Source organism: Streptomyces sp. NPDC002845 (assembly GCF_053591955.1).
Genome location: NZ_JBSFUU010000007.1, coordinates 1 through 44,327, shown reverse-complemented (window position 1 = coordinate 44,327; position 44,327 = coordinate 1). Strand labels below are relative to the sequence as shown.

The 44,327-nt window shown below is 67.2% G+C and carries 38 protein-coding genes and 2 pseudogenes; 25 read left to right on the top strand and 15 right to left on the bottom strand.

The window, feature by feature from the left end:
• Nucleotides 1–373 (bottom strand): annotated as a pseudogene (locus ACWD3C_RS06875) (hypothetical protein); the annotation flags it as partial.
• Between the two features lie 354 nt (nt 374–727).
• Nucleotides 728–972, bottom strand: a pseudogene (locus tag ACWD3C_RS06870) (hypothetical protein); the annotation flags it as partial.
• A 333-nt stretch (nt 973–1,305) separates the two neighbouring features.
• Here ACWD3C_RS06870 and ACWD3C_RS06865 point away from each other — a divergent pair.
• From ACWD3C_RS06865 to ACWD3C_RS06850, 4 genes are all read left to right on the top strand, one after another.
• A complete protein-coding gene (locus ACWD3C_RS06865; RefSeq protein WP_451140858.1) occupies nt 1,306–1,539 on the top strand; it encodes a hypothetical protein in 234 nt (77 codons plus the stop codon).
• A gap of 211 nt (nt 1,540–1,750) precedes the next feature.
• Nucleotides 1,751–1,969, top strand: coding sequence for a hypothetical protein (locus ACWD3C_RS06860; RefSeq protein WP_451140856.1), 219 nt, complete (start codon nt 1,751–1,753; stop codon nt 1,967–1,969).
• Nucleotides 1,956–2,207, top strand: coding sequence for a type II toxin-antitoxin system VapC family toxin (locus tag ACWD3C_RS06855; RefSeq protein WP_451140854.1), 252 nt, complete (start codon nt 1,956–1,958; stop codon nt 2,205–2,207). The genes ACWD3C_RS06860 and ACWD3C_RS06855 overlap by 14 nt, the downstream gene beginning before the upstream one ends.
• Nucleotides 2,207–2,362 (top strand): hypothetical protein, encoded by a 156-nt coding sequence (locus tag ACWD3C_RS06850; protein ID WP_451140852.1) that lies wholly within the window; start codon nt 2,207–2,209, stop codon nt 2,360–2,362. Before ACWD3C_RS06855 ends, ACWD3C_RS06850 begins: the two co-directional genes overlap by 1 nt.
• 59 nt (nt 2,363–2,421) lie before the next feature.
• Here the strand turns inward: ACWD3C_RS06850 and ACWD3C_RS06845 are convergent, their stop codons facing one another.
• From ACWD3C_RS06845 to ACWD3C_RS06835, 3 genes are all read right to left on the bottom strand, one after another.
• Nucleotides 2,422–3,552 (bottom strand): hypothetical protein, encoded by a 1,131-nt coding sequence (locus ACWD3C_RS06845; protein ID WP_451140850.1) that lies wholly within the window; start codon nt 3,550–3,552, stop codon nt 2,422–2,424.
• Nucleotides 3,553–3,691: 139 nt separating this feature from the next.
• Complete coding sequence (locus tag ACWD3C_RS06840) at nt 3,692–4,375, bottom strand: group II intron maturase-specific domain-containing protein (protein ID WP_451140848.1); 684 nt, start codon at nt 4,373–4,375, stop codon at nt 3,692–3,694.
• Complete coding sequence (locus ACWD3C_RS06835; protein ID WP_451140846.1) at nt 4,372–4,995, bottom strand: TetR/AcrR family transcriptional regulator; 624 nt, start codon at nt 4,993–4,995, stop codon at nt 4,372–4,374. The genes ACWD3C_RS06840 and ACWD3C_RS06835 overlap by 4 nt, the downstream gene beginning before the upstream one ends.
• 166 nt (nt 4,996–5,161) lie before the next feature.
• Between ACWD3C_RS06835 and ACWD3C_RS06830 the strand changes: the two genes are divergently transcribed.
• Nucleotides 5,162–8,368: a bifunctional cytochrome P450/NADPH--P450 reductase gene (locus tag ACWD3C_RS06830; protein ID WP_451140844.1), complete on the top strand. Its 3,207-nt coding sequence runs from the start codon at nt 5,162–5,164 to the stop codon at nt 8,366–8,368.
• A 253-nt stretch (nt 8,369–8,621) separates the two neighbouring features.
• Here ACWD3C_RS06830 and ACWD3C_RS06825 read toward each other — a convergent pair whose 3' ends face one another.
• Both ACWD3C_RS06825 and ACWD3C_RS06820 read right to left on the bottom strand, forming a co-directional pair.
• Nucleotides 8,622–9,269, bottom strand: coding sequence for a response regulator (locus tag ACWD3C_RS06825; protein ID WP_451140843.1), 648 nt, complete (start codon nt 9,267–9,269; stop codon nt 8,622–8,624).
• A complete protein-coding gene (locus ACWD3C_RS06820) occupies nt 9,266–10,489 on the bottom strand; it encodes a sensor histidine kinase (RefSeq protein ID WP_451140841.1) in 1,224 nt (407 codons plus the stop codon). The genes ACWD3C_RS06825 and ACWD3C_RS06820 overlap by 4 nt, the downstream gene beginning before the upstream one ends.
• A 185-nt stretch (nt 10,490–10,674) precedes the next feature.
• Between ACWD3C_RS06820 and lgt the strand changes: the two genes are divergently transcribed.
• Both lgt and ACWD3C_RS06810 read left to right on the top strand, forming a co-directional pair.
• The gene (lgt, locus tag ACWD3C_RS06815; RefSeq protein WP_451140839.1) at nt 10,675–11,541 is read left to right on the top strand and encodes a prolipoprotein diacylglyceryl transferase; all 867 of its coding nucleotides are present in this window, start codon (nt 10,675–10,677) and stop codon (nt 11,539–11,541) included.
• Between the two features lie 30 nt (nt 11,542–11,571).
• Nucleotides 11,572–11,994: a DUF6069 family protein gene (locus ACWD3C_RS06810; RefSeq protein ID WP_451140837.1), complete on the top strand. Its 423-nt coding sequence runs from the start codon at nt 11,572–11,574 to the stop codon at nt 11,992–11,994.
• A gap of 156 nt (nt 11,995–12,150) precedes the next feature.
• Here ACWD3C_RS06810 and ACWD3C_RS06805 read toward each other — a convergent pair whose 3' ends face one another.
• The 6 genes from ACWD3C_RS06805 to ACWD3C_RS06780 all read right to left on the bottom strand — a co-directional run bounded on the left by ACWD3C_RS06805 (nt 12,151) and on the right by ACWD3C_RS06780 (nt 17,284).
• The gene (locus tag ACWD3C_RS06805) at nt 12,151–12,609 is read right to left on the bottom strand and encodes a response regulator transcription factor (protein WP_451140835.1); all 459 of its coding nucleotides are present in this window, start codon (nt 12,607–12,609) and stop codon (nt 12,151–12,153) included.
• Nucleotides 12,509–12,967: a hypothetical protein gene (locus ACWD3C_RS06800; protein ID WP_451140833.1), complete on the bottom strand. Its 459-nt coding sequence runs from the start codon at nt 12,965–12,967 to the stop codon at nt 12,509–12,511. Before ACWD3C_RS06800 ends, ACWD3C_RS06805 begins: the two co-directional genes overlap by 101 nt.
• Nucleotides 12,968–13,145: 178 nt before the next feature.
• Nucleotides 13,146–13,610 (bottom strand): MMPL family transporter, encoded by a 465-nt coding sequence (locus ACWD3C_RS06795; protein WP_451140831.1) that lies wholly within the window; start codon nt 13,608–13,610, stop codon nt 13,146–13,148.
• 417 nt (nt 13,611–14,027) lie between these two features.
• Nucleotides 14,028–14,786, bottom strand: a complete 759-nt coding sequence (locus ACWD3C_RS06790; RefSeq protein WP_451140829.1) for an SDR family NAD(P)-dependent oxidoreductase — start codon at nt 14,784–14,786, stop codon at nt 14,028–14,030.
• A complete protein-coding gene (locus ACWD3C_RS06785; RefSeq protein WP_451140827.1) occupies nt 14,783–15,865 on the bottom strand; it encodes a cytochrome P450 in 1,083 nt (360 codons plus the stop codon). Before ACWD3C_RS06785 ends, ACWD3C_RS06790 begins: the two co-directional genes overlap by 4 nt.
• A 216-nt stretch (nt 15,866–16,081) precedes the next feature.
• Complete coding sequence (locus ACWD3C_RS06780; RefSeq protein ID WP_451140825.1) at nt 16,082–17,284, bottom strand: NAD(P)/FAD-dependent oxidoreductase; 1,203 nt, start codon at nt 17,282–17,284, stop codon at nt 16,082–16,084.
• Between the two features lie 157 nt (nt 17,285–17,441).
• Here ACWD3C_RS06780 and ACWD3C_RS06775 point away from each other — a divergent pair, with 157 nt between their 5' ends.
• The 4 genes from ACWD3C_RS06775 to ACWD3C_RS06760 all read left to right on the top strand — a co-directional run bounded on the left by ACWD3C_RS06775 (nt 17,442) and on the right by ACWD3C_RS06760 (nt 20,970).
• Nucleotides 17,442–17,720 carry a hypothetical protein gene (locus tag ACWD3C_RS06775; protein WP_451140823.1) on the top strand — a complete coding sequence of 93 codons (279 nt, stop codon included), beginning with the start codon at nt 17,442–17,444 and terminating at the stop codon, nt 17,718–17,720.
• Between the two features lie 109 nt (nt 17,721–17,829).
• Complete coding sequence (locus ACWD3C_RS06770; RefSeq protein ID WP_451140821.1) at nt 17,830–18,984, top strand: ABC transporter substrate-binding protein; 1,155 nt, start codon at nt 17,830–17,832, stop codon at nt 18,982–18,984.
• A gap of 112 nt (nt 18,985–19,096) precedes the next feature.
• A complete protein-coding gene (locus ACWD3C_RS06765; protein WP_451140819.1) occupies nt 19,097–20,299 on the top strand; it encodes a sensor histidine kinase in 1,203 nt (400 codons plus the stop codon).
• Entirely contained in the window at nt 20,296–20,970 is a 675-nt protein-coding gene (locus ACWD3C_RS06760) for a response regulator (protein ID WP_451140817.1), read from the top strand. Before ACWD3C_RS06765 ends, ACWD3C_RS06760 begins: the two co-directional genes overlap by 4 nt.
• 446 nt (nt 20,971–21,416) lie before the next feature.
• Here ACWD3C_RS06760 and ACWD3C_RS06755 read toward each other — a convergent pair whose 3' ends face one another.
• Entirely contained in the window at nt 21,417–23,978 is a 2,562-nt protein-coding gene (locus ACWD3C_RS06755) for a GH32 C-terminal domain-containing protein (protein ID WP_451140815.1), read from the bottom strand.
• 156 nt (nt 23,979–24,134) lie between these two features.
• On the opposite strand from ACWD3C_RS06755, the gene ACWD3C_RS06750 reads away from it, so the two are divergent.
• The 9 genes from ACWD3C_RS06750 (at nt 24,135) to ACWD3C_RS06710 (ending at nt 37,952) form a co-directional block, all read left to right on the top strand.
• Nucleotides 24,135–24,347 (top strand): hypothetical protein, encoded by a 213-nt coding sequence (locus tag ACWD3C_RS06750; protein WP_451140814.1) that lies wholly within the window; start codon nt 24,135–24,137, stop codon nt 24,345–24,347.
• Between the two features lie 174 nt (nt 24,348–24,521).
• Nucleotides 24,522–25,532 (top strand): LacI family DNA-binding transcriptional regulator, encoded by a 1,011-nt coding sequence (locus ACWD3C_RS06745; RefSeq protein WP_451140812.1) that lies wholly within the window; start codon nt 24,522–24,524, stop codon nt 25,530–25,532.
• Nucleotides 25,533–25,927: 395 nt separating this feature from the next.
• A complete protein-coding gene (locus tag ACWD3C_RS06740) occupies nt 25,928–27,226 on the top strand; it encodes an extracellular solute-binding protein (RefSeq protein WP_451140810.1) in 1,299 nt (432 codons plus the stop codon).
• A 43-nt stretch (nt 27,227–27,269) separates the two neighbouring features.
• A complete protein-coding gene (locus ACWD3C_RS06735; RefSeq protein WP_451140808.1) occupies nt 27,270–28,247 on the top strand; it encodes a carbohydrate ABC transporter permease in 978 nt (325 codons plus the stop codon).
• A gap of 6 nt (nt 28,248–28,253) precedes the next feature.
• Nucleotides 28,254–29,141, top strand: a complete 888-nt coding sequence (locus ACWD3C_RS06730; protein ID WP_451140806.1) for a carbohydrate ABC transporter permease — start codon at nt 28,254–28,256, stop codon at nt 29,139–29,141.
• Between the two features lie 167 nt (nt 29,142–29,308).
• The gene (locus tag ACWD3C_RS06725; protein ID WP_451141094.1) at nt 29,309–31,606 is read left to right on the top strand and encodes a glycoside hydrolase family 3 N-terminal domain-containing protein; all 2,298 of its coding nucleotides are present in this window, start codon (nt 29,309–29,311) and stop codon (nt 31,604–31,606) included.
• Between the two features lie 94 nt (nt 31,607–31,700).
• Complete coding sequence (locus ACWD3C_RS06720; RefSeq protein ID WP_451140804.1) at nt 31,701–33,176, top strand: glycoside hydrolase family 32 protein; 1,476 nt, start codon at nt 31,701–31,703, stop codon at nt 33,174–33,176.
• Between the two features lie 92 nt (nt 33,177–33,268).
• Nucleotides 33,269–36,208, top strand: coding sequence for a discoidin domain-containing protein (locus ACWD3C_RS06715; protein WP_451140802.1), 2,940 nt, complete (start codon nt 33,269–33,271; stop codon nt 36,206–36,208).
• 817 nt (nt 36,209–37,025) lie between these two features.
• Nucleotides 37,026–37,952 (top strand): aminoglycoside phosphotransferase family protein, encoded by a 927-nt coding sequence (locus tag ACWD3C_RS06710; protein ID WP_451140800.1) that lies wholly within the window; start codon nt 37,026–37,028, stop codon nt 37,950–37,952.
• Between the two features lie 9 nt (nt 37,953–37,961).
• Here ACWD3C_RS06710 and ACWD3C_RS06705 read toward each other — a convergent pair whose 3' ends face one another.
• On the bottom strand, nt 37,962–39,212 hold the full coding sequence (locus tag ACWD3C_RS06705) for a hypothetical protein (protein WP_451140798.1): 1,251 nt from the start codon (nt 39,210–39,212) through the stop codon (nt 37,962–37,964).
• A gap of 399 nt (nt 39,213–39,611) precedes the next feature.
• Between ACWD3C_RS06705 and ACWD3C_RS06700 the strand changes: the two genes are divergently transcribed.
• From ACWD3C_RS06700 to ACWD3C_RS06680, 5 genes are all read left to right on the top strand, one after another.
• On the top strand, nt 39,612–40,163 hold the full coding sequence (locus ACWD3C_RS06700) for a bifunctional DNA primase/polymerase (RefSeq protein WP_451141092.1): 552 nt from the start codon (nt 39,612–39,614) through the stop codon (nt 40,161–40,163).
• Nucleotides 40,153–40,452, top strand: a complete 300-nt coding sequence (locus ACWD3C_RS06695; RefSeq protein ID WP_451140796.1) for a hypothetical protein — start codon at nt 40,153–40,155, stop codon at nt 40,450–40,452. Before ACWD3C_RS06700 ends, ACWD3C_RS06695 begins: the two co-directional genes overlap by 11 nt.
• A gap of 143 nt (nt 40,453–40,595) precedes the next feature.
• The gene (locus ACWD3C_RS06690; protein ID WP_451140794.1) at nt 40,596–40,790 is read left to right on the top strand and encodes a hypothetical protein; all 195 of its coding nucleotides are present in this window, start codon (nt 40,596–40,598) and stop codon (nt 40,788–40,790) included.
• Between the two features lie 584 nt (nt 40,791–41,374).
• Entirely contained in the window at nt 41,375–42,859 is a 1,485-nt protein-coding gene (locus tag ACWD3C_RS06685; protein WP_451140792.1) for a DUF262 domain-containing protein, read from the top strand.
• Between the two features lie 49 nt (nt 42,860–42,908).
• Nucleotides 42,909–44,327 (top strand): hypothetical protein, encoded by a 1,419-nt coding sequence (locus ACWD3C_RS06680; RefSeq protein ID WP_451140790.1) that lies wholly within the window; start codon nt 42,909–42,911, stop codon nt 44,325–44,327.

Below are 44,327 nucleotides of genomic sequence, written 5' to 3'. Positions count from 1 at the left end.
TGCCCAGTCTCTTATTGTATCCGACTCCATGTGATAGTATGGCCAATTTACTCTGAATCGCCCCTAGTTCGCCTCCATAGCTCGCCGCCACCGCCAAGTCGAACGTCGTGTCCTTGGCTTGTTCCCAAGGAAGCACCGGAAGGCCTGCTCGCGCCAACAACTCGGGCACTCCCGCCAGGAAGGGAGAGGATCCCGTACAGGTAGCGAACAACTGCACGCGAAGGTCACTGTGAAACAGGGGGAGCACATCCAGCAGACGGGTCGCGGACGTCACGTTGTGCACGATGAACAGGACACGACGACAGCCCGCGCGCGTGACCCACCGCTCCGCGTCCTGGCCTACTGGTACTCGCAGCCGTGCCGCCCCACCCATCGCCGCCGGTCCGTCCCCTGACGTGATCGAATATGTTGCCGTTAACGTCTCGCTCGATGCTATCGAGACAAATGCTCAAGTAATCCCTGAGGCGGGAGGGGCTCGCGTGCTCCGCGCCCTCTGGCGGCTCGGCCGTTGACTGATACCGGGCGCACCCGGGCCAGTACCTGGCCGGCGGAGGGGGGCGTGCGGCCCGCCGGGCGAACCGTGAAGAAAATTGGCTATCGGCCGCGCTCGGGAACTGGGCAGAGCCCCCGGTCACCGTTCTTGTGGGCGTAGCCGTGGGCACTGCGAAACTCGGCAGCTCATGCCCGCTGGAGCGTGGTGGCATCGACAGTCACGATCATCGAGCGATCAGTGCTCATTCTCCGCTCCCACAAGCCCGGTCTGCACCAACGGGTCCCACGCCCCGCGACACGAAGATCCCCCGCCCGCCGGCATGGGACGCGGGCGTACGTTGCCAAGGATGTCGCCCTCGTTTGGATCACCGGAGAGTATGACGCCTTGCGCGCCCAACTCCTTGATCCGCTGCACGAAGGGTTCGTAGGAGGACCGTCGGCGCCTGTGGTGTTCCGGGCGGCGATGAAGCGGACACCCACATGCGGGTGCTGCTTCGTGCGTGAGCGACTCGAGCTCGCCGCCCGTCGCTCGCACAGATCCTGGACAGCACGGCGGGCGGACCGCAGGAATGCGTCGGTGTACTCCTGCCGCCCGCCCCAGGTGGCGTGGTCGTCAGTCACCGCAGTTGTGTATCGCGGTGTCGGCCTGGGCCAGACGACCTCATCGCCGTCAAGTGGGGACCAGGTGGGCGCCGTTGATCTTGAGGCCGGCCTCGGCGCCGGTTGAGGGGAGTTGTTCGTTCACGATGAGTCGGCCACCTCCGACGAGTGGGATCTCCGTATCCGGATCTCCCGTCACGGGACACAGGCGAGATGTTGGTGTTTCTGACCGTTGAGGAGAACGTGCAGCCGCCACCGTCACCGAAGCCCGGTAGGTGGGGACCTCCGCCGTCCGTACATGTCCGGTACGTCGTCGTCGATGGGCTGGAGGGCGAGGAGCTGGCACAGCGCCAGTCGAACGCGATCCGCGACGTCCTGAAGTTCCTTGCGGATCAGGAACAAGCCGTCGGCTGTCCCGGAGACAGCGTGACGATGCGGCGACCGTAGCGCTCAGCGCCTGGCGGGAGCCGCACGACCAGGCTGTCGCCGGCGGTGCCGACGTCCCCGGCTCCTCGCATGGGGAGCGCTCCACGGCCAGTCGCGTGGCCCTCTTGTGCCGGGAGTCCGTGGGAAGGGCTGCGGGCCGTGACATCGCGGTCACCGCGGCGGGCATGGCGACGCTATCGTGGACGTACGGCACGGCGGAGAGGGAGCAGCCATGACCTCGGCGTATGACTACAGTGACCTGCACGAGCTCATTGATCACCTGGAGCCCGAGCAGGCGGAGGAGCTGCGCCGCCACGCTCTGCGTCTGGTCAAGCCCGTGCCGAGCCGGTTCCGGATACTGCGGAGCTTCGATGGCCCGGCGACCGATCTCGGTGCCCGGGCGAAGGACGTCGTACGGGCGGAGATCGGCGAGGACGATGCTGATCGTTGATTCCGGTCCCCTCGTCGCCTTCCTCAACCGCAACGATCCTGATCATGAGCGTTGTGCCGACCTCCTGGAGTCGTACGACGGTGACCTCGTTGTCACCCCGTATGTGCTGACCGAGTGCTGCTACCTGGTCGCGAAGTATCTGGGCGCCGAGGCCGAGATCAATCTGGTGGAGTCCGTCGTCGGCGGTGACCTGGTGCAGGTGTTCCCTGATGAGCGGGACATGGGATCGTTGAGCTGATGCGCCGCTACCGGGGCTTTCCTCTGGGTGTGGCTGACGCTTCGGTGGTCGCTGTGGCGGAGCGGCTGAAGCTGACGGATGTCGCGACGCTCGACCACCGGCATTTCCGGGCGCTCGTGCCGGATCACGTTCCCGCATTCACATTGCTTCCCTGAAGCGGAGGCGGGGAGGGAACAGCTCGGCCCCGGCCCGCCCGGGTCGGGGCCGAGCGGGGTTATCGGAGGCCGTGGCGGTCGAGGCGGTGGATCAGGCCGGGGCGGCGCTGATTGTCCTCGATCAGGCGGGTCAGGCGCTGCCGGAAGTCCGTGTCCCGTCCCGTGTGCGTGTATGCGTCGCGCAGTTCCGTGAGGAGGGTGACGGCCTGGTCGTAGGCGCTGGTCTTCTTGGTGGCGATGTGTGCCTCGATCTGCTGCCAGATGGATTCGGCCTCGCGGGCGAGGGCGGTCAGGTGCTGGCCGCGGGCTTCGGCCCGTTCGTGTTCGGCGCGCTGTCGGCGTTCGGTGCGCAGGGCGTGGGCGGCGTCCAGGAGGCGGGCGGCGGATCGGTGTCCGGGGGCTGCGGTGGGTGCCGCGGCGCCGCGCAGGCGGTGCAGTAGGTCGGTACGCAACCGGGGTTCGGCGCCGAGGGCGAGCCGCAGCAGCAGGGCGTCCTTCTCCTTCTGGGGGAGGGCGGCGATCAGCGGGACGAGCTCTTTCTTCGTGGGGCGTGGCGGCTCCTTGGGCGAGGCAGGGCTGGCCTGGGCCGAGACCGCAAGCAGATCGGCGTCCACGCGCAGGAAGTCCGCGAGCGCGCGCTGCGGTGCGGTCAGCTCGCCGAGGCCGGCCGGGACGGGGGGTTCGGGGCAGGTCTGGTACTCCTCTTCGTCGTCGTCCTCGAGTTCCCAGGCGGCGAGTGCGGAGAGCCAGGCCAGGTAGAGGGGGCGCAGGTCGCCGGTGGCGAGTTCGTCGCGTACGCCGATGAGGGCAGCCAAGGAGTCGTCGGCTCCCTCGACCCAGTCGCCGCCCTCGTCCTCGCTGGTGAGATCGAGGAGGAGGTGGGTGCGGGTGGTCCAGGCATCGACGTGGTGATCGAGGCAGTACGCCTTCACCGTGGGCAGGGTCAGTGCCTGCTTGGGCAGGCGCAGCATCAGCCGGTGGGTGCCCCAGTTGGTGACATGCAGGTGGGCGTCGAAGTACCGCTCGACCATGCGGCGCGGATTGCCGCTCAGATCACCCCAGTTGTAGGTGTTGGTGAAGCTGGTCGCGGTGATCCTCGCCCGGGTGGAGATGGCCCGCAGCTGTTCCTGTTCCTCGCGGCTGATCGGCCGGTCGAGGGCCTGGAACTCGTAGTACTGGTACTCGCTCACCTGGTGGAGCCTATCGCCGCCGCTGGTGGGCGGGGACGGGACCGGGCAGGGTGGCGGAAGGCGCCTGGACGCCGTACTCAGGCGCCGTAGGCTGAGCCGATATGAGCGGCGCCGGAGGGAGTGGACTGTGCCATTCTGATCACCAGGCCATGGACGCCACTGTGGTCCATCTCCAGTGTGCGAACATGCGGGGGTACCTGTCGGCGATCTCCCACATCTTGTGGAGCGCCTTCCGCAGCGCCGCGAGCTTCTTGTATTTCTGGCGGACCCACCGCACCAAGTAGGCATTGATGCGCATCAGGAGGGGAGTCAGCGTCGACCGGTAGAACCGGCCGAAGTACTGCATCCACCCCCGCACGATCGGATTGATCCGCCGCGCGAGCTCTACAAAGGAGAGGTCGGACCGGGTGTGAAGCCGCCGGCTGCGGATTTCAGTACTCATCCTCTTCAGAGCTACCTTGCTGACCGCCGGCTCGAACGACGTGGACCGCCGCCCGTGCTTATTCCGGCTTTCGCGTGCGCGAAACGTGTACCCGAGGAAGGTGAACTCCGTCTGCCCAAAGGGCCATCGGCGCCTCCCATCCCGGCAGTACACAATCTGGGTCTTGTCAGGATGCAGTCGCAGCCCGACCTCCTCCATCCTGTCCATCAGCGAGGCCAGCACTTCGCGGGCCTGACGCTCCGACACGCAGTGCGCCACCGCGTCGTCGGCATAGCGCTCGCTCCGACCGCCTCCGGACAGCGGGCATACGGCCCATGTGCGGGGTTTTGGGTTCTTTGTCCGGCCCTGCCGTCGCGGGGCGGATGCAACGCCGGCCGTCAATCTGCCTCGCGGTCGGCCGGTGTCGCCGCCAGCTGGCTTTCCAGGACCGCGATGACGGCGTCCAGCGTGCGGCGGAACATCGCTTCCACCTCACGGTCCGACGCCATCGGAGGGTTTTCCTCGCCTTCGGCCGCGGCGGGCGCCGTCCGCAGAGTCGTCCACTGCTGCAGCGCTCCGCTGACTTCTGAGACGAGCAGGCCCGTGAACAACGCGCTCAGCACAGCGCCGGTCCGAGAGATCTCCCGCTCCGGCACTCCCGCGGCCCTCAGCGTCGAGGTGAGTCCCAGCCAGAAGGGGAAGTCCGCCTGGACGAAGTCGGGACTGGCGAACGTGTGGGCCATCACCAGGGCATCGTGATGCGCGAACGCGCGGTAGCTCAGGGCGAGTTGACGCAGACGCTCCTGCCAGGGGAGGTCCGTCTGTTCAGGTGGGTGGAACTGCGAGGCGACCAGCTTGGCCACGCCGCGCAGTAGGGCCTCCTTGTTCGGTACGTGGTGATAGAGCGACATCGGATTGGCGTCCAGTGCGGTCGCGAGCTTGCGCATGGTGAGCGCTTCGACGCCGTCGGCCTCGATCAGCTTGAACGCCGTGGTGTAGATGGCCTCGGGGGTCAGAGGCACATCCCTCTTCCTTGTCCGCCGGGGAGCCGTCTCCGAGCTTTCCATACAACGTATGGTATCACTGAAGTCAGTTCCATACGGCGTATGGAACTGCGGTGCCGCCATCTGGACGGCTCCTGCTCCCACGGCCGCTGCCACAGCACGGCCGCCGACCGAGGAGTGACTCATGACCGACTTCCGCCCCATACCGACCCCACGCCGCGCCCCGCTCGTCGGAAACACGCTGCAGATCCCGCTGGACGGCCCGGGCCAGTGGTTCGTCGAGGTGGGCCGCCGGTACCCGGAAGGCATCTTCCGCCTGGCCATCGCCGGCCGGGAGGAGCTCTTCGTCTCCGACCCGGACCTGGTCGCCGAGGTCTGCGACGGGACCCGCTTCGGCAAGCCGATCCTCCCGCCGCTGAGCCATGTCCGTGACTTCGCAGGCTCCGGACTGTTCACGGCGCATGACGACGAGGGCGTCTGGGGCGAGGCCCACCGGATCCTGATGCCGGCGTTCAGCCAGCGGTCGATGAAGGCGTACTTCCCTCAGATGCTGGAAATCGCACAGGAACTCGTCGGCAAGTGGCGCCGTCGCGACGGGCGGACCGTCACCATCGCCGACGACATGACCCGGCTGACCCTGGACACCATCGCCCTCTCCGGCTTCGGCTACCGGTTCCACTCCTTCCAGCGCGAGGACCTGGACCCCTTCCTCCAGGCGATGCTGCACGCACTGACCGTCGCCATGGGGCGCACGCAGCGGCCGCCGCTGGTCACCAAGCTCAAGCGCACCGAGGACAGGTCCTACCGGGACAGCATCCGGTACATGCGGGACCTGGTCGACGGAGTGATCCGGCAGCGCCGCCAGGGCATCGGCGACGGCGAACGGGACCTGCTCGGCCTGATGCTGGGCGCCGCCGACCCGGTCACCGGCAAGCAGCTGGACGACGCGAACGTCCGGGACCAGACGCTGACGTTCCTCATCGCAGGCCACGAGACCACCAGCGGCCTGCTGTCCTTCGCGCTGTACTCGCTGCTGCGCAACCCGCACGTACTGGCGCAGGCGTACGCGGAGGTGGACCGGCTGCTGCCGGGGGACACCGTGCCCGACTACGAGACGGTCATGAAGCTGGACGTCATCCCGCGCATCCTGGACGAGACCCTGCGGCTGTGGTCGCCCATTTCGCTCATCGGCAAGATGGCGCTCGAAGACACGGTCATCGGCGGCTGCTACCACGTGGAGAAGGGCCAGAAGGCCACACTGGTCTTCCCGTTGCTGCACACCCACCCCAAGGCGTGGGAGCGGCCCGACGAGTTCGACATCGACCGCTGGCTGCCGGAGAACGCGGCCCGGCACCACCCGCACGCCTACAAGCCCTTCGGCGACGGCAAGCGCGCCTGCATCGGACGTCAGTTCGCGCTCACCGAGGCCCGCCTTGCGCTCGCGCTGATCCTGCAGAAGTTCGCCTTCTCCGACCCGAGCGACTACCAGATGCGGATCAAGGAAACGCTGACGCTCAAGCCCGCGGACTTCGAGGTCCGGATCCGGCTGCGCCAGGACCACGAGCGGCAATCCTTCGACGTGACCCCCGCTGTGCTGGCCGGCGACGAGGAGCAATCTGCCGCGGTCCACGGCGTCGGGGTGAAGCTCGCCGTCGGCTACGGCTCCACCCTGGGCAGCTCCGAGGACCTGGCGCGGATGATCGCCGACCGGGCCCGGCGAGCCGGCTTCGACACCACACTGGCTTCCCTGGACGACCTGGCGGACAACCTGCCCACCGAGGGGCTGCTGGTCACCGTCGCCGCGAGTTACAACGGCAAGGCCCCGGACAACGCGCAGCGCTTCGACGAACTGATCGCCGACGGGCTGCCCGAAGACGCGCTGTCGGGCGTGCGGTTCGCCGTCCTGGGCGTCGGCAACACACAGTGGCAGACCTACCAGGCGTTCCCCCGCCGCATCGATACCGCACTGCTGGCCGCCGGAGCCACACCCGTCGTCGAGCGCGGCGAAGTCGACGCCGCCGGTGACTTCGACGGCATGGCCTCCGCTTGGATCAGCACCCTCTGGGCGACTCTGGCCGAGGAATACGCCGCCGACACCGTGGAGGACGACGGCCCGCGCTGCCACGTCGAACTCCTCACCGAGTCCGACATACGCCCCTCGATCGTCTCCACGCAGGCGTACCCCCTGACTGTCGTCGCCAGCGAAGAACTCGTCGGCGATCCGACCGGACTGTGGGACTTCGAGATCGAGGCTCCCCGCCCGTCGGCGCGGTCCATCACCGTCGAACTGCCAGAGGGAGTCGACTACGGCACCGGCAACCACCTCGCCGTCCTCGCCAAGAACGATCCGGCCCTCGTCGCTCGCACGCTGGACCGGCTCGGCGTGGACCGCGACCAGATGCTCCGCCTCGACCAGGCGGACCCCAGCGGCAGGACCCATCTGCCCGTGGGCGTGCCGGTGACGGCGGAACTGCTCCTGGCCCAGTTCCTGGAACTGCAGGACGTGGCCACCCGATCCCAGATCCGGACGCTGTCGCAGCACACCCCATGTCCCTGGACCCGGCCCCAACTGGAGGCTTACACCGCCGACACGAAGGAGGCCGAGGAGAAGTACCAGGCGGAGATCCTCGACAAGCGGATCTCCGTACTCACCCTGCTGGAACGCTTCCCCGCCGTCGAACTGCCCTTGGCGGTCTTCCTCGACATGATGGGACCCATCCGCCCGCGCTTCTACTCCATCTCCTCCTCGCCGATGGCCGACCCGCGGCACGTCCGACTGACCGTCGGACTCGTCGAAGGCCCCGCGCTGGCCGGCGAGGGCGAGTACCGAGGGCTGTGCTCGCAGTACCTGTGCCGACTGAACCCCGGAGACGTCTTCTACGGCTACGTCCGTGTCCCGTCCCCGGCCTTCGCGCCCCCGGCGGCCCCCTCGACCCCGCTCGTTCTCATCGGGCCCGGCACCGGCATCGCACCGCTGCGAGGCTTCCTGGAGGAACGCGCCTGGCAGTACGAGAACGGCGCACAGGTCGGCAAGTCCCAGGTGTTCGTCGGCTGCCGCCACCCGGAGCACGACTGGTTCTACCGGGACGAGATGGAGCAGTGGGCACGGTCCGGCATCGCCGAGGTGCACACCGCCTTCTCCGCCGTCCCCGACCACCCCGCCCGGTTTGTTCAGAACGCGATCATCGCCGCCTCGCACGCGGTGTGGGACGCCCTTGAGAATGGCGCGCACGTCTATGTCTGCGGCGACGGCCGGCGCATGGCACCGGCCGTACGTGAGGCGTTCGCCGCGCTGTATCGCTCCCACACCGGCAACGATGACGCCGCCGCCCAGCAGTGGCTCGCCCAACTCGAGGCCGACGGCCGCTACCAACAGGACATCTTCGCCTGACCGACACAGAACGGGGGCTACAGCCCTCTTCTGGCTCGGTACGCCGATGGGAGGTCACGGGGGCGGCGCCGACCATGGGCCTACCGCTCACGTAGCCACGGGAGCCAAGGAAGATCGACCATTCTGTTTCAGGCGGCCGTTCAGGCTGCCTGTAGCGAATGGAGTGATAGCGGGGTGCTGCGCCCACAAGGCGTGGTCGCCGACGGGGGCTGGTCCGGTCCTGTTCCTGAACGACCGTGCCCCGGCGAGGCGTTCAGTCCACGCGGATGATTCGCCGACCCAGCGCGGCGGTGACGGCGGCGGTGCGGTCGCCGACGCCGAGCTTGGCATAGATGTGCAGCAGATGCGTCTTGACCGTGGCCTCGGACAGACGCAGGGCGCGGGCGATCTGCTTGTTGCTCTGCCCGCGGGCCACGGCGGACAGAACTTCGAGTTCCCTGCCGGACAAGCCGTCGCCCCGGTCGCCACGCATATGGGCAAGGACCTTGGCGGCCACCGTGGGGGACAGTGCCGCACCTCCCCGGGCGGCGGTACGGACGGCCTCGCACAGCTCGTGTCGTCCGGTGTCCTTGAGCAGGTAGCCGACCGCGCCGGCGTCGACGGCGGCGGTGATGTCGGCGTCCGTGTCGTAGGTGGTCAGGACGAGTACCCGGACTTCGGGGTGGGCGGCGCGGATGGCGGCGGTCGAGGCGGTGCCGTCCAGGCCGGGCATCTGCAGGTCCATCAGGACGACGTCGGGTGCGAGTGCGGCGGTCTGGTGCAGTGCCTCGGCACCGGTGGCGGCTTCGCCGACGACTGTGAGGTCGGGCTGGGTGGCGAGCATGGCGGCCAGGCCCTCACGGACCACGGCGTGGTCGTCGGCGAGGAGGACCCGAATCGTGGGACCGGTCGAGGTACTCATGAGGCCGGGGCCATCCGTTCGGCGCCGGACACGGGTGAGGGCACGGGGGCTGAGGGCTCGACTCGGAGCGGCACCGTGACGGCGACGGTCGTGCCCTCGCCCACGGCACTTTCCACCACGAGCGTGCCGTCCAGAGCGGCGATGCGCTCCCGAATGGTGGCCAGCCCGATGCCGACATGCCGGGCAGCGGGTGCGAAGCCGACGCCGTCGTCCTGAATGTCTATGGCCAGGACGTCGTCGAGGTAGGAGAGCGTGAGGGAAACGCTCGCCGCGCGGGCGTGTCGCCGGACATTGGTCAGTGCCTCCTGTACGACGCGCAGCAACTCGCCCTCCGTACTCGGGGTTGTGGGGGCCGGTTGCCCGGTGACGACCGTGTATGCCTCGATGCCGGTCTCGTCCGCCAGCCGGGTGGTGAGTTCGCGCACCGCGTCCGCCAAGTGCGTACGGTCCAGCGGCGCGGGCCGCAGGGCGTGCACGAGGCGGCGGCTCTCGGCGAGGTTGTCCCGGGCTGTCCGCATGGCCTGCTCGACGCGGGGGGCCGCAGGGGAGCCGCGTGGCAGGTCGTCTCGCGCGGCGTCCAGCAGCATGGCGATGGACGCGAACCCCTGGGTCAGGGTGTCGTGGACCTCCCGGGCCAGGCGCTGGCGTTCGGCCAGGGTGCCAGCCTGACGTTCCGCTGCCGCTCGTTCGGCCTGGGTGGCCGTGAGCTCGTCCAGGAGCCGCTGCCGCTTGTGACTCTCATGGTCGAGGGTGGCGACGTAGCAGGCAATGGTGACCGCCACCGCGGTGCCGAGCACGCAGCCCGTGAGCGCCCGCACGTCGACGGAGCCGTCCGTGGTGAAGCGCTGCCACGACCAGGCGGCGCCCAGCACCAGCACCCCGCCGGCCGACCACCAGGCCCGTCTCAGCCAGTACGGCGTCAGCACTGCCACGGCGGCCGGCAGGAACGCGGGGTCCACCGCGGCCATCACCACCCACCCCACCGACGCCCCGACCAGGTAGGGCAGCGGCGGGCGATCCGTGCCGCCGCGCAGCGCGTTCCAGTACGCGTACCAGGCGGCGAGTGCCGCGGCGAGGCCGACCCGCAGCAGGGCCGCGCCGGTCGTCATGTCCGCTCCGGCCAGCGCACCCAGTACGGACAGGGCGAGCACGGCGGTGAAGAAGGCGTGTTGCCCCACGGCCTTCCACCGCTCCCACTCCCACGCTTGTTGCAGTGCCATGGCCGTCAGCGTAGGCGCAGCCGCGTAGCGGGAGGATCAGCCGGTCAGTGGCGGTGGGCCCACCGAACGGTGGGCGAAGGATGCGTCGATCGGTCGATGTGCGGGACGGGTGCGTGCGGCGAGGATCAGCCCCGCGGCCGACGGTCTGCGCTCCACCGCAATCTGTAATCTGTGAGGAACCATCAGTGGCCCTGGCTTTCATTCCCAGCCCGTCCATCGGCGAGGTTCACCTTGGTCCGCTGCCGTTGCGCGGCTACTCACTGATGCTGATCCTCGGAATCGCCGCCGCGACATGGCTGGGCGGCCGCCGCTGGGCCGCTCGCGGCGGCGAGAAGACCGCCTTGACGGACGTCGCCCTGTGGGCGGTCCCGTTCGGCGTCGTCGGTGCCCGCCTCTACCACGTGATCACGTCCAGCGAGCCGTACTTCGGTGACGGCGGCGATCCGGTCACGGCCCTCTACATCTGGGACGGAGGCATCGGCATCTGGGGCGCCATCGCCGGTGGTGCCGTCGGCGCCTGGATCGGCTGCCGCCGCAGGGGCATTCCCCTGTCCGCGTTCGCCGACGCCGTCGCTCCCGGCATCGCGCTGGGCCAGGCCATCGGCCGCTGGGGCAACTGGTTCAACCAGGAGCTCTACGGGCGGGCCACCACCCTCCCGTGGGCCCTGGAGATCGACCCCGCACACCGGCCCGAGGCCACCCCGGACCTGGCCACCTACCACCCCGCGTTCCTGTACGAGTCGCTGTGGTGCGTTGGCGTGGCCGCCTTGGTCGTATGGGCGGATCGGCGCTTCCGCCTCGACCGGGGCCGGACGTTCGCGCTGTACGCCGCCGCGTACACCGTAGGCCGCTTCTGGATCGAATACCTGCGGGTGGACGAGGCCCATCACATCCTCGGCCTGCGACTGAACGACTGGATCGCTCTGCTGGTCTTCGCGGCCGCCGTCACCTACCTGATGGCTGCGTCACGACGCGCGGCCGACAGGCGTGGCGACGTCGACGCGGGCCGTCTCCTTCAGCGAGTGGATGCCACCAGTAGTCCCAAGACTTGATCATGTTCCCTCTCACGATCTGGAGTTGCCATGTCATCTGTCCCTGAGATGCTGTCTTTACGGCGGGGTCCGCTCGTGGTGGCGGGAGGTGTGTTCATCGCCTTCGTGCTGTCCTCTTTGGTGAATGCGTTGATCGCGGTGCTGGCGCGCACGCTGGGCGCGCCTGAGGACTTCGACGCGTTGGAGCCCTCGTCGTATGCCTCCCTGACCGCGCTGGGGGTGCTGGCCGGAGCCGTCGGATGGGCCCTCATCCGCAGGTTTTACCGGAATCCTGAACGACTGCTCCGCCGACTCGTCCCGTCGGTCGTCGTAGTCTCCTTCGTCCCCGACTTCTTCCTGTTCGACGAGGGCGAGGTCACCGGTGTCGTGGCCCTGCTCGTGATGCACGTCGCGGTCGCGGTGATCGCGGTGATCGCGTATCGCAGGGTCATGCCTGTGAGCTCGGTGCGGTGACTACAGTGCCGATCCGGCCACTGATGCGACTCAGGGGCGCTGGCTCCGTGACGGCGGGGCATCTCGTCCGACGTCGTGCACCATCAGGTCCCCAGTCCGGCGCGGGCAACGGCTCGATCCAGCACGCGGTGCCGTTCCTCCGCTGTCTCGGCGGCCTCACAGCGCGCCTGCCAGCGCCCGCGCCTGCCGGCGCCAGACCTCCCGCGAGACCTCGGCCTTGGGGGACATCTGGCCGGACCGCTGGGAAGCGCTTTCATCGCGTTGAGGAGCAGCGCACCGGGTCGGTGCTTGTAACGGCGTGTCAGGGGGCTGGAGCCCGGATGGTGCCGTCAGCCCGGCGTCGAGGGCGATGACGACCGCTTGCAGGCGGTCGCGGGCGCCGGTCTTGTGGAGGATGCGGCTGACGTGGGACTTGACGGTGGTCGGGGCGAGCGAGAGGTGGTCGGCGATTTCCGCGTTGTTCCAGCCGCGGGCCATGGCGACCAGGACTTCGCGTTCGCGCTGGGTGAGTGAGTCAAGTCGCGGTGGCTGCTGGTGCGATTCGCCGGGGGGGGGGCAGGTTCCGGAAGGCGTCGATGAACCTGCGGGTCGTGTCCGGGGGCAGGGCGGCGCCACCGGAGGTCACCGCCCGGACGGCCGCCAGCAGTTGGCCGTGCGTCGCGGTGTCGCGGAGGACACCGCCGGCCCCTGCACGCAGCAGCGTGTAGGCGTAATGGTCGGGTGTGGGGCCGGTGAGGATCAGAACCTGAGGTGCGGCCGGGGCCTGTGCGATACGGCGCAAGCGGGCGAGGACGGTGAGGTCCGGGTGGCCGAGGCGCCATACGACGAGGTGCGGGGCGAGGCGCCCGGCCATGCGGACGGCGTCGCTGTGCGGGGCATGGCCCACGACGTTCAGGTGGGGGAGGCTGTCCAGCAGTACGGCCAGGACACGGTTTTCGAGGGTCGGGTCGCCGACGAGGAGCACGCTGGTCACGGCGGGCGGTCTCTTCCGTGCGGGGGTGGGGTGCCGGCGTGGCGGCGTGTGGCGCCGTGCCTGGGCACGCCGCCCGCCGGTCTTCGAGGCGCTGGACGGGCGGCGCGCTGCGGGCTTGGCGGGTTCCGGTGGTCAGGCCCTGGCCAGTTCCTTTTCGGCGGGGACGCCGAGCTTTTCCTCAAGCCGCTCGCCCTCGATGTCGGGGTCGGGAACGAGGTCCGTACCAGCGGGGGTGGTACCAGATCTTCTCACCGACGACGGCCATGACGGCCGGCACGAGGGCCAGGCGGACGACGAAGGCGTCGACGAGGACTCCGACGGCGAAGCTGAAGCCCATGGCCTTGATGAGCGGATCGTCCTCGAACATCACGGCGACGAAGATCGAGCCCATGATCAGGGCGGCGGCGGTGACCACTCGGGCGGACAGACCGGTCCCGACGACCGCGGCGGCACGGGCGTCACCGTGGCGGGTGAAGTGCTCCTTGATCCGGGAAACCACGAAGATCTCGTAGTCGCTGGACAGGCCGAACATGATGGCCAGCAGGATGACGGGCAGGAAGCAGAGGGTCTGCGTGGGCACGATGCCCAACTGGTCCTTGAACCAGCCCCATGCGATGGAGGGCACTTGCTCGTAGCCGGTCATCGCCAGGAACGTGGGGGCGCGGCCGTAGCGGCGGCACAAGAGGGGCACCGGCGCGCAGCCGATCGATCAGGACCGGGAGACCTTTGGCTTTCTCGATCGACATGCGTTCGTCGGTCCATTTGGTGAAGTGTTCGCGCAGTACGAGGTGTGCGGCGAGGTCGAGTGTGGTCCAGCCCTCGCACAGGGTCGGTGCGTCCGGACCGAGTTCGGCCATGAGGTCGCACAGCTCCCGGCGCTCCCGTTCGTCGAGAGCCAGTCCCTGCTCGCGTGCAGTGGTCATTGCGTTTCTCCCTTCACGAGGCCGGTTGTCTGTCGGCTCGGTGGTCCCGTCGGTCCGTGTGCGTCTGCTCGTGGTGTTCCCGGGGCGCCGTGAGTAGACCAGTACCTGTCCCGTGTGTGACGTCGGTCGACGCGTGTTCACATGTGGAGGCCGCCGTTGACGCCGAGGGTCTGGCCGGTGATGTAGCCGGCCTCGTCGGAGCAGAGGAAGGCGCAGGCGGCCGCGATCTCTTCGACTGTGCCGGGCCGGCGGACGGGCGTCATGGCGCCGGCGGCCTTGATGCTGACGTTGCCTGCCTTTTCGGCGTGGCGTGCCATGGGTGTGTCGATGAGTCCGGGTGGGATGGTGTTGACGGTGATGCCGGTGGGTGCGAGTTCCAGGGCCAGCGCTTTGGTCAGGGAGATGACTCCTCCTTTCGACGCGGCGTAGTGCGCCATGTTGGGTGCGCCGGTTTGCGCGCTGACCGAGGAGATGGTGACGATCCGGCCCCAGCCCGCGGCCCGCATGTCGGGGAGGACTGCCTGGATGCAGTGGAATGTGCCGGTGAGGTTGACGGCGAGGATGCGGTCCCATTCCTGGATGGTGATGTCGGTGGCCGGTGTGAAGGCCTCGACGCCCGCGGAGGTGACCATGATCTCGACTGGGCCGAATTCGTTGTGGACGGCGCGTACCGCGTCGTCCACCGCGGTGCGGTCGGTGACGTCGGCCTCGTAGGCTCGTGTGGCGGAGCCCAGCCCGCTGCTCAGCTCTTGGGCGGCTTGCCGTGCCGCGTCGCCCTGCCGGTCGAACAGGGCGAGGCGGTGTCCTTGCCCGGCGAGGCGGCGGGCGATGGCGAGCCCCGTGCCGGATGCGGCGCCGGTGACCACGGCCACCCGGCTGCTGTGAAGATCGCTCATCGTGGCGTCACCACCCGACCGGCAGTTCGTGGACGCCGTAGGTGGCCATCTCCTGCCGGAATTTGAGCTGCTCGATCGGTACCGCCAGCCGGAGTCCCGGCAGCCGGCGCAGCAGCGTGGGCAGCGCGATTTCCAGTTCGGTGCGTGCCAGGGACTGTCCGAGGCACTGGTGAATGCCGTAGCCGAAGGCGAGATGCCCGCGGGCGTTGCGGGCGTTGCGGGCGATGTCGAAGTGGTCGGGATCGGTGAAGAACCCCTTGTCCCGGTTGCCCGCGGGCAGGTTGATGACGATCTGCTCCGGCCCGGATCAGTTGTCCGCCGATGGTGAGATCCTCAAGGGCCACCCGCACGATTTGGTCCTGGGCGATGGTCAGGTAGCGCAGCAGCTCTTCGACCGCCTTCGCGATCACGGCCGGGTTGTCGGTGTCGCGGATCCGGGCCAGCGCCTCGGGGTTTTGCAGGAGGGTGATGGTCGACAGGGCGATCATGTTCGACGTGGTCTCGTGCCCGGCGATCAGCAGGACGTTCCCGTTCATCGCCGCTGTCTCGCGACTGATCTCACCGGTGGCGACCCGCTCGACGATCAGCCTGCTGAGGCGGTCGTCTCCCGGCTCGCGCTCCTTGCGCGCGACCAGTTCGACCAGGTAGTTGTACAGCGCTCCACTGGCCGCCTGCCTTTCTTCCTCGGTGACGCTGGCGTTGAGCAGGATGCCGCTGTGCTCCTGGAAGAAGGCGTGGTCGGCGTAGGGCACTCCGAGCAGCAGCGAGATCACCAGCGACGGGATGGGCAGCGCGTACGCGGTGACGAGGTCCGCCGGTTGTCCCTTGCTGATCATCTCGTCGAGGATGCGGTCCACCATCTCCTGGATGTGCGGGCGCATCGCCTGCACCCGTTTGACGGTGAAGTCCTTGGTCAGCATCAGGCGCAGACGGGCATGCTCCGGGTCGTCCATCTTCGGGAAGCTCTGCGGCAGATGGTGGTCGTTCGTGGTTTCCGTGCTGATCCGCGGATCGCTCAGGAGCGCCCTGATGTCCTCGAACCGGCTCACGGTCCAGGCCGGTGTGCCGTGCCAGTCCACCCGCTGGAAACCGTCCTTCTCGCGCCAGTCCCGGTACTCCGGGGGCGGATCGAACGGGCAGCGGGCCTCGCGCGCGCCGGGGAAGGCCGGAAGAACGGCCTTGTCGTTCGTGTCGGTCTCCATGCTCATGAATGCTCCTGTGAGGTGTCGTTCCGGATGTCGTCAGCACGGCCAACGGCGGCGTGCTGGTTCTGGCCGGCTGGTGGCGTGCGGTGGTCAGGCGGCTGCTGTGCCGGTGACGGCCTCGTCCCAGTCCGCAACGGCGGCGATGCGTGCCCGCCAGGTGCGCAGCGTCTTCGGCGGCATGCCGACCGCGAGCACTCCGGTCAGCCGGTCCCGCCAGCGGTAGGCGACGAGGAAACGCCCCTGCGCCATGTCGCCCTCCACGACCGTCGCCTCGTCGTGGTCACGCAGGTAGCCGTAGGCCTGGATCCTCATCCCGTACTGATCGGACCAGAAGTACGGAACCGGAGCGAACGGCGTCGGCGCGTTGGGGGTGAGCAGGTTGCGGGCGACGGCACTGCCCTGCTCGGCGGCGTTGGTGCGGTGCTCGACGCGCATCGCCGTGCCGAACAGCGGATTGTGCCAGCGCGCCACATCCCCGACTCCGTACACCCCCGGTGCGGCGGCGCTGAACGCGTCGCACACCAGCCCGTCCAGCACGGTCAGCCCGCTGCCCTCCAGCCACTCGGTATTGGGCAGGGAGCCGATGGCGACCAGTACGTCGTCGGCGGGAATCAGGAGGCCGTCGGACGGGGTGACGCCCGTGACCTGACCGCCGGAGTCGACAATCCCGGCCACCGTGACTCCGGTGCGCAGCTGTACGCCGTGGTCGACGTGGACGTGGGCCACAAACCGCCCCGCCCGCTCACCGATGGCCTGCGCCAGCGGGACCGGGCCCGATTCCAGCAACGTCACCTCCACCCCGAGCCCACGGGCCACCGCGGCCACCTCGGCACCCAGGAACCCGGCACCGACGATCACCAGCCGCCGTCCCGGGAGCAGCCGGGCCCTCAGCGCCAGTGCGTCCTCCGGGCGCCGGAGCGTGTGCACCCCGGCCACCCCCTCGCTGCCCGACAGGCGGCGAGGACGGACACCGGTCGCGACGACCAGACCCTCGTACGGCACGCGGGTGCCATCGGCCAGCGCCACGGCCCGGCCGGCCCGGTCCAGCCCGGCGGCGGCCACTCCCAGGCGCAGGTCCAGGTCCAGAGCGTCGAGGTCCGCCTGCGGGCGCAGCATCAGCCGCCCCGGCTCCCATTCTCCGGTCAGGACCTGCTTCGACAAGGGCGGACGGTCGTAGGGCGGATTCGGCTCGTCCCCGATCAGCGTGATCACGCCGTCGTAGCCCGTCACGCGCAGCGTCTGCGCGACGGCCAGCCCGCCCGCCGACGCGCCGACGATCACGATGCGGTTCACGTCTCCACCAGGCGGATCGCAGCGGCCGGACAGACCATCGCTGATTCCCGGACATCGTCGCCGGCGACGTGGCCCGCGACACCCCGACGCTGCGGGCGCTCATGGTGTCACGCCTGGCCAAGGTCATGACGGCCACACCGGAGAGGGTGCGGAGCCGTTGCTGCACCTGGCCACCGCAGCGGACCCGGAAGCGCTCAACGGTTCGTCCTTCGACCACCTTCAGCGCAAAGCCCCCCACACCCACAGGCCGTCGACGCGGACCCTGGCCCGCAGGCTGTGGGAGCGCTCGGTGCAACTCACCGCTCTGCCTCCGACGTCCCTCTCAGATGCGAACGACCCTGGTGTGACGGCGCGGGTCAGGCACTCGGCGCCGCGCGACATCGCCGACGAGGTGTTCGGCGACGTCCTCTCCCCGGCCGTTCAACCGAACGGTTGAATCTGTAACCGACTCATGGGCGACGCGAAGATCCGCGCCACGACGCCAGGCTGATGCTGCCGTCGCCGTCGGTACGCGACGGCAGAGGAGAAGAGAGGACACCCCCCATATGTCCAGGGACTTCAGCAGGCGACGCCTTCTTGCCACCGGCGCGGGCGTCGCGCTCGGCGGGGCCGCCGCGGCCTCGGCGTCCGCGGTACCGGCCGCCGCACAGACCGCGCGGGGCTCTGCCGCGGGCGGCGCCCGGGTCCGTGAGGAGACGCGCTCGCTCGACGAGTTGTACGAGGCCGCGCTCGCCGAGGGCGGCAAGCTCGTCCTCTACCAGGGCGGAGACGTCGACAGCCAGGCCGCCGGCGTGCGGGCCGCCTTCGGCAGCCGCTTCCCCGGAATCGACCTGACGGTCGTCGTGGACTACAGCAAGTACCACGACGTCCGCGTCGACAACCAGTTCGCGACCGACACCCTGGTCCCCGACGTCGTACAGCTGCAGATGCTCCACGACTTCACTCGGTGGAAGCGGCAGGGCCGGCTGCTGCCCTACAAGCCCGCAGGGTTCTCCGAGGTCCACCCGGGTTTCAAGGACCCGGACGGCGCGTGGACCGCGCTCATGGTCATCGGCTTCAGCTTCATGTATGACACCGCGGCGGCCGGTGCCGACGCACCGAAGACCCCGCTGGACCTGGTCGACCCATGCTGGAAGGGCGCCATCGCCTCCTCCTACCCGCACGACGACGACGCGGTGCTCTACCTCTTCTCCCTCTACCAGCAGAAGTACGGCTGGGACTGGGTGGCCAAGTTCGCCGCGCAGCAGCCGCAGTTCAACCGCGGCTCCCACTCCCCCCGTGCCGCGGTCAACGGCAAGCAGAAGACCATCGGGGTCGGGACCTCCGGCAGTGCCGTGGCGAGCTCGGGCCCGACGACGTGGGTGGCGCCCGTGGGGCACCCGTTCATGGCGTGGGGACAGCGCGCGGCGATCCTGAGGCAGGCTGCCAACCCCACGGCCGGCAAGCTGTACCTGAACTGGATGCTGTCCGAAGAGCGCCAGATGGGGCGCTCCAACGGCTGGTCGGTGCGCAGGGACGTCACCCCGAACGCCGCGCTGAAGCCGGTGTGGGAGAACCCGGACGCCCATGTGGCCGGCTTCTCCCGGTTCATGGAGGACCGTGCCACGGTCGAGCGGCTGAAGCAGACCTTCGCCCTGTACTTCGGTGAGGTGAAGGGCGATCCGACGCCGGGGTGGCTCGGGCTCCACCCGGGACGGTAGCGCTCTGCCGAGCGCTCCGGAGCCACTTCCCTTACAACGGGCACACAGGCCACGGCGTAAGCTTTCGGCGCTCATGTCGACTTCGATCGGCCCGCCGCAGGGAGCACCAGCCGTGCCCGTCACCGTCATCGACTTACGCCACCAGTCCGTGTGGGTGCGGCAGCTGCCGCACCTGGTGTTCCTCGTGGCCGTGGTCGGCACCCTCGTACGGCTCGCCGAGCTGAACAGCAGGCTGTGCTGGACCGTCGCGCCGCCCACCGTGGCGCTGGCCCTGCTCTACGTGGCCGGGCTGGCCCGCTGGGACCGGCTGGGCGAGCTGGGCCGCCCCGTCTGGCTCGGGGTGCTCCTGCTGCTCTGGAGCTGGGTCGCCTGGATCATCCCCGTCCCGCTCGCCGCCGGATACGCGTGGCTGGCCGTTCCGCTGGCCGTCCTCGCCCTGCGGATGTCCGGGCGCCGGGTGAGGATCGTGGCGGTCGGCATGGTCACGGCGCTGCTGGTGGCCGCTCTCGTACGCACCAGTGGTGGCGCCGACATCGAAGTGCTGGCACCACCTGTCGCCGCGCTGGCGGCCACCGTCGTCCTCTACCGGGCTCAGCAGCGCCTGACCCGTGAACTGGCGGAGACCCGGGGCGAGTTGGCGCGGCGGCAGCGGGAGGCCGGGCGCCTCGCCGAGCGGGCCCGCATTGCCCGGGACCTGCACGACACCCTGGCTCAGGAGCTCGCCGGCAGCCGCATGCTGCTCCAGGCCGCCGAACGCGACTGGGACCGGCGCCCGGACGCGGCCCGCCGGCAGGTGAGGGCGGTCGTCGAGGCCCTCGGCACGCATCTCGCGCAGACCCGCGGCATCATCGGCGACCTCACCCCGCCCGGACTGGCGCGCGATGGCCTGGAGGGGGCACTGCGGGACCTGTGCCACCGCACCGGCAACGCCGTCGTGGTACCGCGGATCTCCTTCCGTACGGAGCGCGAGCCGTACTTCCTGCCCACGGACCGGGCAGTGGCCCTGCTCCGGGTCGCCCAGGGCCTCTTGGCCAACGCCTGCGAACACGCGCGGGCCGCCCATGTCCACATCACCCTCGCGTACGGGGGCGACGCGTGGGTGAGCATCGAAGTCCGGGACGACGGAACAGGCTTCGAGCCCGCCGCCGTCAACGCGGCGGGGACCGGCCGCGGATACGGGCTCAGTGCCGCCCGCGAGCGGCTGAGCGCGCTCGGCGGCGTGCTCACCATCGACAGCACACCCGGCGGCGGTACCCGCGTCCGGGCGGCGCTGCCCGCCGAAGACGTCGTCAGAGTACCGGCCGGCGTGCGATGACCGGCAGCGCGGGGCCGCCGGTCCTGATCCTGATCGTGGACGACCACGTCGTCGTACGGGCCGGGCTGCGCGCCCTCCTCGACGGCGAGCCCGGCTTGGAGGTCCTCGGGGAGACCGGTGACGCAACCGATGCGGTGCGCCTGGCGGAACGCCTTCGGCCGGACGTGGTGCTGATGGACCTGCGGCTGGCGGATGCCGGCGCACCGGACGACTGCGTCGATGGCATCGAGGCGACCCGACGGATCCTCGCCGCCTCCCCCGGCACGCGGGTCGTCGTGCTCACGAGCTACAGCACCCAGGGTGATGTCCTGCGAGCCATCGAGGCGGGTGCCCGGGGATACGTCCTCAAAGCAGGCCCGCCGGAAGAACTGTTCCGCGCCGTGCGCGCCGCGGCGGCCGGAGGCATGGGGCTGGCGCCGGAGGCTGCCGCACGCCTGGCCGGGCACTCGGTCGGGGCGGAACCGGTCCTGACCGAGCGAGAGATCGAGGTCGTACGGCTTGTGGCCCGCGGACAGAGCAACCGGGCCATCGCGGCTGCCCTGTTCCTCGCCGAAGCGACGGTCAAGACCCACCTCGTACGGATCTACCGCAAGCTGGGCACCGAGAACCGGGCGAGCACGGTCAGTGAGGCCGCCCGCCTTGGACTGATCGAACTCAACACCCGGACCTGAGTGCGGGACCGGCCCAGGTACCGACCAGTCGGACTCCGGCACAATAATCTGGCAACGTGCTGGTTGCAGGACCGAGCGGACAAGTTGGCCTTCGAGGGCAACGGGGCCTCGTCGTGCCCAAAGGGCGCCACCCGGCAGCAAACCGGGCGTACCCAAGGAAGCGCGCCTTGCCTCAACCATGCGACCGAGCCGGAATCGCAGTGGCCGTCATGTATCTCTGAACAGGTGCCGCTGGAGGCACATCAAAGGTGCGGTGCTGGCTGCCTTCCCACTCCCGGATGCCCCACCAGGCGCGCACCGATTGAGTCGGCCCACCAGTGGACTCCGCTTGCGTCACTTCGTTCCCTGCTTCGTTGGTTTGTTTTGTTCTGCCGCGCCTGGACGGCGCGGCAGAACAGGGCCCGTGTCAGCTGATCGCTTGCGGAGGCGCACGGACCCGGGACTCGTCACCGCCAGATGGACTTCAGCTGCCACGCCTGCATGTGGTTGAGGGTGGCGGTGCCGTCTTCGGCGAAGACCTCGACGCCGGTGCTGGAGGGGTCGGGGAAGATCTGGTCGGTGATCACTGCCTCGCCGCTGCCGCCGAAGATCTCGACGGATGACCAGTCGACGAGGATCCGCAGCTTGACCTTGCCGTTCTTGGGCTTCAGGGGTGCGGTCTGTATGCCGGGGAAGGTGCTGTTGAAGTCTCCGGCGCCGGAGCGGGTGCGGTCGACGTACAGCTCCTGGGTCGTGGTGTCGTAGCCGATGACGGTCTCCTCACCATTGGCGCCGGTGCGGACCTTCAGGCCGAAGCGTTCGGCGTCCTTCAGGGAGAAGGTCGCCTCGATGTCGAGTGCCTTGCCCTTGGCCGTGGGGCCGGTCAGAGGCTTGGAGGTGCTCTTGACCGTGACGCCGGACGCCGTCGCCGCCGGGCGGTTGTGGCGGAGGGACTCCAGGCTGCCCACCGGCTTGCTGGTCAGCCGGATTCGGCCGTCGACGGTGCGCAGGGCCATCTCCCTCGGGACGCTCTGCGCGCCGCGCCAGGGGGAGGTGGGGATGGACTGGCCGTAGTCCCAGTTGTTCATCCAGCCGATCATGTAACGCTTGCCGCCCGGTGCGTTCTCCCAGGACACCGCCGCGTAGTAGTCCTTGCCGTAGTCGGCCCAGTCGGCGCGCTGTACGACGGACTTGGCGGGCTTGTCGGCGGCGGTGAACTGGTCGGCCATGACGTGGCCCCAGCCGGCGGTGTTCATGTCGAGGATCTGGACCTGTGCCTTCTGGCCGACGTACGGGCGCATGTCGAAGGAGGCCCAGTCCAGGGTTTCACTGTCGGCACCGGTGGCGCTGCGGACGACCTTGCCGTCGACGAGCAGGTTGACGGACGTCTCCTGGGAGACGCGCTGGGCCTGGGTGTCGGACAGCACGATGTGGTCGACGTTGAGGTGGCCCCAGCCGCCGGTGTTGTCGTCGACGATCCTGATCCGCGCCTTCTTGCCGGCAAGGTCGCTGACGTCCCAGGAGGCCCAGTTGAGAGCCTCGGCGTCCTTTCCGGTGGCGCTGCGGACGACCTGGCCGTCCACGAGGAGCTCGACGGCGGTGGGGTTGTCGGAGCCGACCGGGTGGTTGCCGCCGCCGATGAGGAAGTTGATGTGCTTCTTGTCGATGGTGAACTCGGGCGACGTGAGGGTGCCGGTGGTGGAGTCGCCGTTCAGGAAGGTGTTGGCCAGCCCGTCTCCCAGGAACCCGGAGACCTGTTGCTGGCCGGGGAGGGTGCCGGTGGCCGGTGCGGTGCCGAAGGCGTCCCCGGTCGCCGTCCAGTCGCCGTACGTTCCGCCTTCGAAGTCGGCAAGGACCGTGCCCTCGGGCGGAGTCGTGTCCAGGACGGTTCCGGCCTCGTGCGGGTGCCGCCCGCCACCGATCTTGAAGTTCAGGTAGGGGCTGTCCACGGTGAAGGAGGGGGAGGTGAGGATGCCGGTGGCGCCGTCGCCGCCGTGGAAGCTGTTGGCGAGGCCCTTGCCGTCGAAGCCGGTGACGGCTCCCTGCCAGTCCACCGACCCGGTTGCCGGTCCCTGGCCGAACGCGGTTCCGGTCGTCGTCCACTCACCGAAGTCGGCGCCTTCGAAGTCCTGTACCACCTCGCCGGTGGGCGGGGTGTAGGTGCCCTTGTCGTCGGCGGTGAACTTCTTGCCGTCGAAGTCGCCGACGAAGTACTGGGCGGCCGATCCGCCCGCGATGCCACCGGGGTTGATGTTGACGACCAGAACCCACTTGGTGTTGTTCCTGTCGCCGTCGACGGCGAGGGGGAACAGGTCGGGGCACTCCCACACGCCACCCGTCGCACCGGCCGGCCCGAACTCACTTTGCAGATCCCAGTCCTTGAGGTTCTTGGACGAATAGAACCGCACCTTGTGCTCGGCGGACAGCGAAACCGTCATCAGCCAGCTCTTCGTCGGCGCGTGCCACTGGACCTTGGGATCGCGGAAGTTGTTGGACCCGATGTCGATGACGGGATTGCCCTGGTACTTGGTCCAGGTGCGGCCGCGGTCGGTGCTGTACGCGAGCGACTGGGCCTGCTTGCCGCCGTTCTTGTAGGCACTGGTGTAGATCGCCACCATGGGCGGGTTCCTCTTCGTACCGAACCCGGTGGTGTTGTTCCAGTCGACGACCGCGCTGCCGGAGAACACCATCTCCTCGTCGTCGTGCGACAGGGCGAGCGGCAACTCCTCCCAGTGCACAAGGTCCTTGCTCACCGCATGGCCCCAGGACATGTCGCCCCAGGAGTTGCCGTTCGGGTTGTACTGGTAGAAGAGGTGGTACTCGCCCTTGTAATAGACGAGGCCGTTGGGGTCGTTCATCCAGTTCTTCTCCGGAGTGAAGTGGAACTGGGGTCTGTAGGTCTCGGAGTACGGCGGGGTGTCGGCAGCGACGGCCCGGGGGGCGAGCGGTGCGGCGGACAGGGCGCAGACCGTCGCCACCGCCGCCATCAACCGCATGCGGGCATGCCGGGATACGCGTACAGAGCTCATGGTGTCTCCTAGTCCCGCGGCCGTCCGCGCACCGGTGACTGCGGCCCCGGCGCGGACGGACCGAAAAGTGACGCCCTGTCGGCGCCGACGTCCACGGCACCGACACCGGGGCGTCATCGTTGACTTATGTCAGCGATGACATCGAGTGTCCCGACAATGAAGCGCAATCCGGCCAGTGCCGTCAACGGTGCGGGCGCGATTGTTTCGGTACGGATCGACAGGCCGTCAGGCGTCGCCGGCGGTCGCGACCTGCGCCAACCCGCTCGGGCAGGGCGGGTTGTGGCCGGCAAACGAGCAGGTCAGGGCGGCGAACTAGGTGGCGAACCCGCAGGCTTCCGCGACACCGGCAAGACCGAGAACGGCCGGTGAACGAATTGTTTCCGGTGTATTGACCGGTCGGGCTTCTCGGTGCTTCACTTCCGGAACCGGTACCGAAACCGGTTCCGGGACCGCTTCCGGTACCGGTTACACGGGGCTCTGTACGATCGGCCCTTCGGTGCGGGAGGACGTCTTCCGCCTCTGCAGGAAGGGAGGGGAGGTGACATGGGAGTCACTATCGCCGACGTGGCCGCGCGGGCCGGGGTCAGCAAGACGACGGTCTCGCGGGTGCTGAACGCCAAGGGCGAGATCAACGAGAACACCGTCCTGAAGGTCCGCGAGGCGATCTCGGAGCTCGGCTATGTGCCGAGCGCCGGGGCAGTGGGGCTGGCACGCGGCACGACGCAGATGATCGGCATGCTGGTCCCTGATATGGCCTGGGCCTGGGCCGGCATCGTGCAGGCGGTCGTCGAGACGCTGGAGACCGAGGGCTTCGGGCTGCGCATGCTGACCGTGAACCGCGGTGAGGAGTCGCTGCGCAGGCTGGGTCTGCAGGTCGCTGCCAAGTCGTTCGACGGTCTGCTGGTGATAGAGCCCGAGGGAGCCCTGGGAGCCATCACGGAACTGCACGAAGCCGGACTGCCGGTGGTGCTGATCGACGACCGCTTCCAGCGGCCGGGATTCCCCTACGTGGCCACCACCAACCGGGAGGGCGGTGAGCAGGCGGCGCGCCACCTGCTGGACCTCGGCCGCCGTCGCCCTCTGGTGGTGACCGGTCCTGACGAGTACGGCTGCACCCGGGAACGGCTGGGCGGCTTCGTCGACGTCTATGCGAAGGCCGGGATCGAGCTCGACCCGCGCAGCATCATCGGCGGTGATTTCTTGTTCGACACAGCCCGGAGCGCGGTCGCGCAAGCTCTCGCGGACGGCGTGGAGTTCGACGCGGTCTTCGGGCACAACGACCCCTCGGCGGCCGGCGTGCTCGCGGCCTTGCACGAGGCCGGCCTTCGGATTCCGCGGGATGTCGCCGTGGTGGGGTTCGATGACGTCGAGCTGGCGTCGTACACCTATCCGGCGCTGACCACCATCCGTCAGCCGATGCGGGAAATGGGTGAGGCGGCGGCGCGTCTGCTGCTCGACCACGTGCGGAGATCGCCGGAGGCCGCCCCCTCGCGCATCATTCCCACCAGCCTCGTGATCCGTGGCTCGACGTCGTTAGAGCCGAGCTCGAACTGACGCGACGTCATCGCGATGCGCAAGCGATGGCGTCTCGCAGCCGGGCGGTGCGTTGCCGGTGACGCACCGCCCCCGTCTCCTTGAAACCTCGGCGAACTTCTTCGGACTCGCCTTCCTCACACACCTCTAGCGGCTGCGCCTGCGTTCACGCGGCACCGCCCACATGCACCTTTTCGCCCGTGCGTTCCCGATCCGGGACACCGAACGGTGCGCCTGGCACACCCGCCCGGCCGCTACCCACTCCGCGTCGGATGCTCCAGCCGCGACCTATGGCTGACCGTCGATGCCGCTGCCACCGCAGACGGTCTCCACTCGTGTGCTGACCCATCCGGGCGTCCGCCTCCCACCTTCGCCGCCCCCCGCCTCTGTATCGCTCAACGGCAAGGAGCCGCACCATGCGTATCACCATCCGTCACGCTGTCAGAACCGTCCAGACCCTGTGCGTCACCGTCACAGCAGCCCTGGTGGCCACCGGCTGCGGCCGGAGCGAGGATTCCGGCCCCGGCAACGATGCGCCCGCCGCGATCGGCGCGGGCAAGGCCAAGGGGACGGTGGTCATGTGGTCCATGGGTGACCCCGACGAGAACCTGGAGGACCTGGCCAAGAAGTTCGAGCAGGAGAACCCGGACGCAGACGTCAAGATCACCGCCGTTCCTTGGGACGCCGCACACGACAAGCTGACCACCGCGGTCGCCGGCGGCAACACACCGGACCTGTCCATGGTCGGAACCACCTGGATGGCCGAGATGGCCGCCATGAACGCCTTCCAGGCCACCCCGACGTCGATCAAGTCGTCGGACTTCTACCCCGGCCAGTGGGACACCACCAAGTACAAGGACACCTCCTACGGCGTCCCGTTCATCGCCGACACCCAAGCGGTCTACTACCGGACCGACCTCACCGAGAAGGCCGGCATCGAGGGAGCCCTGGCCGGCGACCGGGCCGGATACCTGAAGGACCTCAAGGCCATTCAGGCCACCGCCGGCAAGCAGAACCCCAAGCTGCGCCATGCCAGCGGGCTGGTGATGGGCTTCAACTCCTGGATCTTCTGGGTGCCGATGGTCTGGCAGCAGGGCGGTGACATCTACGACGCCAAGACCGGGAAGTTCACCTTCGACTCGCCCGAGGTCGCCAAGGCGCTGGAGTACTACGCAAGCGTCCCGAAGCAGGGCCTGGCGCCGACCGACAGGTCCGACAATGTGCAGGGCTTCCGGGACGGGCTGATCGCCGTCTACCAGGAGGGTGCGTGGGCCGGCGGCAGCTTCCACAAGGACGCCCCGGAGCTGGACGGCAAGTGGAAGACCATGCCGGTGCCGTACAGCAAGCAGCCCGCCGGGTTCGCCGGCGGCAGCGACCTGGCGGTGTTCAAGGACGCCAAGAACCCCGACGCGGCATGGAAGTTCGCCCAGTTCCTGACCGAGCCCGCCAACCTCGCTGCCTATGCCAAGGCCACCGGCAGCCTGCCCCCCTCGCCCCAGGCGTGGTCGGAGGGGAAGCTGAGCGCGGACGAGAACATGAAGGCGTTCGACGAGCAGCTCAAGGTCAGCAAGGCGCCGCCCGCCATCACGACCTGGCAGCAGATCGCCGACGCCATCGACTCCGAACTGGAGAAGCTGACCCTCGGCAAGGCCACCGTCGCCGAGGTGCAGAAGACGCTGCAGTCCAAGGCCACCAGCATCGGCACCGGCCGCTGAGCGCCACCGCCATGAGCACCCCTCGTACGGACGGATGACATCCATGTCCACGAAGACGCTCCCCGGGCGGGGCGACACCAACAAGCAGAGCACCATGGGGCCGGAACGGAGTGCCGGTCGCCGGCACTCCGGGCTCCGGAGCCCGGCGCGCGGCAGGCAGGCCCGGGCCGCCTGGATCCTCGCCGCCCCGTTCCTCGCGCTGTTCGCGGCCTTCATGCTGCTGCCGGTGGTGTGGTCGCTGCTGATGAGCCTGACCGACACCAAGAGCGCCGACCTGCGCACCCCGCTGAACGTGTCGTTCACGGGCCTCGACACCTACGTGCGGCTCTTCCAGGACGATCAGTTCTTTACGGCCCTGCGCAACACGGGCGTGTTCGTCCTGGTGGCCCTGCCCCTGACGCTGGCCGCCGGGCTCGCCGCGGCGGTCGCCCTCGACCGTGGCATCCGCCGCTTCCGGGCCGTATTCCGGGTCGGCTTCTACCTGCCGGTGATCACCAGCATCGTGGCCGTCGCCGTGGTGTGGAAGACGCTCCTCGAACCCCGCGCGGGACTGGTGAACCTCGTCCTGGGCTGGTTCGGGATCGATGGTCCGGCCTGGCTGGCGGACACCCGCTTCGCTCTGCCCGTCATGATCGTGATGGCGGTGTGGCGCAACCTCGGCACCGTCATGATCATCATGCTGGCGGGTCTGCAGTCCGTCCCCCAGTCCCTGATGGAGGCGGCCGAACTCGACGGCGCCGGGCCCTGGCAGCGGTTCTGGCGGGTCACCTTCCCGCTCCTGCGCCCGGCCCTGCTGCTGACCGCCGTGACCACGGGCATCGGCTATCTGCAGTTCTTCGACGAGCCGTTCGTGATGACGGGCGGTGGGCCGCTGGACTCCACCCTGTCGGCCACGCTGTACGCCTACAACCAGTTCGGCAACGGCAACTACGACATGGCGTCGGCCGCCAGCTACGTCATCTTCGTCCTCATCGTCGCGCTGACCGTGCTGCAGTTCCGAGTGCTGCGAGACAAGGACTGACGCCCCATGAGCACCCTCTCCACTCTCCCAACGGCACACCCGGGCACCGACCGCACCCTCAGGCGCCGCCGCATCCGCCAGACCTGGGGCCAGCCCTGGCTGTATCTGCCGCTCGCCGGCGCCCTGCTGCTGATGATCGCGCCGTTCCTGTGGATGCTCTCCGGCTCCTTCAAGCCCGAGGCCGACATCCGCCGAGTCCCACCCGTCCTGGTACCCACGGCGCCCACGACCGCCAACTACGGTGAGCTGTTCAGCACGCTCGACTTCACGAGCATGTTCGCCAACTCCGTGATCGTGGCCCTCGCCGTCACCGCGGGCAATCTCATCTTCTGCTCGATGCTCGGATACGCCCTGGCCAAGCTGGAGTTCCGCGGACAGCGCGCCGTTTTCCTGCTGGTCATGGGGACCCTCATGATCCCCGGCCTGGTCACCTTCGTCCCCCTGTACGTGCTGGTGTCCAACATGCAGCTGACCGGCTCCCTGGTCGGGCTGATCCTGCCGTTCCTGGCCGGCCCGTTCGGGGTGTTCCTGATGCGGCAGTTCATCTCCACCCTGCCCGACGAGCTGATCGATGCCGCCCGCGTCGACGGCTGCCGCGAACTGGCCATCTTCGCGAGGATCATCCTGCCGCTGACCAAACCGGCCCTCGCCACGCTGGGGATCATCACCTTCCTCGGCTCCTGGAACAACTTCCTGTGGCCCTTGGTCGTGGCCCAGAACGAGAGCCAGTACACCCTCCCCGTCGGGCTCGCCCTGGCCAGCAGCGGACAGTCCTTCACCCGCTTCGGCATCCTGCTCGCCGGCGCTGTCGTCGTCCTGCTGCCGGTGATGATCGTCTTCCTCCTCTTCCAGCGCCAGTTCGTGGCCGGCATCGCCACCACCGGCCTGAAATGACACCCCGGCTCCTGCCTCGCCGCCCTCTGCGGCATCGGTCCCGCCCGGGGCGGCGGACGGACGGCCCGGGAGGCCCACCGCGGCAGGCGGCGGCGTCGCTGCAGCGAAGCGCCCGCCGTCGCCAATCAACTCTCTGATCTGTGACGACTCATCTCTTGGAGAACAACGTGGGACAGCCGGTCCACTCTGCCGTGTACCTGGATCCGGAAGCGTCCGTGGAAGCGAGAATCGACGACTTGCTGTCCCGGATGACCCTGCCGGAGAAGGTCGGGCAGTTGCTGATGCTCGACGCACAACACGGGGACCTGGCCGACATCGTTTCGACCAAGCTGGCCGGATCGGTCCTGCATGTGTCTCCCGACCTGATGCCGCAGGCCATGGAACTGGCCCGGCGGTCACGGCTCGGCATTCCACTGCTGACGGCCGACGACGGCATCCACGGCCACTCGTTCTGGCCCGGCGCGACCATCTTTCCGACGCAGCTGGCCATGGCCTGCAGCTGGGACCCCTCCTTGCTCCACCGGGTGGCCCGTGCGGCCGCGACCGAAATCGCGGCGACCGGGATCCACGGGACGTTCTCCCCGGTGCTGTGCATCACCCGGGACCTGCGCTGGGGCCGGATCAACGAGACGTTCGGCGAGGACCCGTTCCTGATCGGTGAACTCGGGGCGGCGATGGTGCGCGGCTATCAGGGTGAGGGCCTCAGCGACCCGACAGCCGTACTGGCGTACGCCAAGCACTTCGCGGGCTACTCCGAAACCCTGGGCGGGCGCGACGCGAGCGAAGCCGAGCTCAGCCCGCGCAAGCTCCGCTCGTGGTTCCTGCCCCCGTTCGAGCGGGCCGTTCATGCCGGCTGCCGCGCCTTCATGCTCGGCTACCAGTCGATCGACGGCGTGCCCATCACCGCGAATCAGTGGCTGATCAACGACGTGCTCAAGGGCGAGTGGGGCTTCACCGGCACGCTGGTGACCGACTGGGACAACGTCGGCCGGATGGTCTACGACCAGCGGACCTGCGCCGACTACGCCGAGGCCGCGGCGGTCGCCGTCAACGCGGGCAACGACCTCATCATGGCCACGCCGCAGTTCTTCGAGGGCGCCCAGGAGGCGGTCGCCCGCGGCCTGGTCGAGGAAAAACAAATCGATGACGCCGTACGGCGGGTCCTGCGGCTGAAGTTCGAGCTCGGGCTCTTCGAGGACCCCCGCACCCCCGCCCCCGAGCGGCAGGCACAGGTGATCGGCTGCCGCGCCCACGCCGACCTCAACCTCGAGACCGCCCGACGCTCCCTGGTGCTGCTCCGCAACGAGGGGATCCTGCCCCTCGAAGGCGGGCTGACCTCGGACGGAACCGGCCGCGCCGCGAGCCAGGACACACCGCGGACGATCGCGGTCATCGGCCCCAACGCCGACAGCACGGAAGCCATGCTCGGCGACTGGGCGGGCGCCACCGGACAGGTCCCCTGGATGCCCGAAGGTCATCCACGCGAGTCGGTGGAGACCGTGCTCGACGGCCTTCGCGCCGTCGCACCCGCCGACTGGACCATCACGTACGCCTGCGGCGCGGACATCGAAAGCCCCGCCTCCAGCTCCGAGTGGTCCCTCGGGCCGGACGGCCAACCGCAGCCGGCCGTTTTCACCCCCGCCCCGGTCGACCAGGCACAACTTCGGGAGGCCACCGCTGCCGCAGAGGCCGCCGACTACGCCGTCGTGGTCGTCGGTGACACCATCGCCCTCACGGGTGAGGTGCGCTCCACGGCGACGCTCGACCTCCAAGGGGGCCAGATCGCGTTGCTGGACGCGGTCGCCGCCACCGGCACACCCATGATCGTCGTACTCGCCCAGTCCAAGCCGAGCACCATCCCGGACTCGGCACTGAACGCCGCAGCACTCATCGAGGCGTTCAATCCGGGCATGCGCGGTGGACGCGCCGTCGCCGAACTCCTCCTCGGGCTCATCGAACCCAGCGGCCGACTCCCGGTCTCCTTCGCACGCCACGTCGGACAGCAGCCGGTCTTCTACAACCAGGTGCGAGGCCAGCACGGGAGCCGCTACGCGGATCTCACCCAGGACCCCCTGTTCGCTTTCGGCGAGGGCCTCACCTACACCACCGTCACCTACACCGACCTGGTCGTGCACAACCCGGACGTCACGGCGGACGGCATCATCGACGCCACGGTCCGACTCACCAACAGCGGCGCCCGTCCGGCCCTGGAAACGGTCCAGGCATACATCAGCGACCTGACCACCAGCGTCACCTGGGCCGAGCAGGAGTTGAAGGGTTTCACCCAGGTCGAGATCGCTCCCGGCGAAAGCCTGGACGTCCGCCTCAGTATCCCTGCCTCGCAGTGCTCACTCGTCACGGCCGACAACCGCCGAGTGGTCGAACCAGGTGAGTTCGCACTCCGCGTCGGCCCCAGCTCACGGCGGGAGCAGCAGCTGAGCGTGGAATTCCGCATCCGGACCTGAAGGCCGCACACATGAACCACCGCCCCGTCGGCCCGCCGCCCCGCCAATCAGAGGGTCGGCGGGGCGGTCCCCTGTCATACCGAAAGGCACGCGTGTGTCCACCACACCCCGCGATCCACACTTCCCCGTCGCGCACCTGCGCCCGCCCCGCAACTGGATCAACGACCCCAACGGGCTGGTCTTCCACGACGGCCACTACCACGCGTGCTACCAGTACAACCCGTACGGAGCGACCCACGCGAACCTGCACTGGGGCCACTTCCGTAGCCCCGACCTGCTGACCTGGGAGCGGCTGCCGATCGCCCTGTCCCCGACCCCGGGTGGCGTGGACGCCGACGGCTGCTTCTCCGGCAACGCCGTCTCCGACGGCGACCGTCTCGTCGCCTTCTACTCCGCGCACCGCGAGGATCGCTCGGTCCAGCACCAGCCGGTCACCTGCGCCGTCTCCCTCGACGGCGGCAGCAGCAGTTTCCGACCGCGGGGCGAACTGCTCATCCCCGAGCTGCCCGAGGGCTGCACCATGTACCGCGACCCGTACGTCTGGCAGGACGGCGACGGCTGGCGGATGCTGGTCGGCGCCGCCCTCGCGGACGGCCGCGCAGCCGCCCTTCTCTACGACTCGCCCGACCTGGAGAGCTGGACCTACCGGGGGCCCTTCGCGGCCCGCGAGAAGGAGCCGATCAGCGGCACCGACCTGCTCACCGGCGAGGGCTGGGAATGCCCCCAGTACCTCCCGGCAGCCGACGGACGCGGCGCCCTCATCCTCAGCGCATGGAACAAGCCCACCGGTCCGCAGAGCGTCGCAGCCTTGATCGGCGAAGAGCACGACGGCCACTTCAAGGCCAGCCCAGCGGTACCCGCCGACCACGGCCCCGACTGCTACGCACCCGCCCTGCTGCGCGCACCGGGCAACCGGTGGCTGCTGTGGGGCTGGTCATGGGAAGCCCGCGACGAAGCCTGGGCCGTCGCGGACGGATGGGCCGGCGTCCTCACCCTGCCCCGCGAGATCCATGTCGACGACGACGGCACGCTGCGCCAGCAGCCCGCCACCGAACTGCTCGCCCTGCGCGGCAAACACATCACCCACGCCGAGGGCGAGACGCACGGCCTGCAGCCGGTGGACCTCGGCAACGTGGGCCGAGCCTTCGACCTGACGGCCCGTCTGGAGCCGACCGCGGCGGCCGGTCTGCGACTGCTCACCACCCCGGACGGCTCGGAGTACCTCGACATCCGCCTCGATGTCGATGCGGGCGAACTGGTCGTCGACCGCGACCACGCCTCACTGGACAGCCGGGCCCGCGGCGGCTCCTACCGGATGCCCTGCCCAGCCGACCGGCCCGTCGACCTGCGCGTGGTCGTCGACCACTCCATCGCCGAAATCTTCCTGACCACCACCGGCCAGGTCCTCACCCTGCGCTGCTACCCGACGGGGCAGGGCCCGTGGCGACTGCAGGCCCGCAGCGCACCAGGTACGCGCCTCGGCTACGCGGTCGACGCGTGGGAGCTGCACCCGCTCGTGATCAAGGAGCCGAGCACCAGCGCCGCAGAGCCGGGGCCGACGTCGCCGTAGAACCGAATCCAACCCGTCGATCCCCCACCTCGGCGATGGGTTCCACACGCCTTCCAAAGTACTGAACAAGCAGGTCCGAAGGAGGATCTTCCATGAGCTCGTACGGTCTCGGACGACGCCAGTTCCTCGCCACCGCCGTTGGCGTCGCCGCCGCCTGGACCCAGGTTTCCGGGAACGCCGTCGCCGCCCCGCAGCTGAAGCAGGCCGCACGTGGCAATTCCGTGCGTGTCTGGCTGACGGACGTATCGGCCGACAAGTGGGTTGCCGGCCAGAGCGATGTGCTGTTCAAGGCAAAGAGAACGGCCAACCCGCTGACGATCAAGATCGACGACAGCATCAAGTACCAAAAGGTCCAGGGCTTCGGGGCGGCCATGACCGACTCCTCCGCCTGGCTCATCGACAAGCTGTCCACTGCCGAGCGGACCAAGCTGATGAACAAGCTGTTTGATCCCTCGAAGGGCATCGGCCTCAGCCTGCTCCGCTCACCGATGGGCGCCACGGATTTCAACGCGTCCGGGAACTACTCCTACAACGACATGCCGGCGGGACAAACGGACCCGACGCTGTCCAACTTCTCCATCCAGCATGATGCCCCGTACATCATTCCGGCATTGCGGCAGGCCCTCTCACTTAACCCGTCCATCAAGATCATGGCCAACCCGTGGAGCCCACCAGGCTGGATGAAGACCTCCGACTCCATGATCGGAGGCACTCTCAAGAGCGAGTACACATCGGCGCTGGCCAACTACTTCGTCAAGTTCATACAAGCCTATGGCGAAGCCGGCGTGCCCATCTCCTACATTTCCCCGCAGAACGAACCCATGGGTACTCCCACCTGGCCCGGAATGTTCCTGTCCGCGTACCAGGAAGCCGAGTTGATTCAGGAGATCGGCAAGGCGTTCGAAGCCAACGGAATCTCCACGAAGATCCTGGCTTGGGACCACAACTGGGACGTGCCCTCGTATCCGGAGACGATTTTCAGTGACCCCGCAGCCTCCAAGTACACCGCGGGAACCGGGTGGCACATCTACAGCGGAAACCCGAACTACCAGACGCTGGTCCACAACGACTACCCGAGCAAGGAAACGTTCATCACGGAAGCCACCGGAGGCGTTTGGCAGGACAGCGACCAGACGGCGTTCAGTGAAGCACTGGGTACGTGGATCATCAACGGCACGCGCAATTGGGCGAACGGGGTGATGCTGTGGAACATCGCACTCGACCCCGATCGGGGCCCGCTCAACAGCGACACGGCCGGTATACCCATGCTTCGGGGCTTGCTCACGATCGACCCGGCCGACGGGCGGGTGACCTACAACGTGGACTACCACGCCCTCGCTCACGCCAGCAGGTTCGTCAAGCCCGGAGCACGCCGGATCTACTCGAACACCTTCGGGGAAGGCAGCATAGAGAACGTCGCGTTCCAGAACCCGGACGGATCGAAGGTCCTGATCGTGCACAACTCGGGAAGCGCGGCGAAAACCTTCAGCGTCGCGGACGGGACACACTCGTTCGACTACACCCTGAACGCCGGCGACGCCGTCACCTTCACGTACTCGGGGCCTGCGCAGAGCGGCCGTACCCCCGCAGCGACCAAGGTCTCGGACCCGACACACGACTTCACGTTCAAGTCGGCATCCGGTCCGGTCACCGTCACGTACGACCCGGCACTACTGCCCTACCACAACTCCATCCGTACCGGAAACAAGCTGGTCACGTACTCTCTTCCGATCGGAGCTTCCGTCCAGACGACAGGAAGGGCGCTGAGTCGTAGCAAATGGACCGCCACGGCTTCCGCGCAGCCGGACTGGGGTGTGGCCGCGAACGCGATCGACGGCGACATCAACACCAGGTGGAGTCTCGGGCACGGGACGACGAGCGGCGACTGGTTCCAGATCGACCTGGGGAGCCCCACGAGCTTCAACAAAATCGTCTTCGACACCGGCGTGAACAATTCGTTCGACTACGTCACCAAGTATCAGATCTACGTTTCGAACGACGGAGTCGATTGGGGCAGCGCGATTGCGAGCGGCAGCGGAGGCATTGGCAAGATAGCCGTCACGTTGCCGACCCGAACGGCACAGTACATTCGCATCGTCAGTACTGCGGCATCCGGTTTCTGGTGGTCCATCGGCGACATCGAGGTGTACGGGTCTGCGCGTGGAACCGGCTCGATCACAGCTCCGACAGCGGTACCAAGCGGCCTTCAGATGAAGACCTGGACCAGCAAGGAAGGGGAGCAGGTCACCGCAGTATTCAACGGGACCACCGACAGCAAGAGTTTTAAGATGTCCACCGACGGCTCGTACACATATACGCTGCCAAGCGGGACTTCGGCGATGTTCACCACCAAGAAGCTGTCTCGCTTCCCGACACCGGTCTTCAGTGGTTTGACACCGAAGCAAGGCATACCGCGCTCCAAGTTCACGATTCGCGGTTCTGGTTTCGGTGATGCACAGGGGCTGGGTACGGTGTATTTCGGATCGGCCAATGCTGCCGAAATAGACAGCTGGTCGGACACAAGCATCAGCGCTTACGTTCCGACGGGGATTCCAGCGGGGAAGGTCACGGTTTCCGTGAAGGGAACCAGTGGTGTCGACGCAGGTGGATCCTCGTTCGACGTCATGGATCTGGGCCCTGCGCTGCCGCGGACCGGCTGGACCGCAACGGCTTCGGACGCAAGCCAGTGGGATGCACCCGGAAACATGCTGGACGGTGATTCCGGCAATCGGTACAGCTCTGGAACAGGGCTGTATGACGGTCTTTGGATTCAAGTAGACATGGGGCAGACGCAGACGTTCAAAAAGATTGTGTTGGATGTCGGCGGCAGTACCGGCGACTATGCGCGAAGCGCCGACGTATACGTATCTGCGGATGGAACCGACTGGACCAAGGCTTCTTCCGTAACAGACGGCCACCGAGTCCAACTGGTCTCCTTCCCGACCCAGACCGCCCGCTACATCAAGGTCGTCAATACCGGGAATGTCGCGAGCAACTGGTGGTCAGTCGCAGAATTCAACGTCTACAACTGACCTCGGGCTTTCACGTGGGATAAGCGTTGACCGTCCCGCCGCTTTCCGGCCCAGGTCGGCATCGGCAGCGATGACGTGCGCAAGGTCAAGCCCGGCACAGCTCTGCGGCTGCCCACATGGCACCCGGTCGGCGACAAGCCCATCGCCGTGATCCACGGCACGGTCTGCACGTCATAGCAGCGTGCCGGCCCGAACCGTCCCTAACCGTCATCCTCGGCTGGACGCATAGAGGTGCTCCGGCCGAGGATGATCCGACATGGTGGCCTCCGTCACCATCGGAGGCGGTGGCCGCAGCTTGTTCGGTCTCTCATTCGGCCGGAAAGTGTGACGACCCACCAAACCGTTTGCGTTTCGCGTCACCAGCCGACGCATCAGGGCAGGTCACATGGGGTTTCCGTGGAGCAGCGGTGTGTCGGGTCTCCGGCGCGTGTCACGACTGAGTTCTGACGGCAACGAGGTCACGGGGCGACCTCTGCAAGGGCGCTGACCTGCATAAAACCGCGATGCCAAGGAGATCAGCCCAGGAGTGGAGGACCCAACAGGTTCCGGAAGAGCAACGGTCAGAAGACCGTTTGCGTTTTGGCATGGACACAAAATAGCTGACCTGCATTTCTGCAGGTCAGCCGCTTGATCCGGAGTGCCCCCGGCAGGATTCGAACCTGCGCACACGGCTCCGGAGCCCAGGTGAGACCGTGAGGGTTTCGGGGTCCTGACATGCGGGGGAACGGCACGGAGAGGGCCTGCCGACCAAGGTCATTACGTCCCTATTACGTGGGCGGCCTGTCGAGCGGTGGGGCGGCGCCGTATGGTCGAAGACATGATCTCGGGCAGCGGTGAGGGCCAGGACGGCGGCGCGGAGTTCACAGCGGAGGGGACGGAGGGAGTCCTCCGCGAGGCGTGCGCGGCGGCCGGACTGAACCCGGAGGGTGCCGAGCTGCTGAGGCTCGGCTCCAACGCGGTGTACCGCTTATCGACGACGCCGGTCATCGTCCGCATTGCTCGTGACCCCGATGCCCTGGAGGAGATGGAACGGGCGGTACGGGTTGCCCGGTGGCTGGAGGCGGAAGACCTCCCGGCCACGCGAGTGCCGGCCGGGGTCACACAGCCGCTGGTGATCGGCGGCAGGGTCGTGACGTTCTGGGAGAGCGTGCAGGAGCAGGTGGAGTACGCGACGGTGGGGGAGTTGGCGGACCTGCTCCGTCGCCTTCACTGGCTCGAAGAGCCGGAGTCTCTGCGGCTGCCCTACTTCGATCCGTTCACGAAGCTGTGGGCGTCGCTGCGGCGGATGGATGGCGTCACGGAGGATGACCGCACGTTCCTGGAGGAGCGGGCCGGGAAGCTCAACAAGGACTACGACCAACTCGACTTCGTCCTTCCCTTTGGCATGATCCATGGGGACGCGAACATCGGCAACGTGCTCCGACACCGGGACGGCCACGCCGTTCTGATCGACCTCGACGGCTTCGCGCTGGCTCCTCGCGAGTGGGATCTCATCCTGATGGCCATGTTCTACGAGCGGTACGGCTGGCATACGGGGGCGGAGTACGGGGAGTTCGTGCACCGTTACGGCTTCGACCTGCTGAACTGGCCGGGCTACGAAGTGCTCGCCGATCTGCGTGAGTTGATGATGGTCGCCTGGATCGGTCACCAGGTTGCGACGAACGAGAAGTCCGCCGAGGAGTTCGCTCGGCGTGTGCGGTCCTTGCGTACCGGTGCCGGTCGTGCGGAGTGGAAGCCGTTCTGAGATACAGCGTCAGCGGTTGTCGGCCGGGTCGGCTGCGATCCACAACCTGTGTCCTTCGGCCTGCTCTTGGAAATCCTGTACGACGCTGCTGTCTCCGGTCCGTGAGAGGTGCTGGCGGAACTCCGCGAGGTAGCTCACGCATCGTGCGGACTTGAGCTGTTCGCCGAGGTCGAGTGCGTCGAGCGCCACGCGGCAGGCTTCTTCCAGGTCACCCGCGCGTAGGTGGGCGTCGGCGAGAACCATTGTCGCGAAGAAGTCGCTTCGGACGTGGTTGCCGCTCATGGCGTTCGAAGCGTGGGCGACGGACTGACGGGCGCTGTTGACGTCACGGAAGCAGTGGGCGGCCTCGGCGGCGAGTTCGGCTTCGTCGAAGTAGGTGATCCACTCGGGCTCGTCGTCGCTGTTCCGGCTCTCCAGTGCCTGTGCCGCTGCGGTGAGGGCGAGTTCACATGCGCGGGTGTCGCCGGTGCGGGCCAGGGCGCGGGCCTCCATGGCGTGGAACTGCGCGCGCAGCGTCGGCGTGGCCACTGGTGAGATACCCATGAGTGCTGCTCGGGCGAGGGTGGCGGCCTGCGTATAGCGACCGAGGAACGTGGCCTGGTGGCTCATCGCGGACAGGATGCTTCCGGCAAGGCGGCGGTCGTTGGCGTCCTGGGCGAGCCGGAGCGCTTGGAGGAAGTACCGCTGAGCGAGACCGTGATGGCAGGTGTCGTACGACATCCAACCGGCGAGGAGCGTTGCCTCGGCGACGGTGGAGAACAGGGCCCGGCCGACCGCTTCGGTGTACTGGCCGTTCAGTAGTGGCGCAACGTCACGGCTGAGGTACTGGATCACGGCGAGCCGCGCGTGATCCCCTCCGAACCGGTCGTCGAGCTGCGCGAACATGTCAGCGGTCGTCTTGACCGTCGCTACATCGGCGAGCCCGACGTGCGTACGGTCGTCCTGCCGCGCGCTGGGGAACGACGGCTCGGGAGCGACGAGCCACCGCAACGAGGCTTCGTTCCAGGCAGGTTCTGACGGCTCAACCTCGAACAACGGCTCATAGCCGTTGAGATCGGCACGCCATAACCGACCGACGGTCTCGATCGCGGCATCCGGACTGGCCGGGTATCCGGCCTCCAAGAGGGCCAAGTCCTCGCCGCCGGCATGGTTCAGCCCGAGTTCCGCGGCGCTCACACCGAAGGCATCACAGAGAAGCGGCCCGTAGAACTCGTCCGGGACGCTGTGGCCGTTCTCCCAACTGGCTATACGCCGCTTCACGCTGGCGTCCGCCGGGAGCTGGTGTCCACGCCGCGCGGCGGCCTGACGCAACTCCCGTACGAGGCGCGGTTGACTCCACCCCCGAGAGGTACGGGCTTCACGTAAGCGGACACCGATCGACTGCATCGGAATCGAGCCTCTTCCTTCCCTCTCGCGCGTCGTGCACAAGCCAGGCCCACAGTCGAAATCTACGCGCTGGCGAGCGTCGCGTACGCGCCGTAGCCGAAGTTGCCTGTGCTGATTGGGAGGGTGACGGGAGATGACGCACGGACGCCGACCACATCATCCCCCGTCACCACTCGTCATCTGCCCAGCTCAGGGGCCGTAGACCGAGTCTGGATCTACGACGGCAATGAGGTCGTCGGCGCATCCCGACCGAGGTGAGATGACGTGCAGAGGATGACCAGAAGGGGCGTTGAGTGGCTGTCTGCTGCCGCTGACGATCCGGAGATGTGCAGGGCGCGATGGGCGGACGATCCGCGGGCGCCGTGCATGCTGCCGACGGGGCGCCTCTTCGACGTGGTGGCGCTTGACCACCGCACCGGCTTGGAGACCTTCGACCAACTCGTACGCCGGGACATGCCGCTCGGCCCGGTCATGGTCGACCACGCGGCTCGACGAGTCGGCTTCTTCCTCAACTCCCAGTTGCGTGAGCGCTTCGTCCGCTTCCTGACCAGGGCGAGCGAGAACCCGCCCCCGTACAAGTACCTGAGCAGGGACGCGTTCGTGGTCGTACCCGGCCCCATGCCCATGTCCGGCGACCGCTACCAGTGGCTCCGTGCCCCCGTGCGCCGCCCGGAGGCTGACCCACTGCGCCCGGTTGCGCTGGCGTTCATGCTCGTGGCCGCTGCCGAGCTGCTGGAACGGGTCGATCACTACGGCGAGCAGTACCCGAATCCGGAGGCAGCAACGGCGGACGTCCTGGAAGGTGCGACGGCCGATGAACGGTGAGGATGAGCACCGCCACGACACGGCCCGATGGTCGCCGCTCGAAAGCGAAGGCTGGTACGCCGCGCGCGGAGCAACGACCGCCCTGCGCGACGCACTGGCGGCGGGTATGGAGAAGGACTTCCCCTATCTGCGGGCGGACTTGAACGCGTTCGGCCATGGCCTCATCGAACTCGGGCGCGTGTCACCGGAGACAGCGGAACGGTTGGCTGAGCTGCTGAATCGCGCGCTGTCCTGCCCCCAGGGGGCAGACGGCGTGTGCAGCGGACCGACGGACATACGAGAGAACTGAGGGGCGGAGAAGAAGTGACCGATCGGCGAGGAGTGGTGGCCAAGCGGGCAGAGACCTTGGCACCCGGCGTGCCTTACGTCCGTGGCTGGGATCGTGCTCGCAGCGGCGCTGAATCCCTGGCGCGACAACTGACAGCACTCGGCTTGGAGTCGGACTTCCCCGGCCTCAGCGCCGACGTGAACGTCTTCGGCGACGGCCTGGTGCGCCTCGGCTCGATCCGACCGGAGGCGGCGGCGCTGCTGGCCGAGTTGATCGCCGCGGGACTGGCCGCGGAGACGGTGGCCGGCGCATCCCCGGTGTCCCGCGAACACGACCAACGGGACGCTCCGGCGGCCTGACGTCTGCACCTCACAACTCCGGTCCCCTGCGGTCGACAGCCGCTCCCCTCCCGCAGTGGACCGGACCCGGCCCTGTGCGTCGGCTGCCCTCAGCGCGGCAACCGGCGCACAGGGCTTCGGCATGTCGCTGGACATCTCGTCCGTGGTGGTCGACTCCGACCGCCCGGCCGGGACCGGCGCCCCAGCGCCGCAGCCCGGACGGGACGGCGGAGGCGACCACCCCACGCATACACGACTTGGTCAACGGCGAGGGTCTGAGCTCTCAGCTTGGGAAGCTTGGGTCTCCTGGGCGGCAGTTGCTGCGCTGACCTGCGGCGGAGCTGCTACGGCACCTGGCTGGCCAACGACTTGGTTCCCGCCATTCCCCGTGGTTCCCCGCACGACCTGGCACGGTTCTGGCACGGCCTCTTCGTCCCGAATCCTCTGCCAGGTGGTCATCGGGGTCCCATGGGCTGGTCGGCTGCGACCTCCTTGGGTCTCGGCACAAGGATCGTCAAGATAACGACTTTCGTGCTCAGAGAGTGCGTTCAGACGCTACCGTGTCTTCAAGATCCATGCCTGGTGGCAACGTCGTGGAGAAGCATATGAAGATGGAACCGCGCAGCATCGCGCTTGACAAAATCTTCAAGCTCCGAGGCCGGTATGACATCCCGGATTGGCAGCGGGACGAGGTTTGGTCGCCAGAGCGAAAGCAGTTGCTCATCGACTCCATCCTTAACGGGTGGAAGCTTCCTAAATTCTATTTTGCTAAAACTGCGAGCGATCCCGACGAGTTTGACGTTGTCGATGGTCAGCAGCGACTCTCCGCAATCTGGGAGTTCTTTGAAAACAAACTCCGCCTCTCGGAGGAGACCGCCCAGAAGTTTGGTGGCCATACATATTCCGAGCTTCCTTACACCGTGACCGACAGTTTCGACGATTTCGAGATTCAGTATGACGAAATCACCGATGCGACGGACGATGAAATCCAGGGCTTCTTTCAGCGTCTGCAGCAAGGAATGATGCTGACCTCCGCAGAGAAGCTGAATTCCATCAACAGTAGTCTGACTAGGTTTGCGCGACAGCTTGCCGCTCACAATTTCTTCCAGGAGAAAGTTGCTGCTAGCAATTCCCGCAAAGCCTACTTTGATATTGCAGTCAAGACACTGGCGCTCGAATCCGAGGGCTTCGGAATGCGGCTGCGCTATGAGGACTTGAAGGAATTCGCCGAGTCTCACGTTGCGTTTTCTGAAAATTCACAGATCGCAGCTCGTCTGACCAGCACACTTGACTACTTGGACCGCGTGTTTGCGGGGAAAAGTACCTTCCTGCGGAATCGGAGCACTATTCAGTCCCTGATCACACTCGCCGCGAACATTGTCGATACGGGACGCGCTGATGGCACGGAGGAGCGCTTCAGAGGATTCGTCGAAAAGTTTGGTGCGGAGCTAGCTCATCAAAACGAGCTAGGGACTCGCGCTACGGATGGTTCTTACCTGGATTACCAGCGCACATTGTCTGCGAATGTGAAAGCCGGGCCGCGCATCCGCCACGAAATCCTGATGCGTAAGCTGCTTCTATCCGACCCGTCATGGATTGATATCTTTGGCACCCAAGAAGGTGTTTCAGGGGTTCGGGAAGAGATCGATCGACTCGGACAGCGTGTCGCATCTCTAGTATCGCTCAGAAATGAGGAGCATTCAGCGAAGACAGGGAAGGACTTTATTAAGCTAACCAATAGGACGGTGACGGCGCTTTCAGGAATTCGTGAGTCAGTAGAGAACTTTGAAGGCTACTCGAAGATGATCGGTGACCTGTACTTCACGCTGCGGGAAGGACCTGGACAACGTCTAGAGCAGATCCCCTCGTCGTTTGAGGACGTTAACCTTCTTCGGACAGGTCTCCAGCATGATGTAGATCACGGTAAAGCTGGCGATGTGGCAAAGAAGAGAATTAAGATCGGCGCTGCATTCGCTAAGTACGCATCCGGGGATACGTCACCTCACACGCTCGCTCCTGAGCGGTTTCAGTTTGTGCAGGCTGCCTTGCTCCAAGCGATCGTCGAAGATCTTGAAAACCTTTCATTCTGACTTCGCATCTCGACTACCAGCCCTCCTCTGGCCTAACTGAAAGTGACTTATGCCTGATCACGTCCTGCACCCGGGGCTGCAAGTCATAGAGGCTCTTGCCAAGCTCGGTGAGTGTCTCGGCTATGAGGTGGAGCGAGAACGTCGCGTAGGCGGAAAAGGTGCAGCAGTTGATTTGGCGTGGTATGCCGCAGGCGACAGGTGGATGCCTCTGATGATATTTGAGGTAGAGAGCAAAGCCAGCTCCGGAATGGCAAACAATGCCATGAAAGTCCTGTCCCGGGACGTCGATGACTTCGTTAAACCGCTGTTCCTGTTTCATGTCGTACTCAAAGGAAGTGCGACTAATGAACGGATTGCCAACCTGCGTCGCCAGTGGGGCTCGCACAACTACCGTGTCTACACGCTAGAGTTAGAGGGGGAAATTCAACGTCTTGTAGTCGACATCCTTTCGCAGCATCGACGCGTGACGAAGAGTATCGACTTGGAGGACGTTAGCACAACACTCGATGGTGCCGCATGGGAAGCAGTTGACAAGATTTCTGTACTTTCCAAGCTCCAGGGTCTTGAGTATTCTGCGAACTATCTGGGCGGACTCGCGCGCATTGGCTTGCGGAATCCTTCACTGGTATCCCTCTATATGGATTCCCTGGAGTCTATTCACATTGCTGGGCGCGATGTGGTCGGCCGATACGGTGGCTTCATCGGGGATTATATCCCTGGCCTATTGGAGATCTCGATGCTCATATCCTGTGGGCGACTGCCTGACGGGGACGGGCCCGGGAAGCTGGAGGAGTGGCAGGAGAGGTCCGGTTATGGGATGCGCACCATTGGACCTTATTTTGGACTGAGCCGAGACTACGACTCCTTCGTGCTAGGCGTGGCTCCCTACGTCTACGGCATGGCTGGCATGCTGCTCCGAGAGCATCCGGAGTCTTATCGCTGGCTGACGAAGGATCTGCATTCGATTGTCATGCAGGAGTACCGTCAGCAAGTGCGCGAACCGACCACGCTTCCCGGTGCTGTCTGGCTTCTGCATATCTCGGCTAGTGGCCCGTCTCTTTTTTCCGCGCAAAATGGCGCTGATTCCGTTTTTGAGACTATCTTCGAGTCTTCGCGTGCGCTGATAAATGGTGGCGGTGGACTCCCCGTCGAGATTCTAGACTCCCCGCCGGACTATGTGGACGTGCATAACGAACATGTCATGAATGAGTGGCTGGGACGTCTGGAAGGTGAGCGAATCGAAGTGCCGCAACTGCGGGATTTCAATGAGCGATACCTCACCGGCAATGATTGCGCCGAAATAGGGCGCGAGTATGCCTTGAAATCGGCCATGGAAATGCTGATGGCAGATGATTGGCGCTGTAGGTCAGTTGCTGAGGTTGAACTCGCTATGGCGGGTGGGGATCTGACGTTTCATGATTGTTGCGGTATGCCGGAGGTATGCGGTATGCGCAGGGCGGTGGGCTGA

What these genes read in the sequence shown, in the direction of transcription:
- ACWD3C_RS06715 (WP_451140802.1), top strand. Translation starts at nt 33,269, where the DNA reads ATGAGCTCGTACGGTCTCGGACGACGCCAGTTCCTCGCCACCGCCGTT.
- ACWD3C_RS06685 (WP_451140792.1), top strand. Translation starts at nt 41,375, where the DNA reads ATGAAGATGGAACCGCGCAGCATCGCGCTTGACAAAATCTTCAAGCTC.
- ACWD3C_RS06740 (WP_451140810.1), top strand. Translation starts at nt 25,928, where the DNA reads ATGCGTATCACCATCCGTCACGCTGTCAGAACCGTCCAGACCCTGTGC.
- ACWD3C_RS06700 (WP_451141092.1), top strand. Translation starts at nt 39,612, where the DNA reads ATGACCAGAAGGGGCGTTGAGTGGCTGTCTGCTGCCGCTGACGATCCG.
- ACWD3C_RS06820 (WP_451140841.1), bottom strand. Translation starts at nt 10,489, where the DNA reads ATGGCACTGCAACAAGCGTGGGAGTGGGAGCGGTGGAAGGCCGTGGGG.
- ACWD3C_RS06680 (WP_451140790.1), top strand. Translation starts at nt 42,909, where the DNA reads ATGCCTGATCACGTCCTGCACCCGGGGCTGCAAGTCATAGAGGCTCTT.
- ACWD3C_RS06695 (WP_451140796.1), top strand. Translation starts at nt 40,153, where the DNA reads ATGAACGGTGAGGATGAGCACCGCCACGACACGGCCCGATGGTCGCCG.
- ACWD3C_RS06730 (WP_451140806.1), top strand. Translation starts at nt 28,254, where the DNA reads ATGAGCACCCTCTCCACTCTCCCAACGGCACACCCGGGCACCGACCGC.
- ACWD3C_RS06790 (WP_451140829.1), bottom strand. Translation starts at nt 14,786, where the DNA reads ATGAGCGATCTTCACAGCAGCCGGGTGGCCGTGGTCACCGGCGCCGCA.
- ACWD3C_RS06755 (WP_451140815.1), bottom strand. Translation starts at nt 23,978, where the DNA reads ATGAGCTCTGTACGCGTATCCCGGCATGCCCGCATGCGGTTGATGGCG.
- ACWD3C_RS06855 (WP_451140854.1), top strand. Translation starts at nt 1,956, where the DNA reads ATGCTGATCGTTGATTCCGGTCCCCTCGTCGCCTTCCTCAACCGCAAC.
- ACWD3C_RS06865 (WP_451140858.1), top strand. Translation starts at nt 1,306, where the DNA reads ATGTTGGTGTTTCTGACCGTTGAGGAGAACGTGCAGCCGCCACCGTCA.
- ACWD3C_RS06735 (WP_451140808.1), top strand. Translation starts at nt 27,270, where the DNA reads ATGTCCACGAAGACGCTCCCCGGGCGGGGCGACACCAACAAGCAGAGC.
- ACWD3C_RS06760 (WP_451140817.1), top strand. Translation starts at nt 20,296, where the DNA reads ATGACCGGCAGCGCGGGGCCGCCGGTCCTGATCCTGATCGTGGACGAC.
- ACWD3C_RS06770 (WP_451140821.1), top strand. Translation starts at nt 17,830, where the DNA reads ATGTCCAGGGACTTCAGCAGGCGACGCCTTCTTGCCACCGGCGCGGGC.
- ACWD3C_RS06710 (WP_451140800.1), top strand. Translation starts at nt 37,026, where the DNA reads ATGATCTCGGGCAGCGGTGAGGGCCAGGACGGCGGCGCGGAGTTCACA.
- ACWD3C_RS06860 (WP_451140856.1), top strand. Translation starts at nt 1,751, where the DNA reads ATGACCTCGGCGTATGACTACAGTGACCTGCACGAGCTCATTGATCAC.
- ACWD3C_RS06745 (WP_451140812.1), top strand. Translation starts at nt 24,522, where the DNA reads ATGGGAGTCACTATCGCCGACGTGGCCGCGCGGGCCGGGGTCAGCAAG.
- ACWD3C_RS06750 (WP_451140814.1), top strand. Translation starts at nt 24,135, where the DNA reads ATGAAGCGCAATCCGGCCAGTGCCGTCAACGGTGCGGGCGCGATTGTT.
- ACWD3C_RS06795 (WP_451140831.1), bottom strand. Translation starts at nt 13,610, where the DNA reads ATGACCGGCTACGAGCAAGTGCCCTCCATCGCATGGGGCTGGTTCAAG.
- ACWD3C_RS06830 (WP_451140844.1), top strand. Translation starts at nt 5,162, where the DNA reads ATGACCGACTTCCGCCCCATACCGACCCCACGCCGCGCCCCGCTCGTC.
- ACWD3C_RS06850 (WP_451140852.1), top strand. Translation starts at nt 2,207, where the DNA reads ATGCGCCGCTACCGGGGCTTTCCTCTGGGTGTGGCTGACGCTTCGGTG.
- ACWD3C_RS06825 (WP_451140843.1), bottom strand. Translation starts at nt 9,269, where the DNA reads ATGAGTACCTCGACCGGTCCCACGATTCGGGTCCTCCTCGCCGACGAC.
- ACWD3C_RS06810 (WP_451140837.1), top strand. Translation starts at nt 11,572, where the DNA reads ATGTCATCTGTCCCTGAGATGCTGTCTTTACGGCGGGGTCCGCTCGTG.